The organism is Puia sp. (assembly GCF_036500295.1).
In the GTDB taxonomy this organism is placed as follows: Bacteria; Bacteroidota; Bacteroidia; order Chitinophagales; family Chitinophagaceae; genus Puia.
In genome coordinates, this window is the sequence record NZ_DASYCH010000081.1 from 1 (window position 1) to 46,399 (window position 46,399).

Sequence of the window (46,399 nt, forward strand, 5' to 3'; positions counted from 1 at the left end):
CCACGATGGCGATATTGATACTGGAGATGAATTGCGAACCGAATTGGGTGGTCTGTAATTGCAACCCTGTAACAGATTGCAGGCAAAGTGCATCCCCCATATGGAGTTTGCGGCCCAGGTTACAGAGCCCCACATAACTGATAAAGTCGTTTCGGATGGGTCCGCGGATGATCTTGTCGAAGATCCAGTCCATCTTTATAAAGATCACGATGGCTATGATAACGATCGCAAAAGCCGAACGCACGATATGCCAGCGCAACGCTTCCAGGTGGTCTATAAAAGACATCTCGTCCTGGCCCGGGTTCCGGTTTAACAGATTTAAAGCCATTGTGTTTTCTAAATTGAATGGGAGCAAAAAATTGGCGAAAATATAATTTTTTGCCCCCACACGCATAATGTCTGTACCCTTCGGCCTTCGGCCTCCGTGTACGAACCGAACTGCGTCCGGTTAAAGCTCCGCGAAATTAACTTGAAAATCCCAAATTCGGTCATTTTTGGCCCAGGTATAAAAAAAACAAGCACTCCATTACAGAGTGCATTGTTTACTCCTAACTGACCTATGAAAAACATCGCCTCCAGGGTAAGAGGGTAAATCTTTTTGGGGGGTAAGGCCGTCAGTTAGATATCGTTGCCTTACGAGAACGAAGTTGCTCAAAAACTCCAGAATGGAAAAATAAAGGAGGCTGTTTAACCACGGGTTAACATTGGTTAACGGCCCGGGGAAAGGCGCTATTTAAGCACCTTCAGCCTCACCATCTCGATCCTCGTATCGCTAACCCCGAGGATCTCGAATTCGTAATCGCCAATGATAATGCGGTCCTTCAGACGGGGAATGGTCTCGTGCTGATTGATGATAAACCCGGACAGCGTTTCCGATTCGTTCTCCGGCAGATCGAACCCATACTTCCGGTTGAGATAATCCAGCTCGAGCCGTCCGGAGAGGATAAACTCGTCGTTGGATAATTTTCGTTCTTCAAATTCTTCCGTGTCGTATTCATCCCGGATCTCACCAAAGATCTCTTCCAGCAGGTCTTCCATGGTCACGATCCCGGCGGTGCCGCCAAACTCATCGACCACCCAGGCGATGCTTTTCCGCTCACGGCTGAACTTATTGATCAAGTCGGTGGCACTCATGCTTTCCGGTACGGCGGGGATGGGATGGAGGATCGCCTTGATCGAAAGCGGCCCCTTGAAAAGATCCAATTGGTGGATATAACCCGTGACATGGTCGAGGTTGCCTTCGTAGACAACCAGCTTGCTTAGCCGCGTTTCCACAAACTTCTTCCGCACGTCCTCCATGCTCAGGCCGATGTCGATGCCCTCGATCTCCTTGCGGGGGACCAGGCATTCCCGTACCCGTACCTTGGGAAGGGCAAGCGCGGCCTCGAAAAGACTTTTGTTCAGGTCCTTGCCGTCCTCCTCAAGGTCTCCCGTCTGCTGTAGGAAATGTTCCAGGTCGGTGCCCGAAAAAGTATCTTTTCGCTCATCGATCCGCACATTGAAAACGTACTTCAGGATCCATTGCGCTATCGAGGCAAAAAAGCTGGCAAGCGGGTAAAAGAGCCGGTTGAAAAAATCCATCGTCTGCGCAAAAAACCCCAGAAGGGAGTCGCTCTTCGCACGGAAAAGGGCCTTGGGGATGAATTCCCCGAACAGGAGGATAAACAGCGAGGCGACAAGAGTTTCGGCAAACAGCCGGATGGCATTGACATAGCTGCCGGGCATGTGGATCTTGGTGATCAGGATATTCCACAACGGCAGAAAGGTCTCTCCCACCATCAGCCCAAAAATGACGAGGAAGATGGTAAAGCCGGCCAGCGAGGTCCCGATGAATTGCGCCGGTTTATCCATGAAATTGGAGAGGATGATCCCGCTGCTGAGCCCCTGCTTTTTCTTTAGTTCGATGGCAAGCCGGTTGGCACGCATAAACGCAACCTCGATGCCCGCAAAAAAAGCGATCATCACCCACGCAATCACAATCCACACAAGCGTATTTGTATTGATCATCATATGTTCAGAAGGTAAAAAGTAGTCGGAATATCAGAGGGTAAAAATAATCGGAAAATTCGATATTCCTAGGGGTGAGGCTAGGGGGCGCTCCGCTGGGTCGGCCGGGGCTCAGGCTGCGAAATGGGAAGACCTAAAAACGCCATAACGGCCGTTTCGGCTTCCGCACAGGCCTTATCCAGCTTTTCATTGACGATGATCCGGTCGAAATGATGCTTGAAAGAGATCTCATAGGACGCCTTATTGACCCTGTCCAGCAGGCTGTCCACAGTCTCCGTGCCCCGCTCCTCCAGCCGGCGGCGCAGCTCATCGACGGAAGGAGGTTCGATGAAAAGGGCGAGGGTCGAGTCGGGATATTGTTCCCGGATATGGATCGCCCCCTTTACCTCGATGTCCAGTAATGGGGTCTTCCCGGCGTTCCAGATCCGTTCAAGTTCGCTTTTCAGGGTTCCGTAATACTTCCCTTCGTAAACCATTTCCCACTCCACAAACTCATTATGCTGGATCTTTTGCTTGAAATTCTCCAATCCGATAAAATAATAGTCAAGACCGTCCTTTTCGTAATGCCGGGGATTCCGGGTGGCGGCGGAAACGGAAAAAGCCAGCCGTTCAGGATACTTACCAAGAAGATAGCGGGTGATGGATGTTTTCCCCGCGCCGGAGGGGGCCGTGATAATGATAATCTTATTGGATTGGCTCATATCCTGGTGATTTGTGCCCCTAACTGCCGCAGGCGGTGATCTATCTGTTGATAACCCCGGTCGATCTGCTCGATATTCTGGATCACGCTCCGGCCTTCCGCACTGAGGGCCGCGATCAGCAGCGCGACGCCCGCCCGGATATCCGGACTGCTCATGGTAATACCTCTCAGCCGCTGCTCCCGGGCCATCCCGATAACCGCCGCACGGTGCGGGTCACAAAGGATGATCTGGGCGCCCATATCGATCAGTTTATCGACAAAGAAAAGCCGGCTCTCGAACATCTTCTGGTGGATAAGCACCGATCCCCTCGCTTGAGTGGCCACTACCAGCACGATACTCAGCAGGTCCGGCGTAAACCCGGGCCAGGGGTGATCATAGATCGTCAGCACCGATCCATCGAGGAAGTTCTGGATCTCATAAACATCCTGCTCCGGGATATGGATATCATCCCCCCGGAATTCCAGCTTGATGCCCAGCTGTCTGAATTTATCCGGGATAACGCCCAGATTCTCAAGAGAGGTATTGCGGATGGTGATTTCGCTCTGGGTCATGGCGGCCAGCCCGATAAAAGACCCGATCTCGATCATATCCGGCAACATCCGGTGATCGGTGCCTCCCAAACGGCTTACCCCTTCAATGGTGAGCAGATTGCTGCCGATGCCGCTGATTCTGGCGCCCATCCGGTTCAGCATCTTGCACAACTGCTGGATATAGGGCTCGCAGGCAGAATTATAGATCGTGGTGGTGCCTTCAGCCATGGCGGCAGCCATGACGATATTGGCTGTCCCGGTCACGGAAGGCTCGTCCAGCAACAGGTTGCAGCCCTTCAGATCCCGGCCGTCCAGGTGGAAAAGACCCTCTTCCTGTTGGTACCGGAAGCGAACCCCCAGCTTTTCAAAACCGATGATATGAGTATCCAGCCGCCGGCGGCCGATCTTGTCGCCCCCCGGCTTTGAGATAAAAGCCTTGCGGAAACGCGCCAGCATGGGGCCGGCAAGCATCACCGATCCCCGGAGCCGCCCGCTTTTCTGGCGGTAAGCATCGCTTCGCAGATAGTCGGTGTCGATATCGTCGGCCTGGAAGATGCAGGTGTCCCGTTGGGGCCGGTCGACCTTGACCCCCATCTCGGCCAGCAGGTCGATCAGCAGATTGACATCAAGAATATCGGGAATGTTGGAGATGGTCATCCTCTCCGGTGTCAGCAGGACGGCGCTGATGATCTGTAAAGCCTCGTTCTTGGCTCCCTGCGGGATGATCTCGCCCTTGAGCTTTTTACCGCCGATGACTTCGAATGAATGCACGCGCGTTGATTTGATCCGCTAGTATCGTTTCTTTTTGAATTTATTCCCGCCCCGGTCGTTGTTCCGGTCATTATTGCGGCTGCCGTTGTAGTTATTGTTCCGCTTCTGAAACTTCTGATTGCGCTGGCCGCGGTTGTCACTGGGAAACGCCCGGTTGCCATTGGTTTCCCGCTGGTTCTCATTGGGACGGAAGCTCTTGACATAGGGAGTATTGGTGAACTCCAGTTGTCCGTTGGTCAGCTGGGTGAGCTCGCTCTGGATCGCATCGTCGTGGACGGTTTCCTTATGCCAGTTGTTATAGGCAAGCTTCATATAGTAGGCCACCGCATTGGCAAAACCATTGCGCTTGTCGGGGTTCTCCTCGGCCAGGGCCTTGTCGATAACGATCTCCAGGTTCTTGCCCAGGTGGGAAAACCGCGGATACCGCTTGGGGTATCTAAGCGGCTTGGGCCGGGCCCGGAGCGTCTCCCGGGTGGGGATAGGATAGGGCGATGCCACATCCAGCTTGAAGTCGGAGATCAGAAAAAGATGATCCCACAGTTTATGGCGAAAGTCTTCTACGTTCTTCAGGTGCGGGTTCAGAAAACCCATCAGCTCGATCACCACCTGCGAATTGCGCTGCCTCGTCTCCGGGTCCTCCAGGGTCAGAAGATATTCGATCATCTTCTGAATGTGCCGGCCATATTCCCGCATGATAAGGTGATTCCGCGTCGTATTATATTCCATTACACTCAATTTAGAGAGACAAATCTACAGGAAAAAGCGCAGCCCGCAAAGAACGGGCGGAGCCCGTTCGCCCGAAGGGCAGATAAAAAGCGGAAAAGTCCCTTCGGCGAAGCCGAAGATTGAAAAACAGCGGCTTCGGAATGGAAAAGCCCCCTCGCGGCGGGCCAGGGACAGGCAATGCCTGGCTGGCCGAAGGCCCATCCTAAAAGATTGCAGGGCCGGATACTTTTCGCATTATCCGGCCCGGTGGCAATCGTGGGAAGATTGGATTTTATGGTTTTTCAGAGGGAATGCTAATTGATAAAAACCTTGCTTACATAACTATGCTGATGGGTAATATCGCTGGTCCGCAGGAAATAAAGCCCCTTTACCGGCTGGGGACTCAGGTCCAGCCTTATCTGGTTGCCACCCGTCAGGGTCACCATCTTCTTCTGGACCACCTGTCCAGAGGTGGATACCAGCTCCACCAGGAAATGACCGGTCTGGTTGCTGTTGAACTGCACCTGCAGACTGTTCGTTGCCGGGTTGGGGAAGGTCTGGTAGCTCACCGGATTGTCCTTTCCAAAGCCGGTCGGGTCCACGACAAGGACATCCGAGAAGCTTATTTTGCCTGAAGGATCCGTCTCTTCGATCCGGAAATAGAGCCTGCCCAGATCAGCCGGATCAGGGTGGTATTGATATTGGTATTTTGCAGAAGCACCTGTTGCAGAAGCGTCACCTTCTGCTTGTCCGAGGGGATAGAAGCTTTTGCCATCTTTACTGAATTGGATCTCATATTGGGTATTGGGTTGTTGATTATTGGTCAGCCATTGCAGAACCACGGACCCACCTGAAGGCGTGGCCGTAAAATCCTGAATGGTCGTGGAAAGAATAGTGGCAGGGCACCAGTAATAGGTGATCTTAAAGTTTCCCCAGTAATTGGTAATTACGTTCTGGCTGTAGCTTAACCCCCCTTTCAGCGTAACGACGCCTCCATTGATCGCATATGTAAAATTGGTAGTGCCAAAGCCGAGGAACGGCGCCAGACCTGTATTGCTCGCAGTGAAGCCAACCTCCTTGTTGATGACGGTGTCCGGACCGTGGGTGACCGTGTCGCCGGGATTATTCAGCGCCGTCAGCGTGTCCGGGCCATAGTTCCGGGCATAGTCGTTGGTAACGGAGAGGCCTGTGCCGGCCGGACCTTCGAGGTCATCGGCTACGGTGAGCAGGAACTTGAAGATCGTCAGAGTCGACCCGACGTTTTGCACCTTGGTCGTCGTTACCCCGGTTACGGTATCGTCGAGTGTAAGACAGGATAATGTCCCGATAGCTGGATTAAACTTTGGAAAACTGATGGTGGTGGTGCCGGCATTCGTTGTCGGAAACGAGGCATAGTAACTAATGGGTGTTGCGGGAGCGGTCGCACTACAGTTACACTGTGCATAGGTTATCCGAGGGGTATTTACTATAAAAAAGATAATAGTAAACACGGCAGTGTACACACGGTTCATAGGCACGAATTTTAATAGTGATCGGATTAAAACGGATTAATAAATCAAAGGTAGATATCAACAAGAATGAAGCCAAAGCATTACTACCCGATTTGCTCGGACCGTAAAAACCACATTTTATATAATCCTTTAATATATTCAATGGGCTGATACTCAAGCATGTAATCTCGACCAAAATGTGCATAAAAACCTGCCTATCTTTGCGCATGCTCATCCTGCTGGACTGCCGGCCGCTGCAAAATGCCGGGCCGGACAGCGAAAAAAGCCGCCTCATCTTTTCTATTTTACCGGCCCTGACCCGGGACCCGCAGCTCCAGTGGCTACTGGTCGCCGATCGGTCCCGCCCGATCCCCGAACTTCCGGGTACAACGCTTATCACCCAACGCACCTTGCCCGGAAAACTGGGCTGGCGGTTCTGGTATGACCGGCAGCTTCCCCGCCTGGCGAAGAAACACAAAGCCCGGTTGGTGATGACCACCGGAGGCGTTGCGGCCCGGTCGCCGCTACCTCAGTGTTGCTGGATGCCCGAAAGATCGGATCCCAAAAAAAACCGGCCGCCGGTTCCGCTCTATGCCGGTCGCCTCGGGGAAAGTCTTCATCGCGCAGGAACCCTGTTTTGCTATTTCGACCGCGACCGCGAATGGCTGGCCGCCCGTGACGCGAACGCCGCCGCCAAACTGGTCGTCCTGCATCCGTCCCCAGCCGCATCGGCCGCACCCCCGACACCCGAAGGGCGGGAACAGGCGAAAGAAGAATTTGCAGCAGGAAAGGAATACTTCTTTGCCGATGCGACAGCCGCGGGTGAGGAAGGAGTCATCTATCTGCTGAAGGCCTTCTCCCTCTTCAAAAAACGCCAGCACTCCAACCTGCAACTGGTGGTAGAAGGAATTGCCGCCGAGGGCCTGCAAAAAAAGCTGGAGACCTATAAATACAGGGAAGACGTTCACTGGTGTCCACCCGCGGCAGAAGGGGACAGCCGGCTGACCGGCGGCGCCTATGCGACCCTTTTTCTATTTGACGAGGGTTCGCTGGGTACCCCCCTTCTCAACGCATGGAACGCCGGCATACCGGTTATCGGCAAGGCCGGCAGCCCCCTGCAGGACCTGGCCGGGGATGCCAGCCTGGGTGCTGACGGCGCCGACCCTGCTTCCCTGGCAGGCCACCTGATGTCCATATATAAAGATGAACAACTGCGCAACCGGCTTATCAACCAGGGACAGACCCGGGTTGCGGAGTTCGGAGCCGACCGGGCCATAAACGCAGTACGCTCCGCGATCACCAGGGCGCAATAATCCCGGGAATTAAATTAAATTGCGGCTTGCTAAATTCTATTATGACAACCTCCTCTATCAATATCGACGTAACCCTGGACAAGGACCGGGTTCCTCAAGACATCCGCTGGAATGCCACGGACTCCGCAACCGAAAACGCCCGCCAGGCCAAGGCAATGATGCTCGCCTTCTGGGATGGAACCGACAAAACCGCCCTGCGGATCGACCTCTGGACAAAAGACATGATGATCGATGAAATGGCTGACTTCTTCTACCAGACCCTGATGACCATGGCGGAAACTTATCAGCGGGCAACCCAGGATCCGGTGCTGATGGACGAAATGAAACAATATGCCCGCGATTTCTACAAGAAATTCCGGGACCAGCAGTTGAAGACAAATAAACTATAAACTACAATACCCAATTATATGGCACTAGAGCAAAACGTAATGGCCCAGTTGAAAACGGCGATGCTGGCAAAGGATGAAGCCGGCTTGCGGGGACTTCGGGCGATCAAAGCGGCCATCATCCTGGCAAAGACCTCCGAAGGCTCCAATGGCGAATTAAAGGAGGCCGATGAGGCAAAATTGCTGCAAAAGCTGGTCAAACAGCGGAAAGACTCCCTGGCCATCTATCGAGAGCAGGCCCGCGCAGACCTCGCCCAAAAAGAAGAGGAAGAGATTGCCATTATCGAACGATTCCTGCCCAAGCAGATGGATGAGGCCGCACTGAAAGAGGCATTGGCAAAGATCATCGCCGAAACGGGCGCCGCATCACCCGCGGATATCGGGAAAGTGATGGGCGTGGCTACCAAACAGCTCGCCGGGCAGGCGGACGGGAAGACGATCAATGCGGTTGCAAGAGAGCTTTTGTCAAAATAGCTGCAATCGCGGCGGCTAATAACCATGGCAATCGATGTACTGTTCATCATTTTTTTGCTCCTGGCTATTTTCAGGGGGCTGAGACATGGCTTCATTATTGCCGTGGTCTCGGCTTTAGCATGGATCATCGGGATCGCGGCAGCCATAAAGCTTTCAGCAGTGGTGGCCGCCTAGGGGAAAGCGCATATGCACCTGCCTCCGCGCTGGTTGCCCGTGCTCGCCTTTCTCCTGGTGTTCCTTGCCGTTGTGGTCGGCCTCCATGCCATCGCAAAGCTTGTTGAAAAGGCCGTCGACCTGGCCATGATGGGTTGGCTGAATAAGCTATTAGGCGTGCTCCTTTACGCTTTCCTCTATATCACGACGCTCAGCGTTCTGCTGTTTTATGCCGTCGAGATAAATTGGGTCTCCACCCACACCCTTTCCGCGTCGGTGACCTACCCCTTTATAAGACCCTGGGGCCGTGTCACAATCGACGAATTCGGTAAATTTGTCCCATGGTTTGAGGGAATGTTTGCCCAATTGGAAGACTTTTTCGGGCAGATCGGCAACAAGCTTTAAATTGATGCCGGAGGAGAAAAACCTTTTGATGTGTTATCGGTTATAGTAGACCTGTTCTTTTTTGAGTTAAAACGATTATTTTAGCGGATAATTACAGGATTAGTTCTTATTTGGAGGATATAATCCTATTGGTTAGAATCTTATTAGCTGATGCAATACGAAATCAAACAAGAAGAAAAGTTCAGATTCATCGAAGAAGGGGAAGGCGAACCGCTGGTGCTTCTACATGGGTTGTTCGGGGAGTTGAGCAATTTCTCGGGTCAGATCGAAACTTTCCGCCATACCCATAAGGTCGTGGTGCCGATATTGCCTTTGCTGGATCTGGACCTGTTGCACACGACCGTAAGCGGACTGGAAAAATTCCTGAACAAGTTCATAGAATATCGCGATTATAAGAGTATCAATCTCCTGGGTAACTCCCTCGGGGGGCACGTGGGCCTTATGCACGTCCTCAGGCACCCCGAACGGATCAAATCCCTGATCCTTGCCGGCAGTTCCGGCCTCTTTGAAAGCGGCATGGGCGATACCTATCCCAAACGGGGCGACTATGAATATATCCGCAAAAAGGCGGAGCTTACCTTCTATGATCCAAGTATAGCCTCCAAGGAGCTGGTGGATACCCTGTACGAGACGGTCAACGTCCGCATAAAAGCCGTCAAGATCATTGCGCTTGCCAAGAATGCCATCCGCAACAACCTTGGCGAAGAGGTCAGCCAGATCAAACAACCTACCTTACTCATCTGGGGAAACAACGACACGATCACGCCCCCGTTCGTGGGCCAGGAGTTTCTCAAACTGATCCCAAACAGCGAACTGCATTTTATCGACAAATGCGGTCATGCGCCAATGATGGAAAAACCGGAAGAGTTCAATTCCATTTTGCTTAAATTTTTGCGAAAATTGAATGAACCGGCAGCGGTAGCTTGAGTTTTTACGTCTATGAATGTATAGTGTGGCGTCCACGCAAAAAACACCATCTTGCTAAACAGAGAGATCATATCTGCCGCTATTCCTTCCTTACACCTGAATGACCCGGTCTCTCAGGCGCTGGACCTGATGGCGGACTTCCACGTTACCCACTTACCCGTGGTCGTCGAAGACAAGCTGGCCGGTCTCGTCAGCGAAGATGATCTCCTCAATGTCGAAAATGACGATATGCTGCTGTCCCAGCTGCAGGCGGGTTTCTCCCAGATCTCCGTACACGCCGACGCCTTCTTCTATGAAGCCGTCCAGCAGGTGAACGAGAACGGACTAACCCTCATCCCCGTCATCGCCGGGGAGTCGGAATATGTCGGCTCCATCATTGCCACCGATCTGCTAAGACAACTCGGCCGCGTCGCCGGGGTGAACGAACTTGGCGGCATCATCGTCCTCGAAATGGACAAGGTCAGCTTTGCCTTCACTGAGATCAGCAAACTCGTCGAGACCAACGACGCCCAGATCATCCAGCTCAACACCTTTGCCGACGCCGCCTCCGGCAGCTTCTATGTGACGATCCGGGTCAATAAAGCAGAAGTCTCCGATATCGTCGCAACCTTTCAGCGGTACGAATACGTGGTGAAGTATTACTTTGGCGAAGAACTATACGAGAATGAATTGCGTGCCAACTACGACCACCTGATGAACTACCTGAATATCTGATGCGGGCCGGTCGGAAATATTTATCGGTTTTCCTACCCCTCCTCTTCTCCATCCGCATCTTTGCCCAGCATCCCCAGCCTTCCCTCACGTGTAAAGTCGGGTCCATCACCGTCAAAGGCAATAAAAAGACAAAAACCTATATCGTCCTGCGGGAACTGTCCTTTCACCCCGGCGACAGCCTCGCCCTCAGCGACCTGGTCCAGGGCTTTCGCACCGCGCATGACCGGCTGATCAATACCCATCTATTCAATGAAGTGGTCATCTATCTGAAAGGCTTCCACGGATATACCGCCGATGTCGAGATCGACGTGAAAGAACGGTGGTACATCTTCCCCCTTCCCTATTTCAAACCCGTCGATCGCAACTTCACCGCCTGGGCGCAAAAAAACTACAGCCTCGGCCGCGTCAACTACGGCGGGAAATTCACACATTATAACTTTACCGGCCGCAACGACAATCTCACCGCCTGGCTGATCACTGGCTATACCCGCCAGTTTGAACTCTATTACAACCAACCCTATGCGGACAACACCCTGAAACACGGTTTTGGCTTTGGAGTCAATTTTGCCGGGCTCAAAGAAGTAGACGCATTGACCGTCAACAACACCCAGGGTTTTATCAATTCCGATACCCTCTCCTACGCCGGGAGATACCTCAGCCGCCAGCTGTCTTTCTCCGCCCGCTACTTTTATCGCCCGCGGCTGAAGGTGCGGCATACCGTGAACTTCAACCTGGTGTCCACCTCCATCGACAGCGCCGTTTCGGTCTTGAACCCGCATTATTTCAATAACGGCCGGTTAAGCGTCGTCTATCCCGAACTGACCTATACCTTCAACTTTACCGATGTCGATTATGTCTCCTATCCGCTGGACGGGATCATCTTCGAGACCTCCCTTACCCGCAGAGGCATCAACCCAAACATGAACCTCTGGCAACTGTCCACGCGGCTTACGCGGAGCTGGCCCCTGGCCAGAAAATGGTGGTTCGGCATCCAAAACATCAATATCCTGAAACTTCCTCTGAGCCAGCCTTTTTATAACCAGGGTCTTATAGGCTACGGCGACCTGTACCTGCGCGGGCTCGACCGATATGTGGTCGACGGGACGGCCGGCGCCGTTCTGAAAAATACCCTCTATCGCCAACTTGTCGATTTTGACATCCCGCTCGCCCGCGGGACGGCCCATGATCATATCCCCTTTCGCATTTATGCCACGGCCTTTTCCGACTACGGCTACGCCTATAACCAGGACTTCAAAGGCAACTCCCTCGTCAACCGGATGCTCTACACCGCCGGCTTCGGCATTGATATTGTTACGTTCTACGATCTGAGCTTTAAGTTTGATTATAGCTTCAATCAATTAGGACAAAACGGGCTATTTTTACATATTAGAAACGATTTCTAGATAGATACTCATAGACACTCAACTGATTTAATGAAGGTAGCAATATACAGCCGGGCGGTAGAATACGAGCAGCAAAGCGGGGTACAGCGTCTCTTTGACGAATTGGTCCGCCAGCATCTTCAGCCGGTGATCCACCAGCCCCTCCTCGAAAAGATAAGTTCCTCCCTCGTCCTGCCCTCCGATGTAGGCTCCTTCCGGGAATCCGCGGACCTGGACGATTCCATCGAATTCCTGATCAGCCTGGGCGGCGACGGAACTCTGCTGGACACCGTCTCCCTCGTCCGGGACAAGAATATCCCGGTCCTGGGGATCAACTTCGGCCGCCTGGGGTTTCTCGCCAGCATCGGCAAGGAAGAACTGACCACGGCCGTCACAGCGCTGGTCAACCGAACTTTTGTCGTGGATAAACGGTCGCTGATCCACCTTGACGCCAACCGGCCGCTGTTCGGCGACGTGCCCTATGGGCTGAACGAGTTTGCGATCCATAAGACCGACACCTCGCCGATGATCAAGATCCATACCTACCTCAACGGGGAATTCCTGAACACCTATTGGGCGGACGGCCTCATCGTGGCTACCCCGACCGGGTCTACGGGCTATTCCCTGAGCTGCGGTGGTCCGGTCATCTTCCCGGAGTCCGGGAGTTTTGTCATCACCCCCGTGGCGCCACACAACCTAAACGTCCGCCCCATCGTAGTTCCTGATAATAATATCATCTCTTTTGAGGTCGAAGGCCGCGCCGAGAACTTTATCTGCGTCCTGGATTCAAGAAAGGAGATCGTGGACAAACAGGTACAACTGGCCGTTCGCAGCGAAGCCTTCACCCTGAGCCTGATCCGGCTGAACGAGAATAATTTCCTGCAGACCCTCCGCGGAAAGCTCTCCTGGGGGCTCGACAGGCGGAATGCGGAATCCGGCGGCCAGTGAGTGCCGGCCAAAACCCAATTTTAACATTTCACATAAACGAAGGGGCCCACCCCCGACGTTACATGTAATTCGTTCTTAATACCAACATGAAAAAGCTACTATTTGGCGCCCTGCTAGTGACCCTGTTCGGCCTTCGCGCTTCAGCTCAGGAACAAGCCATCGTACACGAAGGGGAGTTCGGCTTTTCGGCGGGCGGAGCCCAGTATTTTGGCGATCTGAACCCGAATCCGCGGTTCAATACCCCAAATATGGCCCTGGGAGCCTTTTTCAGGAAACAATTCGGCAACTATGTAGCCTTGCGTATCCAGGCCAACTACGCTTTTCTGGCCTACTCCGACAAATACAACACCTCGAACGAGTTCATGCACCGCCGGAACCTGAGCTTCAATTCGAATATCTGGGAACTGGCGCTGATGGGCGACTTCAACTTCTTCAAATTCGTTCCCGGCAGCGAGTACGATCGGTTTACCCCTTATCTGACCCTCGGGGTGGGCGCCTTCAACTACAACCCATACACCTATTATCAGGGCCAGAAGGTCTACCTGCGCAGTCTGGGGACGGAAGGCCAGGGCACCGCCGGGTATCCCAAACCCTATGGGAGCATGGCCATCTGTTTCCCCGTCGGCGTCGGCGTCAAATACAGCCTTAACCGCCAAATGAGCCTTGGTTTTGAGGTGCTCTACCGGTTTACGACCACCGACTACATCGATGACGTCAGCAAGACCTACGCGCCTGACGCCCAGACCCAATACCTCCCCAATGGCCAGCCGACCCTCTGGTATGCCCTGCAGGACCGCTCCTATGAGACGGGAGAGCCCATCGGGATCAAGGGCCGGCAAAGGGGGTATTCCAACCAGAAAGACAGCTATCTGACCGCTCAGGTGACCCTCTCCTTTAACCTGACCTCGTATAAATGCCCCAGCTATTAATGTGAGTTTTAACAGTCGGCGGCCAATTTTGCACGAGGCCAAGACCCAAAAGCCCTATCTTTGTGCCCCAATAATAGAGTGCCTGTATGGACGCGTTGAAGGAAAAGATCGATCTGAAAAGACTGCCCCGCCATATCGCGATCATTATGGATGGGAACGGACGCTGGGCCCAGGAAAAGGGCCAGGACAGACTATTCGGTCATTTTCATGGGGTTGAAAGCGTCAGGGATATCGTTGAAGGCTGCGCCGAACTGGGTATCGGTTATCTCACTCTCTATGCCTTTTCCACTGAAAACTGGGACCGCCCGGCCTACGAAGTCACCGGCCTCATGGAGTTGCTGGTGGAAACGATCCGCAAAGAGGTGGAGACCCTGAACAAGAACAATATCCGGCTGCACGTCATCGGCGACATGAGCATGCTCCCGGAGTATGCCAGCCAGGAGTTGAAAGAAGCGCTCGAGTTCACGTCGGTCAATACCGGGCTCAACCTCGTTATGGCGCTCAGCTACAGCAGCCGATGGGAGCTGACCGAAGCCGTGAGAAATCTTGCGCGCGATGTCCGGGCCGGGAAGTTGGAACCCGACGCCATCACCCAGGACACCATACAACAATACCTTTCCACAAAGGACTTCCCCGATCCGGAGTTGATGATCCGCACCAGTGGCGAATATCGTATAAGTAATTTTCTGCTATATCAATTAGCTTATGCAGAATTGTACTTCACCAGTGTTCGCTGGCCTGACTTCCGGAAACAGAATCTCTATGAAGCGATCCTCGATTTTCAGGGAAGAGAAAGACGATATGGTAAAACAAGTGCTCAGATTCAACAGGATTTGATGGAGCCTGGGACCACCAGTGCCAAAACTTTTTAACAAACGTTTTGTATAAATCCCCTTAATTTGCCGCCTCAAGCCACTACGATGGCTAGTCCGAAGGACAGAAATGGGCCAAGGCCGACCGAGGCGGCTAGTCCGAAGGACAGAAATTAGTGCAATGCCGGAAGTGCGCCAATTTCTTAAAGCGCGTTTCCGGCGCATATAAAAAAACCGACTGGATGCTACGAAGATCGCTGATTTGCGTTTTTATTCTGATCACTTACTGCTTACTGAATTCAATCGCTGTAAAGGCCCAGTCGACAGATTCTACAAATAAAACGTCCGTAAACGATTCCCTCAATAAAGCTTCTTCCGATACAGTTCCAAAAGGTGTCTCGATCGATCCCGACCTCGTTGCACTTGCCAGCGGCAAGACCCCACCACGGGAATATGTGATCGCCGGCATCAAGATCTCCGGTACAAAATATCTCGACGAATCCCTGCTTACCTCCATCTCCGGCCTGACCGTGGGCGATAAAGTGACGATTCCCGGCGGCGACAATTTCAGCAAAGCCATTCAGAACCTGTGGAAACAAAGACTATTTGCAAATATCTCCATCTATTTCACCCGGCTGGTAGGCAACAGCGTATATGTCGAGATCGATGTCACCGAACGGCCCCGGCTCGGGAATTTTTACTTTAAGGGCCAGGGTGTTAAAAAAGGCGATGCCGATGACCTGACGACCAAGACCGGCCTGATCAAGGGCCGCGTGGTAACGGAGGATATGAAACGCTCGGCCATCCAGTACATCAGAAAATATTTTGCAGATAAAGGTTTCGAGGATGCGCAGGTCAAGACGACCGAAACGCGCGATCCCGTCGTTCAAAACTCTGTTATCCTTACCTTCCTCATCGACAAGGGTCCCAAGGTGCGGATCTACCAGATCGATTTCTTCGGCAACGAGGCCGTCAGAGAGCAAAAGCTGAAGAAACAGCTGAAGGATACAAAGGAGCAGAGCCGGATGACGATCTATCCGCCCTCGAATCAAACTCCTTATGGGCCGCATGACTCGGTCACCCTGCGTCAATACCTGACCAACTGGGGTTTCCTGTCCTTCCACGCCACCCGGGAATTCATCGACCCCTATTTCCGGTTCAAAATGTTCAGCGGCGCCAAGTTCAGCCAGAGCAAATTCGACGACGACAAACAAAAAGTGATCTCCTACTACAACTCCCTCGGCTATCGCGATGCCGTCATCACGGCCGATACGCATTATGTGGAGAGCAAGGTAAGAAGCCGGCTCCATGTGGACGTAAAAGTGGATGAAGGTCACAAATATTACTTCGGCAACATCGCCTGGAAGGGAAATACGAAATACTCCGACAGCATCCTGAGCCTGATCCTCGGCATTCATAAAGGTGAGATCTACAACCTCGACATCCTCAACAAGAAGCTGGGCAAACAGCTTTCCGCGGAAGGCGGGGATATCAGCGGACTGTATACCGATGACGGTTATCTGTTTTTCCATGTCGAACCGGTGGAAACCGCCGTTTACAACGACACGATCGACTTCGAGATCCGCATGACGGAAGGTCCGCAGGCGACGATCAAGAACGTCACCATCTCGGGTAACGATAAGACGAATGAATATGTCATCCGTCGCGAGCTGTTCACCATCCCCGGCGATAAGTTCAGCCGGACCGATCTGATCCGCAGCCAGCGGCAGATCGCCAACCTCGGCTTCTTCAACCAGGAAAAGATCAATCCCGGGATCAATCCCAACCAGGATGATGGGACGGTGGACATCAACTGGACCGTCGAAGAAAAATCCGGTAACCAGCTGGAGCTCTCGGCCGGCTGGGGTGGGGGCATCGGTCTGACCGGAACGGTGGGGATCACCTTTGCCAACTTCTCCATAAAGAACATCTTCCATAAAGATGCCTGGCAGCCGCTGCCCGAAGGCGATGGACAAAAGCTGAGTCTGCGTATCCAGTCCAATGGTAAGGCCTATCAGTCCTACAACTTCTCTTTTACGGAACCCTGGCTCGGCGGCAAGAAAAGAAATTCGCTGACGGTAAGTCTCTACCGGAGCGTATTCCGCACCGGCGGTTACAACTTCCATACGAATACCTATTCGTTCAGCGACAGTAACTCGTTAAAGAACTTTGGCGTCACCGTGGCTCTTGGCAAGCAACTGAAATGGCCGGATGACTTCTTCACCCTTACCTATTCGGTCAACTTTACCCAATACGACCTGAACAACTATCCGTTGTTCACGAGTGCCTTCCGGAACGGCCGGTCCACCAACTTCAGCTTTAAGCTGGCCCTTAGCCGGTACGATCTGGATCAGCCCATCTATCCGCGACGGGGTTCCAACCTGATGCTGAGTGTGCAGTTTACGCCGCCGTATTCGCTTGTCGACAAGGGGATCACACAGGATGACAGCTATAAATTGCCGGAATATCATAAATGGCGATTTACCAGTGACTGGTATCTGCCCATCGGGGGTGCCATGGGTGCGGACAAGAGCAGGCAGTTTGTGTTAAAGGCTTCGGCGAAGTTTGGCTTTATGGGCCGATATAATGCCGGGCTTGGGTTCTCGCCTTTCGAACGTTTCCAACTCGGGGATGCGGGTCTGACCAACAACTTCGGTCTGCTCGGGTATGACATCATCTCCCAGCGTGGATATCCGGTGTATGAGAACTCCGATCCGAAGGTGAACCCCGATCAGCAACAGGCAAGTCAGTTCTTCACGATCTTCAACAAATACACGCTTGAAATGCGTTATCCGTTTACGACCAACCCAAGCAGCACGATCTATGGTCTCACCTTCTTCGAGGCGGCCAACGGCTGGTATAACTATACCGATTACAATCCCTTCCGGTTACGCCGCAGCGTAGGCGTCGGGATGCGCTTCTTCCTGCCGATGTTCGGTCTGCTTGGATTTGACTATGGTATCGGTCTTGACCGTATCCAGGGCGGATCGCTGCGGGATGCCACCCGGTTTACCTTCATGTTAGGCTATGAACCGGATTAATTTGATTATTTTCAAGTTCTAATATAACTAGCCATGAAAAAGATACTCCTAACCGCCTGTTGCGCTCTGGCTTTTTTCCTGATCGGCCATGCGCAGGGCTATGCGATCGTCGACACCAAATACATCCTGGACAAGATGCCGGAGTACAAGGAAGCACAGAAAAAACTCGACCAGACCAGTATGCAATGGCAAAAGGAGATCGACACGAAACAGGCTACTCTTGACAGAATGTATAAAGACTTTGACGCCGAACGCGTTATGCTTAGCGATACACTAAAGAAGAAAAGAGAGGATCAGCTTTTCAATATGGAGAAGGAAGTTCGTGACCTGCAGCGCAAACGGTTTGGTTATGAAGGCGATCTGTTCAAGCTGAGACAAGATTTGGTGAAACCCATACAGGACAAGGTTTACAACGCTATCCAACAACTAGCTGTTAACAGAATGTATGATTTTATTTTGGATAAAAGTGAAGGAATTACCGTTATCTTCGCAGACCCTAAATTAGATAAGAGTGAAGACGTCCTCAAGGCTCTGGGGATCAAATAACTAAAAACGCTAATAAACAAAACAAACTTCAAAACACAATGAAAAAGATTGTCACAATCGTAGTGGTGGTTATGGGCCTGATCCTGGCGGGCAATTCGACAAAAGCCCAGGGAACCAAAATCGGGTACATCAGCTTGCAGGAGTTGATCCCTTCGATGCCTGAATACAAGAAGGCGGACACGTCGCTGAATGACTACCAAAATGCCCTGGCCCAGAACTTCGAGGACATGAAGAAGGAATACATGGAAAAGGACAGCCTTTTGAATTCAAAAGACTCGCTAAAATATACCAAGTCTCAGCTTGAGCTGAAGAAGAGAGAGATCAGTGAAATGGTCGTCAAATTACAGGGCTGGCAGCAACAGGCTCAGCAGCTGTATCAGCAGAAGCAGCAGGAACTGATCCAACCGATCCAGAAGAAGGCTGTCGAGGCGGTTCAGGCCGTGGCAAAGGAAAACGGATTTGCCTATGTGCTGACGAAGGAAGCCCTGCTCTCCTCGCCACCCGCTGATGATCTTCTTCCTCTGGTAAAGAAGAAGCTCGGCATCAAATAAACCACGAAACAACAAACTCATTGACGCCAGGGTCCCAAGGTCCTGGCGTTTTTTTTGCGCCGCCGGCGAAGTGACGTTTTTTGCGCCGGCGGGCTGTCGGGAAAATAGCCCTTGGCGCAAAAAGGGCTAATGAGGAGCCTTCGGCTGGCAAACCTGTGGTTTGCTTTTGGTATTTTTGCGCATGCAACAACCCATCGGCGTTTTTGATTCGGGCTATGGCGGGCTCACCGTGCTGAAAGAGCTGGTCGGCCGGCTGCCGCGATACGACTACATCTATCTTGGCGACAACGCCCGCGCTCCATATGGGAACCGGTCCTTCGAGACCGTCTACCAGTATACTCTTCAGTCCGTCGAGTGGCTCTTTGGTCAGGGTTGTCCGCTGGTGGTCCTTGCCTGTAACACGGCTTCTGCCAAGGCGCTGAGAACCATCCAGCAGCTGGACCTCCCCCGGATCGCGCCCGACAACCGCGTTCTTGGCGTCATCCGGCCCACGACGGAAGTGGTCGGCAGGTATAGCCGATCGGGAAAGTTGGGGGTCCTTGCGACCCGGGGCACGGTCCTTTCCGAGTCCTATCCTATCGAGATCGCAAAATTTTTCCCCGATACGGAGGTCTATCAGCAACCATGCCCCCTATGGGTTCCGTTAATAGAGAATAATGAGCACAATAAACCCGGGGCCGACTATTTCGTCAAAGCCTATACCACGCAGCTGATGGCACGCTGTGCGGAGATTGATACGGTGGTCCTGGCCTGCACTCATTACCCGTTGCTAAAAGACAAGATCGCTGCGTGTCTGCCCGCCGGGAGCACGCTTATTTCGCAGGGCGAGATCGTGGCGGATAGTTTGGCGGATTATTTGCAACGTCACCCGGAGATGGAAAGCCGGTTGAGCAGGAATGGGCAGGTCCGTTTCTATACCACCGACTCGACCGAGGATTTTGACAGTCACGCCAGTATCTTTTATGGGCAGAACCTGCGTTCGACTCATGTCCAGCTGGACGAGGTCCAGTAAGTATCGAAGCGTAAATTATTAACCTAAGCAAGTCGCGATCATGAAAAAAACGATCTTTTATACTATAGCGCTGCTCGTCGGCTTTGCATCCTGTAAAAAGGAGACCAGCATCGAAAACGGCAATGGCCAGTCTGGGAACTTTACGGCAAAGATCGATGGGGTCCAATGGTCGGCTTCCGCGACAAAGCAGGGGGCGAGCATCCTCGGCGGGATGATCACGGTCACGGGGATCAGCGCCGATAACAAGGAGATCAGCATCAATATCGCAGATTCGGTAGCGGGCACTTATGTGCTCAACCAGGCCTCCCAATCGATTGCCGCGTATGCCGATATCGATTCTTCGGATACCTATGCTTTTGCCTCCAACCAGGGTACCGATACGAGCCAGGCGGGTGGTTTGGTGACGATCACCGAGATAGATCCTGTCGCAAAGACGATCTCCGGGACCTTCTCCTTTAAAGTATATCGCGATCTCGACGGGCGGCAGAAGACGATCACGGAAGGGGTTTTTACGAAGATCCCTTATGTTTCGGCAGTGCCACCCACGTCCGGGTCGGATACGCTTCAGGCCAGTATCGATAACAAGGCCTGGTCGGCGGTCAATATCCAGGCGTTGACGACCGGGGGGCAGATTACCATCGTTGGCGCTTCTTCCGATGGCACCCAGTCGATCGGGTTGCTCCTGCCGGCCAATGCGGCTGCGGGGTCTTACCCTCTGGATGGCACGAACCCATCCTATCTGGGCGCCTATACCTTCATCAGCAATTCGAGCTCCACCGGATTCGTGTCGACAAAGGGCACGTTGACGATCACGGAGAATAATACGAGTACGTTCCGTGTGAAGGGAACATTTACATTCACCGCCGCCGACCCGACGCGCGGGACCACGACGACGCATAGTATTACAAGCGGGTCGTTTTCGGTATATTACGGGCAATAGGGGGCGCTGCGGGCGTACGCCTGAGAGCGGCTTCGGGCGGCTTCGGACGGCTTCGGGCGGCTACGTGCGGCTACGGGCGGCTGCTTTGGGCCAAGCGCCAGCTGGGGCGCGGCCACGCCAAACGCAGACCCGGCCAAAGAGGCGGATGATTTCGACCAGGTTTGGGCTGGAGCGACGGGATAGCGGCCGATTCGAGGTTTTTTCCCCAAATTTTTCCACCATTGAGCATTTTTTCCTAGCTTTGCCGTCCCTTTCACCGGCGGCGGGGATGGTGCCCCGAACCGTGGTATAAGATAAAATTGGAAAACGTAAAACTTTTTAAATGAAGCGCACATTTCAACCACACAGACGTCGCCGTAAGACGGTTCATGGCTTCCGCAAGCGGATGCAAACCGCCAATGGCCGTAAGGTTCTGGCCAGCCGTCGTGCAAAGGGTCGTCATAAACTGACCATTTCCGACGAGTCCAGACTGAAATAGAAAGAATAAGAATCAACTTATTATAAGTCAATAGCTTCGGAACAATCCGAGGCTATTTTTGCAATAGGGTGGCCAGGATCGGGGCCCAGGCGCGCTTTGTACGAATAAAGCTAATTTTGACAATCGGCCGGCCGATCCGGCCGACGATCCTGACACGGCAACGAGCACATGGCACAGCAACGATTCACCTGGAAAAAGGCTGAAAAGCTAAAAAGCCGGAAGCGCATCGAAAAGGTCTTCCGCGAAGGGAAAAGTCTCACGGTCTTCCCCTATAAGGTGGTGTTTTTGTTATCGGCGGCGACAACGGCCCCGGCGGCGGCGGGGGTTACGGCGGACCCGAACCCGGCGGACCCTGCGGCGGCTCCTGTTTCGGCCGGTTCTGCGGCGGATTCCATGCCCCTGGTTTTCCCGGCGAGCACGGTCACTACCCCCCACACGAGCCCGGCCCCCCTGCAGTGGGGTCCCCTTCAGGCTGGTTTTGGCGCCAGCGCGCGCAACTTCAAGAAGGCCGTCGACCGCAACCGGATCAAGCGGCTTGGCCGCGAAGCCTACCGCCTGCAAAAAGGCGCGCTGCTGGAGCAGCTGACCGCAAAAGGCCTCTCCATGGCCGTTTTCTTTGTTTTTATCGGCAAGGAGCTGCCGGATTATCCGACCGTAAGCGCCCGGATCGGCGTAGCTTTGCAGAAATTGTTGAAGGTAACGGCATGAGGAAGATATTTAGGATACTCGGTCTACCCCTGATCGCCCTGATCAAGATCTATCAATGGGTTATCTCGCCGGCGATCGGCCCCCGTTGCCGGTTTACGCCGAGTTGTTCCCACTATGCCGTGGAAGCCCTGAAAAAATATGGGATCTTCAAAGGCGTCTGGCTGAGCATCCGCCGCATCTCCCGCTGCCATCCCTGGGGTGGCCACGGGATCGACCCGGTACCTTAGCGCCAGCGGGCCGACTGGCTCCACGCCCAAAGCGCGGCAGTCAATGCGCCGTCGCTGACCGAGCTCTTACTTCGCCGCTGACGGACCTTCTTTTGATGGGGTCTTCGTATCCGCCGACGTACTGTCCCTGGACAGCATCTTATCGAGTCTGGAAACGATCACATGCATTTCCCGCATGCTATAGAACTTATAGATCGCGGGCACCGAGCCGGCATCGAAGCCGCCGGGGATGGTCGTAAAAGGACCAAAGATCTTCGCATTTAATTCGTTGGTGATCTTTGCGGCCTTGCCGGGAACGATGAAGTAATTTTGATTGGCCTCGCTTACATTCTGGCCCTGGATCAGCTTCTCCAGGCTATCTACCTTTTGCTTTAACGCATCCTGCGTGACCCGGGATTCGCCGCCTTCCGCACCGACATGCTGCCGGCTGCCTATAACGGTATCGTTCTTGAGGTTGGCGATATACAATCCGTCATCGGGGATGGAGACGGTGTATTTGCCCTGGGGCGATTCGACATTCAGGGTAACCGGATCGCCTGTTTTGAAGTCCAGCTCCTGTTCATGATGCGTGGTGCCGTCGCCGTTAGCGATGGTAATATTCTGCTGAGTAGCGTCTACCGTGATCTTGTCGCTGGCGTAGACCAATACTTTTTTCTCGTGACCCTTGCAGGCGACGAGGGACACCGCGATGGCGATGAATAGGAAGCCGGAGATTCGTTGCATAGTTGTAAATATAAGGCCGGCTCCGTTAGAGCCGGCCAGTTGAGTGGAAATTTATTTCGCCTTTGAATAAAGCTCCGCCACCTTATCCCAGTTAACCACCTTCCAAAACGCTCCCAGATAGTCAGCGCGCTTGTTCTGATATTTCAGATAATAGGCATGTTCCCAAACGTCGACACCCAGGACCGGCGTGCCTTTTACTTCGGCTACATCCATCAGTGGGTTGTCCTGGTTGGGCGTGGAGGTGACCTCCAGTTTTCCGTCCTTTACGATCAGCCATGCCCAGCCGCTGCCGAAACGGGAAACACCCGCGGCGTTGAACTTTTCCTTGAACGCGTCAAAACTGCCGAACGTCGTGTGGATGTCATCGGCCAGCTTGCCGGAAGGCGCGCCCGAAGACTTGGGGCTCAGGATCTCCCAGAAGAAGCTGTGATTCCAGTGACCGCCGGCATTGTTGCGGACGGCCGGGCTGATGGTGCCCGCTTTCTTTACCAGCTCTTCAAGGGATTTGCCTTCGTTGGGCGTGCCGGCGATGGCCTTATTCAAATTGTCGATGTAAGCCTGATGATGTTTTCCATGATGGATCTGCATGGTCGTTGCGTCGATGTTGGGCTCCAATGCTTCGAATGCATAAGGCAGCGCGGGAAGTGTAAATGCCATAACAAAATGGTTTAATGATATTAAAAAAAGGATTAAAACCTTGTCAATGCCTGAAGGGAGAACAAATCTACACGAAAAAGGTTACGATCAGCGCTTCGAACGGAAAAAATCCCGCATCAGCGTGGCACATTCTTCGCTGCAAATGCCCTTTATCAATTGGGTCTTAGGATGAAACGGCCAGGGGGCGGGCTGCTCGCCGATGCCCCGCCGATAGCCGTTTTTCTCGTCTTCGGCGCCAAAGACCACCCGGCCGATCTTGCTCCAGTACAGGGCCCCGGCGCACATCAGACAGGGTTCCACGGTGACATAGAGCGCTGCTTCGGGGAGGTATTTGCTGCCGAGGTGATTAAAGGCGGAGGTCAGCGCGATGATCTCGGCATGGGCCGTGCAGTCGGTGAGGCGTTCGGTCTGGTTGTGTCCACGGGCTATGATGCGATTATTCATCACGACGACCGCCCCGATCGGCACCTCGTCCTCTTCATAAGCCTGCCGCGCTTCTTTCAGCGCCTGTTGCATAAAGTATTCGTCATCCATGGGCTGCAAGATCACAAATTTTGCCGAAATTGAGTGGATGAGCGAGCTTGCCCATTCCGCCGATGCCGATCCCCTCCGCCGGTTCTTTCAATCGGGGGCAACGCGATCCTATCACTGGCGGCGCCGGCAATTGCAACTATTGCACCAGGCCATCCGGGCGGAGGAGACGGACATTCATGAAGCGCTGTATGCCGATCTGAAAAAAAGTCCCGAAGAATCCTATGCCACGGAGACCGGTCTCGTACTGGCCGAGATCCGCCATACGCTAAAGCATCTGGCAAAATGGATGCGGCCGCAAAGGACAGGGACCAACCTGGTCAACTATCCCGCGGCATCCCGCGTATACCGCGATCCACTGGGAGTCGTGCTGATCATCGCTCCGTGGAATTATCCGTTTCAATTATCCCTGGTGCCGCTGGCCGCCGCCCTTGCCGCGGGCAACACTGTCCTGCTAAAACCTTCCGAATGGGCGCCGGCGACGGCCGCCGTGATCGAAAGACTGATCACCCGCATCTTCCCGGCCGATCTTGTCCGCGTCGTCTCCGGCGACGGCGCAACGGTGGTCCCGGGGTTGATCAAAAATTTCCGGTTTGATCATATCTTCTTTACCGGGAGCGTTCCGGTGGGTCAGGCCATCTACCGGCTCGCCGCGGAACAGCTGATCCCGGTGACGCTCGAGCTGGGCGGCAAGAGTCCCGTCATCGTCGAAAAAGATGCCAACCTCCGGGTGGCGGCGCGGCGGATCATCGTCGGGAAATTTATCAACGCAGGCCAGACCTGCGTCGCTCCCGACTATCTTCTGGTACACGCCGACGTGAGAGCCGAGCTCCTGGCGCGGCTGCGGGAGACAATCACCGCTTTTTACGGGCCGAATCCCCGGGAGAGCCGTGACTATGGGAAGATCATCAATGAAAAGCAGTTTGACCGGCTGGTAGGCTTCCTGGCGGATGGTAACCCGCTCTGCGGCGGCGATCATGACCGGAGTTCGTTGTATATCGGTCCGACCCTGTTGACGGACGTTAACCCGGCCGCGCCGGTAATGGGTGAGGAGATCTTCGGTCCCCTGTTGCCGGTATTCTCCTATCAGACGACGGAAGAGGCGATGGCGTTTGTCCGCAGGCATCCTGATCCGCTGGCTTTTTATCTTTTTACGGCCAATGGGAAGGTAGAGCAAACCTGGATCGAAGGACTGGCTTTTGGCGGCGGCTGTATCAACAACACCGACTGGCATTTTGCCAATCCGCATCTGCCCTTTGGCGGGATCGGCAAAAGCGGGATCGGGGCCTACCATGGGAAATATTCGTTCGATCTCTTCACGCATCCAAAGGCGGTGATGAAGACGCCGACCGTGATCGATCCGGCGATAAAATATCCGCCATTTAAGGGGAAGATGAAATGGTTTAAGCGGTTTATCCGCTAGGGCGGCCGGGCGTGGGAAAAGCGGGGGGATTGTGGCGGCGGGGCTCGTCAGTAAGCGCAATCCTCTAATTGCCCCTGGGAGAAGGTGGCCACCGCGCGTTCGGGAACAAAACCGGCATAGCGATGCTGCACCTGCTTCAGCACTTCTCCTATTTCCTCCACGGTTTTCATTTGCACCAGCTGGTTGCGAAATTCTTTTATATACGGGAAGCCCTTTAAGTAGTTGGTATAGTGCCGCCGCATCTCCAGGATACCCACAATTGCGCCCTTCCATTCTACCGAACGCATCAAATGATCCCGGATGGCACCGATCCGCTGCTCGATACCCGGCGGCGGCAGATGTTCGCCGGTGGCGAGGAAATGTTTTATCTCGTTGAAGATCCAGGGATAGCCGATCGCCGCGCGGCCAACCATCAGCCCGTCGACGCCATAGCGATCCCGGTAGAGCTTTGCTTTTTCGGGCGAGTCGATATCGCCGTTGCCAAAGATGGGGATCTGGATGCGGGGATTTCCTTTCACTTTTGCGATGAGGGTCCAGTCGGCTTCGCCTTTATACAGTTGGGCGCGGGTGCGGCCATGGATGGTCAGGGCCTTGATGCCGACGTCCTGAAGCCGCTCGGCCACCTCTTCGATGTTCTTCGACTGATCATCCCAACCCAGCCTGGTCTTTACCGTTACCGGAAGGCTCGTGCCTTTTACCACGGCGGCGGTGAGCCGGGTCATGGCGGCCACATCTTTAAGCACGGCGGCGCCGGCGCCTTTACAAACGACTTTTTTCACCGGGCAGCCGAAGTTGATATCCACCAGATCGGGCTGGACGGTATCGACGATCCGCGCACTCATGGCCATGGCCTCTTCGTCACCTCCAAAGATCTGGATACCAAACGGTCGCTCGTATTCGAAGAAATCCAGCTTTTGCCGGCTCTTGATGGCATCCCGGATCAACCCTTCACTGGAGATGAATTCGCTGTACATCAGATCGGCGCCGTTTTGCTTGCAGACATACCGGAACGGGGGATCGCTCACATCTTCCATGGGGGCGAGGAGAAGCGGGAAAGCCGAAATTTGTATCTTGCCGATGTTTACCACGATCGAAAAGGCAAATTTACGCACTTATCGTGGAATTCCATAACGGACCACTGGTTCGCTCGCCTATGACCAATAATGACAAAATCGCACCCCCGCCGGCGCAGTTAGGACTCCTACTAAGGCTGATCGGACTCTGCTTCCTCCTCATGTTCGTGATGGGGCTCCTCGGCGGCAGCCTGCCCAGGCCCATCGCCAATACGACGCTCAAGCTGTTGCAGATGGCCACCACCCTTCTCCTATTCGGCATTCCGGCATTTATCTACGCCCGCCTCAGCTTTCCGCAGAACCCCCTTTTTCACCTCGGATTTCGCCCGGCGCACCGGACGAATTTCTATGTGCTGGGCATCCTGCTGCTGCTTTTTGCCTTCCCGTTGGAGGGCTGGCTGGGTCTGCTGAACCGTCAGCTCCCGCTGCCTGCCTGGACGATAAAGGCAGAGGATGCCGCCGAACAGCAATTGAAGGCGCTCCTGGTGGCAAAGAACAGCTTCGATATCGTGTTCAACCTGGTGGTGGTAGCCATTATTCCGGGTATCTTCGAAGAGATGTTCTTTCGCGGCGTGGTGCAGCGGCTGCTCACGCGGATCACCCGGAAGCCCTGGCTAAGCATCTGTATCGCCGCGGCCATCTTCTCCTTTATGCATTTCGAATTTCTCGGATTTCTGCCGAGGTTCTTTCTGGGGATCCTGCTGGGCGCCCTTTTCTGGTACAGCGGCAGCCTTTGGACCTGCGTCCTGGCGCACTGTCTGTTCAACGGGATCCAGGTGCTGGCGCTGAACTATATGCCGGAGGTCATGGATAATAAAAATCCTTCGATCCCGGCCTATTCCGTGCTGCTAAGTTTGGCAATAGTCATAATATTGCTGGTGGTTATGCGGCGGCAATTCCTGCAATGGCGCGCCGCCGAAGACAATTCGCTCGAATGGCACTAAATCTATCCATACTAAAGACCCGAAGCCTGACGGCTGCCGTATTCGTACTGGTGATGCTGACCGGCCTCCTATGGAATCCCTGGAGCTTTCTGATCCTGTTCAGCGTTATCCATTTTGGCTGCTGGATCGAGTATCAGAAGATCATGGTCCTGATCGACAAGGACTATGCGGGGGCGTCCAGCCTTCACCGGTATAGCGTGATGATCGCGGGCTGGTGCTTTATGCTCTATCTCGTCAACGGCAACCTTCGCCTTGCCGGGATCTCCCTGCATAACGTCGGCTGGTGGGGCTGTTTCGGATTTCTTTGTCTGCTGGCGGTGGGGGAGATCGTGCAATTCAAAACGTTAAACATAAAGAACATCGGCCGCAGCGCCCTCGGGCTGCTCTATATCTCCCTGCCGATGGCCCTGCTTACCTGGCTGCGGACGAAATTCTATGGGAGCCCGCTACCCCTTACCGACCGGGTGCCCGTGCTGATGATCATCGGTTCTATCTGGATCAACGATACGATGGCCTATATCGTCGGCTCGCTGATCGGCAGGACGCCGCTGTCGGCCATCTCACCAAAGAAGACCTGGGAAGGAACCATCGGCGGGATCATTCTTGCCATCGGGGTCATGGGCGGTATCGGTGCGTTGATCGGCCCGGACTGGAATCCGTTTTCGGTGGGTCATTGGATGGCCGTTGCGGCGATCTGCGCGGTCGTCGGGACCTTTGGCGATCTGCTGGAAAGTAAAATGAAACGAATGGCCGGTATCAAAGACAGCGGACATATCATGCCCGGCCATGGCGGTTTTCTGGATCGCTTCGATTCGCTGCTGATAGCCACGCCCGTTGCCTGTTGTTACCTGATGTGGGTGATCGGCTAGCGCCGCCGACGCCACCCGCCGCGCCCGCCGATGAACCACTAAAAAGCTTATTTTTGTACAATGACAATACATCGGGAAGGTTATAAGTCCATCGCCATCGGCGCACTGGCCTTTGCCGTTATCAATCTCACCTCTTTTTATTTTATTAGTGCGCATGAGGCCTGGCTTACCGGGCTTCTCTTCCTGGTGACCCTGGGGCTTCTTTTGTTCCTGATCTCTTTTTTCCGCGTTCCATCGCGTAAATTATCGAAGGGTGACAACCTGATCATCTGTCCCGCGGATGGGAAGGTGGTGGTGATCGAAGAGGTCGTGGACGAAGAATATTTCAAAGATAAACGACTGCAGATCTCCATTTTTATGAGCCCGGCCAATGTGCATCAGAACCGGAATCCCACGGCGGGCGAGGTGGTGTACAATCAATATCATAAGGGAAAATATCTCGTGGCCTGGCATCCCAAGTCCTCCACCGAGAACGAACGGCATAGCGTCGTCATCCGCCACCCCAAAGGCGAGTTGCTGGTAAAACAGATTGCCGGCGCCCTGGCCCGCCGGATCGTCAACTATCTCAACGTCGGACAAAAGGTGGAGCAGAGTGCGGAGATGGGATTTATCAAATTCGGGTCACGGGTGGACGTCCTGCTGCCGCCGGGAACGCCGGTGGAGGTGAAGCTGAACCAGACGGTCCAGGGCGGCGTGACGGTATTGGCGAAATGGAAATGATTTTGTAAATTGTGTATATGAAGAAGAATCTACTCCTGCTGGCTATGAGCGCATTTTTATTCTCGGGCGTTTCTTTTGCGCAGACCGGGAAGGATGCCGGTAAGAGAAAGGCCAAGGATTCGACGGCTGCGGTCAAAAAGCCCATGCCGAAGCAATGTCCGGGTAAGACCTGCGGCAAGAAAAAGGATCATTAGGCCGCGGCGGCCGCGGATCGGGCCGGGCGTGAAGGTGTGGGCGGCTGCCTAGAAAATTTCCTCCAATTCTTTTAAGGACGACACCGTATAGGTGGGCTGGATCGACGGCGCAACGCCGAGATGATTCACATACACCTGGTCGATACCCGCGTTGATCGCGCCCTGGATATCCACTTCGATGCTGTCCCCCAGCATGATGCTCGTGGCCGGATCGGCGCCCGTGACGCGAAAAGCATATTCGAAGATCTCCTTATGCGGTTTCAGACTGTTGCTGCCTTCGGAGGTGATGACCTCGCCGAAGTATCCGCTCAATCCCGAATACTGCAACTTACTATGCTGGGTCTTTTGGAATCCATTGGTGATAAGATGCAGCTGATAGCCCTTTCCCTTAAGATAGCTGAGGATCTCGGGCGTATAGGGGAACAGGATCTTGCGGGTGGGAAGTGCGTCGAGGAATTGATCCCCCATCCGGCGCGCCAGGGGTTCATCGCCGATCCTGAAATCGAGCAGGGTCAGCCACATGCGTTTCCAGCGCAGCTCGTCCACCTTGATATAGCCGTTGCGATACCGGTCCCATAGCTTGTCGTTGTGGACGATATATTGTTTGTGAAAAAGGTCGAAATCCGTTATTCCCCGGGCGGCAAGATCCAGGGTGTCATATAGTTGGTTCAGGGTCTGCCGGCTATTGGCCTCAAAATCCCAAAGCGTATGATCCAGGTCGAAGAAAAGGTGTTTATATTGCATTCCAACCGCAAGTTAAGTAATATGAATTGTATCATTACCGGAGCCTCGAGGGGATTGGGAAAAGCCATGGCGGAACGGTTTGCCGCGGGTGGCTACACGCTTTATTGCTGTTCGCGGGATGCCGCAAAGCTGGCCGCCACGGTCGCTGCGCTTTCTGCAAAGTATCCAACGGTTGCCGTCCATGGCCGGCCTGTCGATCTGGGGGATCCCGTGCAGGTGATGGGCTTTGCCGATTGGATCGGCCAGTCCGGTGCGGCGGCGGATGTCCTGATCAACAACGCGGGTCAATTCATTCCGGGGAGCGTTCACAACGAACCTGCGGGAGCGCTGGAAACTCTGATGGCGGTCAATCTCTACAGCGCCTATCATCTTACCCGTCAGCTGCTGCCGGCCATGATGGCTCGCCGCAGCGGGCATATCTTCAACATCTGTTCGGTCGCCTCGATAAAGGCCTATCCCAACGGCGGCGCTTATAGTATCACTAAATATGCGCTGGCGGGGTTTTCCGCCAACCTGCGGGAAGAGATGAAGCCCCATGGCATCAAGGTGACGGCGGTATATCCCGGGGCTGCCTATACCGACTCCTGGGCCGCAAGCGGCATAGACCCCCAACGCTTTATGACGGCCGGTGATGTGGCGGAGATGGTATTTTCGGCCAGCCGGCTTTCCCCTTCGGCTACGGTGGAAGAGATCCTGATGCGCCCGCAGCTGGGAGATATATAAGCGACCCGAGCGCTGACGTAAGCGACCAGAAGCCCGCTGAAAGCCGCCGGCGAACCGCCCGGCGGGCCGTTTTAACTGAGTTTTAACCCTTTCTCAACTTATATTTGTAGGCCGCTATGGATCATGGCCGACTCATAAAATCACCCGTTATCGCGACTACTCTACGCCTCTCGATCTTCCTGCTGATAACTCTTGTTCCGGGGCTCTGCGCCGTCGGCCAGGTGAAATTTACTACGGTCGTCAGCAGTCAGGAGGTCGGCAAGACCGACTATCTCCAGGTGGAATTTGTAGTCGAGAATGCGCGGCAGATCGATGACATGACTCCCCCGAATTTTCACGGCTTCCGGATTGCCCAGGGCCCGATCCAGTCCAGCGGCATGAGTATCGTCAACGGCAATATGTCCCAGTATAAGGCGCTGTCCTTTGTGCTCGAACCGGAAAAGACCGGGAAGTTCACCATCGGCGGCGCCGTCGCGACGGTGGATGGCAAGCACATGCAAAGCAACTCCGTCACGGTTACGGTTCACCCGGGTGGGTCGGGTTCCGCGGGTTCCAGTCCTGCACCCGGCGGCGGGAATCCTTTTGGCAATCCCTTCCTTCAGCCTTCGATGCCCGATCCCTTTGGCCGGGAACCCGGCGAGGTGGAAAAGGATTATGTCTTACGGCCTGGCGAGAACGTAAAAGAGAAGATCCGCAAGAATCTTTTTGTAAAAGTCCAGGTGGACAAGAACACCTGTTATGTCGGCGAACCCATCGTCGCGACGTATAAGCTTTATTCGCGGCTCAGCTCCGAATCCCGTGTCACCAAACGGCCATCCCTCAACGGATTTAGCGTCTATGATATGGTGGACCCCAGCACGGACCCCGTGTCCGTGGAAAAGCTGAACGGGAAGGATTTTACCGTTCATATCATCCGCAAGACCCAGCTGATCCCGCTGCAGGCGGGTTCCATCGATCTGGACCCGGTGGAGGTGGAGAACACCGTCCATTTTGTAAAAGGGTCGGGTAACCGCGAATCACGTCGGAGCGCCGCCACCCTGCGCGATCTGTTTGACCAGATGACCGACGAAAGCAATCTCGGCCCCGAAGTGGACGAGAATGTCACACTCGACACAAAACCCGTGACCATCACCGTCAAGCCGCTTCCCGAAGAGAACAAGCCCGCCGGGTATAGCGGCGCCGTGGGCAATTTCTCGGTGGAGGCTTCACTCGCCAGCAATACCGTTGCGGCGCAGGATGAGAACACCCTGCATGTCGTCGTAAAAGGCAAGGGGAATCTCCCGGTCTTTGCGGCGCCTCCCGTGACCTGGCCGGATAGCATAACGGCCTTCGACCCGACGTCAAAGGAAGACGTGAATAAGACGGTGTCACCGATGACCGGCTCGAAATCGTTTGATTACGTGTTCGCGCCAAAGAGGGCCGGGCACTATACCATTCCTGCCGTCAACTTCTCCTATTTCGATCCTGCTTCGCAGTGTTATAAGACGGCCGAAACAAAACCGCTGGAGCTGCAGGTCTCGCCCGTGCTCAGAAAGAGCAGGAAAGGCCCGGTGACCGATGTCGCCCCGGAAGAAGGTTCGCTACCCGCCCGCATCGGCAGTTTTCTTCAAGATCGCATGGAATGGGTGATCGCCGCCCTGCTTGTCACCGGCGTCACGATCTATTTCTGGCGGCAGCATAACCGCATTAGCAAAAGCGATGCACAGAAGAAGAGTACCGCGCCAAAGCTGACCGTGCAGCCCGTAACGGTCGCGCCGCCGATGTCGGCCAATCGCACCAATGCGCCGCAGCTGCCAACTTCGCCGGTGCCCGCGTCGCCGCCGCAGGATCCCAGCCACAAACAGGCGATCTCCTCACTGCCGTCCGCGGCCTATGTTCCGGCGACGCCACCCGCGGATCCGCTTGTGGATGCCAGACAATATTTTGAGAATGGGGACTCCAAGGCTTTTTACCGGGAGATCAACCGGGCGATCTGGAAGGCCGTAGGCAAGAAACTCGATCTGCCCGCCAGTGAGTTGAATAAGTCCAATGCCGTGCGGCACCTTCGGCAGCGCGGCTGGGACGAGACGGCCTTGCTTTCCCTGGAAAATATTCTGGGTGAATGTGAGATGAACCTGTATACTCCGGCCTATGACCGGTTCAATATGGAGTTGCTGTTGCGGCAGACGGAGCGGGTGATCGAGCGATTGGCCTGACGCGGCTGGGGGCCGTGCGGCCGAAGATCAGAGAAGGCCGGACTTTAGACGGGGCGCCGTTATTCCGTATACTTATACCCAACGCCCCGCACGGAATGAAAATACTTCGGGTGCCGGCTGTCCTCCTCAAAATATTTCCTGAAGTTTAGCACGAAATTATCGATGGTGCGGGTGGTGGGATACACATTATACCCCCAGACGGCCTGCAGGATCTTCTCCCTTGTCACGACCTCGTTCCGGTTTTCGATCAGCAGCTTCAGCAGCATCGCCTCTTTCTTGCTGAGTTGAATCCGTTCGCCATCCTTTGTCGTGGCTTCCTGCGCCCTGAAGTCGATGATGTTCTTCCCAAAGCTGTATACATCCCCAAAAGAATCCTTTTCCTGCATCTTCTTGTTCTTCTCGATGAGCTTTTTTATCCGCAGGAGCAGCTCTTCGAGATTGAAGGGTTTTGTAAGGTAATCATCGGCGCCCTTTTTCAACCCCAGCACCCGGTCGGCGCTGGCATTCCTGGCGCTGAGGATCAGGATCGGGACGTCGTTGTTCTGAACGCGGATAGTCTCGGTGACGCTGATGCCATCGACACCGGGAAGCATGACATCGAGGATTATCAGGTCGAAATATTCCGACTGGACAGCCTTCAGGGCCTGTTGTCCGTCATAGGCGGAAGTGATCTCATACCCCTCCAGCTCGAGGTTTAGCTTTAGCGCCTCGTGGAGATTTTCTTCGTCCTCGACCAGCAGGATGGAAACTTTTGAGCTCATACCATCTTGAATGTAACTGTAAAAATACTTCCAATGGGGGAATTATCGGCGACTTTCAGGATCGCATGGTGATCGTCGGCTATTTTCCGGCAGAGATACAGGCCCAGGCCCGTTCCTTTGGTCTGGCGGGTGGACTCCTGACCCGTGCGATAAAATTTATCGAAAATTTTCTTTTTCTCGTCCTCGGGGATACCCGGACCCTGATCGGCGATCGCGAGGCAGACGGCCCGGCCTTTTTTCTCCAGGCTTACGGTAACGACGCCTTCGCGGGGGGAATACTTCAGGGCGTTTTCCACGAGGTTATTGACCAGCAATTGCAACAGGAGGGGATCGCCGAGGATCGTGCAGCCGGGTTCGATCCGTTCGGCCCAGCGCCGGTCGGGAAACCGATGGGCAAAGTCCTGCATCGCATGTTTGACCAGGGCCGAGAGATCGAGGGATTCTTTTGACTGGATGTATTCGCCTTCCAGCTGCGAAGCGACCAGGATATTCGTAGCCAGGGTATCTAGCCGGTTTGTTTCCTGGAGGGCTGCCTGGATCATCTTTTGTTGCTTCTGTTCATCCAGCCGGTGCTTGAGAAGGGTTTCCAGGTTGAGTTTGGTGACGGCGATGGGCGTTTTGAGCTCGTGGGTCACCGCCATCATGAAATTTTGTTGTTGCAGTTGCAGCCTTATCTGCCGGCGGACCTCCCGGTAGACGAAGATGGCGCCGAGCAGGATCAGTCCCAGGAAGGTGCTTCCTTCGCCGACATACTGGGCGGTTCGCTTTTTCTTCTGGGCGACGATCGCGTCATATTTAACGGTGTAGCCGGGGTCGGCGGGATTAAGCTCGGCGATCTGGTAATTGGAGATCTGCCGGCTGCGTTGTTCGAGGGCGATAAACCAGTAGCCCAGCCCGGTGACGATATACGCCAGCAGAACCCAAAACACGGTAATAGCCACCGCCAGGCGTTTCTTTTTGAATAACATAGTTCCCGATTTTGAAGATGCCGGAACCATCTGGCGCCGCTGCGCCGGGTGAAATGCCCGGACGGCAGGTTACCGCAGCAGCTATGGCGCTCTTTCGATACGCACCCCGACATTCAGGATATGCTTTAACGGGTCTTCCCGCATTACCTGCTCGAGGGCAAAGGAATATTCCCCCGGCCGGCTGAATTTCGTCGATTGCTGGATCACTACGCGTTGTTCATAGATGTCTTCCATGCCGGTACCCAGCCAACCTTTGTCGTTTGTAGCCAGTAACAGGTCATAACGGTCGTTGCGGACCACGGAATCCCCCGGCTGCCGGATGGAACCCCGGATCCAGATGTTATTGTAGTTGTATGCATCGGTATGCCGGATCACGATAAACACCGTATACCGGTAAGCCGTGTCCTTGTCGCTGATGTCAAAGGTGAAGGTGGGGCGAAAATTCCCGGCCCATTGCTGACCGGGGAGGGGGATATCTTTTTCATACATGCCGTCGGGCCGGGTACAGGCCGTCCATTGAAAGGCGGTCACGGCGAGCAGGAGTACAAGGAAGTTTTTCAATTCGGCGAATTTTAAAATGGCGGTTTTGATGCAAAAATAATAGGATTATAATACATTCAAAACCTGTTCTTTTGCCTTTTCCAACTCATCTTTCATCAGCACAACGCATTGCTGGATGGTCGAGTCATAGGCCTTGGAACCCGTCGTATTGATCTCCCGGCCGATCTCCTGCAGGATAAAGGACAGCTTCTTTCCTTTGCTGTCGTCGCCCTCCTTCAGGATGCTCCGGAAATAGTCACAATGGTTTTTCAGCCGAACCTGCTCTTCGCTGATATCGATCTTTTCAATGTAATAGATAAGCTCCTGTTCGAGCCGGTTGGGGTCGTAGGTTTCCTTCCCGACATGTTCTTCCAGCAGCTTTTTCAGTCCTTCTTTGATCTTCGTCTGCCGGAGGGGTTCCAGCTTGATGATCTCATCCTGCTGGCGAAGGATATTGGTGATGCGCAACTGGAGGTCTTCCTCGAGGGAGACGCCTTCGTTGAGCCGGTGTGCGTTAAGGTCATCGATGGCCATGAGGATCACCTTTTCGAATTCCTGCCATTCCGCGTCCGTGAGGGTATCGCTGGTGGGGGTGATGACCTCGGGAAGCTTGACGAGGGTGCTGAGGATATTGGAAGGGTCAAGCTGCAGTTCGTTGGAGAGATCGGCGAGAGCGCGATAATAGGCCTTGGCGAGATCGGTGTTGATGCTGACGGGCTTCGCGTTCCCCGTTTGCTTGAGGCTGATGGTACAGTCCAGCGAACCTCTGCCCAGCTTTTCCGAGAGAAGCTTCCGGATGGGGAATTCAAAGGGTTTTAAGAATCCGGGTAGCTTCAGTTGCAGCTCGAACTGTTTTCCGTTCAGGGATTTGACGTCCACCTGGAAGGTTTTGTCTCCTACTGCCTGTTCCGCGCGACCAAAGCCGGTCATCGATTTGAGCATAATGTCATTATTTAATGGTTGGGTATGGTGACCCGTATTGGGCCGGACCCGTTATGGCACAATTTAGTGATTCCTTTCGGCAAACAGCAACGAATAGAGCTGTTGCCGGGTCATGGACCGCATTTCTCCGGACGCCAATCCGTTCAGATCGAGTTTTTCTATCCGGTGACGGATCAGCCGGAGTGTCGGAAACCCCACTTGCGCCGTCATCTTGCGCACCTGTCTGTTCTTTCCTTCCCGGAGCACCAGGCTGATCCAACTGGTGGGGATGGTGGCGCGAAAGCGGATGGGTGGATGCCGGTCCGGCACCGGTGGCGGCGTCTCGAAGGTGGAGGCCCGGGCGGGGAGGGTGCGATAGGGCTTGCCGTCGATGTTAATGGTGACGCCCGTCGACAACAGATGCAGGGCGGCGGGTGTGATCGCGCCTTCCACCTGCGCCCAATATTCCCGGTCATGTGCGAAGAGGGGATTCAATAGCCGGTTGTTAAGATCGGGGTCATTGGTCAGGATAAGGAGTCCTTCGCTGTCAAAATCCAGCCGGCCGACGGGATAGCAATCCACGGGAACGGGGAAGAAATCTTTCAATGTCGCCTTTCCTTCGGTGGAAGTGAATTGGGAAAGGACCTGGAAGGGTTTGTATACAATGTAGTATTGGTGCGCGTTTGCGGGCATTGATCTCTTTTGATAGTTGGGGATTTGCAAAAGAAAAAGCCCGGTGCGAAACCGGGCTTTCAATATATGGATGGGTTAGTAAGTACCGGGAAATAAATTTCCCTACACAATATTAAAAATAATTTTCTCTATCTAAAAAAATTTTCCAATAAATTTTATTCACATTTTTTTTTGACTTGTGGAAAATGGCCACACTTGAATGCATCGTCAACCGGACTTTGCGCGAATTCCACGTGGCCTTTACACGAATTCCACGCTACCTTTGCTCCTGTCGAACGCATCCTTTACTCAAATTCATTACCATGCAATTTCCTTCTCCCGTATCCATTCAATGGTTGGCTGAATTCCTGGGCGCCGGGCTGATCGGTGATAAAAACGGTCAGGCCACCGGCATCAACGAGATCCATAAAGTAGAAAAAGGCGATCTTGTATTTGTCGATCATCCCAAATATTACGACACCTGTATCCGCAGCGCAGCGACATACATCATCATTAACAAAGTTGTGGAAGTCCCGCCGGGCAAGGCTTTGCTTGTGGTCGACAACCCCTTCGAAGCATATTTGAAGATCGTCCGTCACTTCCGGCCCTTCGAGCCGGCGACGAAGATGATCAGCGACTCGGCCACCATCGGCAAGGGAACCTATATCTATCCCGGCGCCTTTGTCGGACATCATGTATCCATCGGCAACGACTGTGTCATCCACCCCAACGTAACCATCCTCGACCATTGTATCATCGGCGACAATGTGGTCATCCAGGCCGGAACGGTCATCGGTTCGGACGCGTTCTACTACAACGGCAAAAAGGATCGCGAGGTCTGGTACCGGCGGATGGAAAGCTGCGGCCGGGTGGTGATCGGGGATTTTGTCGAGATAGGGGCAGGGTGCACGATCGACCGGGGGGTGACCCATGATACGGTGATCGGCAAGGGATCGAAGCTGGACAATATGATCCATATCGGTCACGATACGGTTACCGGTAAAAATTGCCTGTTTGCCGCCCAGGTCGGCATTGCGGGTGCGGTGGAGGTCGGTAATGGAGTTATCCTCTGGGGGCAGGTAGGTGTAAGCAAAACGCTTACCATCGGTGACAATGCGGTGGTCATGGCGAAGAGCGGTGTGCCCGGTTCGCTCGAAGGGGGAAAGGCCTATTTGGGTATCCCGGTGGAAGAGGCGTCGGTGAAGAAGCGGGAATTTGTTTGGGTCAAAAGGATCCCCGAACTCTGGAAGAAGGTTATGCAGGGGTAAAGCTTATTCGGGCACAGGAGCCGCGGGAAGCGGCTCGACCGAAGGTCAATAATCCAATGCTTGCACGGATAAGGCTAATTTGAAAGCTAAGCCTTATTCAGGCAAGTAATCATAGGGCAGCAGCTCCGCCAGCTTCTTCCAGGACCAGTAACCAATATTGCTGACATCGCCCTGATCGTAGAAGTACCCATTTTCCTCGATAACGAAACCATTGGCAATGTCCAGCGCCGAGATCTGGGCTGCCGTCGTAAGCGGGTACTTATTTTGGGTGAGGTATTTCCGGTCGGGCGCCTGGCTGGTGTAGCTGACGCGCAGTCTTCCCTGGATATTTATCTCCACATCACCACTGTCGCGGGAGTAGATCTTCGGGTCATAGGGGCCCGATACCCGCCGCATCACCGTGCTGCCGCTGTCGGCGAGCTCGAGGACAAACCCTTCGTCATCGAGGGTGCTGTCATACCAGCTGCGGATAAAATGCAACCGGGAGCCGGAATAGGAGAACAGGCGATTCTGTTTCCAGGTTTGCTGCTGGTCGGGGCTGCCGTCGAGACTTTCAAACAACGGATACCCGGTATAGCTCCCGATATTTCCGGTGTAGTCATAGACAAAGGAATCCAGCTGGTATTTTATCCGGTAGCCAAGGGCATTGTTGGTAACGACCAGCGCATCGGTGGCTTTTACCCGAAGCTTGTTGCGTTTCTTATAGAAATAGAACTTTAAGACTTCCTTGTTGTCGAGGGTGCATTGCCCCGCGTTGGGTGTGGTGCCGATAAAATTATCGAGAAAGAACTGCCCGTATTTTTCCCAGCCATCGGCAACCTCGGCGCTACCGGTAACCACCGCCTGTTCGAGACTTTTGTCCTGTTCTTTCAATTGCACCTTTAGGGTGTCGGCGGCGTTATGGTCCTTGCCGATGCGGATGACCTGGGTCTCGTAGCTAGTATAGGAAATGACGAGGTCATAGCCGCCGTTGGCGAGCCGAAGGTGGAAGCTTCCGTCGCTTTTCGAGAGCGTGCCTACGGTGGTATTCTGGCAGAAGACCGAGGCGCCGACAAGCGGCTGGCCGGATTTATCGAGGACTATGCCGTCGATGGGGAAGGTCTTTTCCTGGGAAAGAACGGAAAGGGAGAAGGCAAAGGAGAAGAGGAGGAGAAACAGGGCCCGTACATCTATGCTCGGTTTCATGGATATTGTTTTGTAGCGGTAAGATAGTCAACCGCCGCGTAATATGGAAGAGGCGCGGCTATTTTTAATGTCCTTCGGCCAGCCTGCCCGCGGCCGGCTGCAGGGGCATACTCCGCAGATACTCACCGCAGGCCTCTTTTATCGTCTTTTCGAGTGGGGTAAATTGAAAACCGGGTAATTGAGCGAGGATCTTGCTGTTGTCGAAATAGGTACGGCTCTGCGCAACCCTTGCACTTTCCCGCGTGAGGATCGAAGGTTTACCCGAGAAGCGGCTCTTGATGCGCTCCTTTCGCCAGGCGATACCCGCTAAAAAAGGGGTGGCTTCGCGCGAGGGCGGTTTTTTCCCAAACCCGGCGGCCATGTCCCCGAACAAACGCCGGAAGGTCCAGTTGTCGCCGTTGAGGATATACCGCTCTCCGCGGATATCGCTTTCCAGGAGGGCGACGATCGCCCGCGCAACATCCTTTACGTCGACAAATCCGTTGACTCCCTCCGTATACCAGGGGAATTCCTGCCAGGCGCTGCGGAAAAGCGCACAGCTGGAATGGTTCCAGTCACCAAAGCCCAGTATCGTGCTGGGATTGACGATCACCGCGGGCAATCCTTCGCCGATACCCCGCCAGACTTCGATCTCCCCGCGAAATTTGCTGATCGCATAACGGGTGTTCCACTTGCTTTCCTCCCAGGATTTTTTTTCGGTGACGGTCTCGCCGTTGCCCGTCCGGCCCAGCGCGGCTACCGAACTGACATGAACGAACCGGCGGATATTCTGTTCCAGGGCCAGGTTGACGACATTGGCCGTTCCTTCGATATTGGTGTGATAGATCTCGTGCCGGTCGTTGCGGGAAAAAGAGAGTTTCGCGGCGGAATGGACGACGGCATCCATTCCTTCCATGGCTTCCGCGAGCCCGATGACGTCCAGGATATCACCGGCAACCCACTCCACCTGGTCGAAGATATGGGCGGGAATAAAGGCGGGCAACGCAGTGCCGCGGCGAAGGGCTCTCACGGCCCATCCATTCTCCAGCAGTTGGCGGATGAGATACGCTCCGAGAAAGCCTGTCCCGCCGGTGACCAATATCCTGCCTTTATCCTTTTGATTATGCATAGGGGTAATATCCTTTTCGGGTCTTCCGGCCTAATTCACCTTTTTGAACTTTTTCCTGTTGGATAGGAGAAGGGCGCAGCCTGACCGGTCTGCCCATCGCCTCGTATACGCTGCAGCTGACTGCATAGTTGATATCATTGCCGATGAGGTCCATCAGCCGGAAGGGACCCATCCGGAATCCCGATGCTTCCATCAGGGCGTCGATCGTCTCCAGATCGCCGATGCCTGCCTCCAGGAGCCGCATCGCCTCGAGATAATAGGGCCTCGCTACATGGTTGACGATGAAACCGGGGGCATCTTTACAGAGCACCGCGGTCTTGCCCATTTGCCGGGCGACATCGAGGATGGCATTTGTCGCCGCTGCGGCCGTATGTTTCGTATTGACCACCTCCACCAGCTTCATGAGCGGAGCGGGGTTGAAAAAATGCATGCCGATAAACCGCTCCGGCCCCGGGATGGCGGCCGCCAGCAGATCGAGCGATAAAGAAGAGGTATTGGAAGCCAGGATCGTTTCCCTGGCGTTGCGCTCTGCCAGCTTTGTAAACAGCGTGGTCTTGGCTTCGGGTTGCTCGATGATGGCTTCGATGATCAGGTCGGCCACACAGTGGTCGATATCGGTGATGCAGGATAGGCGCCGGAGAATGGCCTGTTGCTCTTCGGGAGCCAGTTTCTTTTTTTCGGTGAGGACTTCCAGATTTTTTTCGATGGCTGCCCTGCCCTTCTGCACCATTGCGGCATCGACGTCATACAGCAGGGTTTGGTAATCGCCCATGGCCGCCACCTGGGCGATGCCGCTGCCCATGGTGCCCGCTCCGCAAACGCCGATCGTTTTGATCATTTTGTCAAATAAATTAGTTATTGACTACTATTTTTGTCATGAGATAAAATACTTAAATTGCCCATAACGCCATTAAAAGAATTTTCCGCAAATATGAATATAGCAATAAGGAAAAAGCCATCGCTCGGAATCGGCCTGTTTACTATCCCCGATGTTGCAAATATCTTGAATTTAAACAAGATTCTTGTGCGGAGATGGCTGAAAGAGTATTGGGAAAACCAATTTGGCAATAAACCGGCAAGTTTCGCTTCTTGGGGAAAAGGAAGGGAGAAATCGGTGCATTTTTATACGCTGATAGAATTTTATGTTTTTTTTCAGCTTAGAAAGCATGGCGTAAGTGCACAAAACATCGCAAAATCGCATGAAATAATTGGTCAGGAACTCAAAATCTCATTCCCATTTGCTAATTCGTTTATTCTAACTGATGGGAAAAAGATTTTTTATACCACAGACGGAGAAGTGATCATTAATGCGGATAGGTCGAAACAAATAAACTTTAAGTCGATAATTGAGCATTTTTGCCACAAGATTGATTTCGATAAGGATCATCAGGCGCTTCGCTACTGGCCTTTGGGAAAGGAGAAAAATATTGTTGTGGACCCTCAGCATCAACTCGGCCAACCGACGATCAAGAACACGAATATTCTTGCTGAGACCATCTATGGCATGTATACATCAGGAGAAAAGATCAGTTTCATCTCGTCACTTTATGATATTCCCGAAAGTGATGTCAAGGCTTCAATAGAATTTTTTAAGAAAGCGGCATAATGAAAATCTACATAGACGAAAATATGCCGCCGCAACTTGCCGAAGGGCTTTCCGTCTTGGAAAAGCCGAATAATGAAGGAGTTGAGGTTTATTCCATTCAAAGGGAATATGGGAGGGGTATTTCGGATGAAGAATGGATTCCTCAAATCGGCCAGGTTAATGGTGTCGTAATCACCCAGGACTCCAGAATGCAAAGAGTAAAATCCCAATACAATTTATTAAAGCAGTACAAGCTTGGGATTTTTTATCTGATCCCACCAGGTAAAAAGGGGTACACATACTGGGAAATGGTGGAAAAAATCATACTTAACTGGCAGGAGATCAAAGGCATAATAAGAAAAAATAAAACTCCTTTTGCCTTTAAGATCACAGCCAGAAAAATAGAGAAAATAGGGTAATCTCACTCTACACGGCTCCGGTAAATTGCTTCAAAAAGCGGACATCATTCTGGGAATAGAGGCGAAGGTCGTTGACGCGGTATAGAAGCTGACAGATGCGTTCGATGCCCATACCGAAGGCAAAGCCCGTGTATTTGTTGCTGTCGATACCAAAGTTGTCGAGCATTTTGGGATGGACCATGCCGCTGCCGAGGATCTCCACCCAGCCGGTATGCTTACAAACCGAGCAGCCGCTGCCGCCGCAGATCCGGCAGTTGATATCCATCTCGGCACTGGGCTCGGTAAACGGGAAATAGGACGGGCGGAAACGGATGCGCACATCCTTGCCGAACAGCTCCTGCACAAAGAAGTAAAGTGTCTGCTTCAAATCGGCAAACGACACGTTCTCGTCCACGTAAAGCCCTTCGGTCTGATGGAAGAAACAATGGGCGCGGGCGCTGATCGTTTCGTTGCGATAAACCCGTCCCGGGCAGATGATGCGAATCGGGGGCTTCTGCTTTTCCATCACCCGGGCCTGAACGCTGCTGGTATGCGTACGCAGCAGCCAGTCGGGGTTCTGATTAATATAGAAGGTGTCCTGCATATCCCGGGCGGGATGGTTCTCGGGCAGGTTGAGTGCGGTGAAATTATGCCAGTCATCCTCTATCTCCGGGCCTTCGGCCACGGAAAAACCCAGCCGGCCGAAGATGTGGACAATCCGGTTACGCACCAGGGTGATCGGATGATGGGTCCCGACCGGCAATGCGTCGCCGGGAAGGCTGAGGTCGATGGTATGGACGGTGCCGGCCTCACCGGAATCGAGCCGGCTTTTCCAATTCTCATAGGTGGATTCGGCCAATTGTTTAAACTCGTTGAGTATCTGGCCAAACTCCTTCTTTTTATCACCGGGTACGTTTTTCATCTCGGTGAACAGCCCTTTTACGATGCCCTTGGTTCCCAAAAAACGGATACGGTAAGCTTCCAGCGACTCTGCCCCATTCGGTACGATGGCGGAAATCTCCTGTTTGTATTGTTCAATTTGTTGTAACAACTGGTCCATGGTACAAAGATAATTTATTTAATGTAGCTTGCGCCAAAACGTCACTCATGTCGCCCAACCTGCATATCAGTGATTTTCTCGAACCCATCAGCATGGCCCAACTGTCGCAGGACCAGGGATATAGGGATGGGCAGATCGGGAAGCTGATCGATGTCTACGACGAGACATTTCCGGATGTATATAATGCCGATCTGGTGCTTGTCGGCTGTGAAGAAGAACGGGGTATCGGCCGGAATCTGCGGGAGTCCGGTGGACCGGATGCCATTCGCGAACAGTTTTATCAATTGTACTACTGGCATCCCGATATCAAGCTGGCCGATGTCGGGAATATCCGCGCCGGCGCCACGCTCAACGATACGTATGCGGCCCTGAAGACCGTGTTGCGGGAGCTGACGGCCATCGGTAAAACCGCGGTGATCCTCGGCGGGAGCCATGATCTTACCCTGGGCCAATACTATACCTATTCGGATAAAAAGCATATCATCGAAGCCACGGGGGTAGATGCGCTTATCGACCTCGATATCCACTCCCTCAACCGGAGCGACAATTTCCTCATGGAGATGCTCACGGGTGAACCCAACTACATCCATCATTATAATCATATCGGGTTTCAGAGCTATTACGTGCATCCGCATATGCTGGAGACGATGGACAAATTGCGGTTCGATTGTTTCCGGCTGGGAAGTGTGAAGGATAATATTGAGGAAATGGAACCGGTGATACGCAGTTCGCACTTGTTCACCTTCGATATCTCTGCGATCGCGCATTCCTTTGCGCCGGCCAATATGCTTTCGCCAAACGGTTTCAACGGCGAGGAAGCCTGTATCCTGATGCGATTTGCGGGGCTGAGCCAAAATGTCAATACGGTCGGCATTTACGGCTATCTGCCCGGGCGGGATCATGCCGGGCTGACGGCGCGGCAGATCAGCCATATGCTGTGGTATCTGATCGATGGGAAGAGCAAGGGGCGGCGCGAAGCGCAGCTTTCCGACCGCGATCTCTTTGTCGAGTACCGAACGGCTTTTTCGGAGGTGGAGACCACCTTCCTGCAGAGCAAGAAGACTCAGCGTTGGTGGATGCAGCTGCCCGACAATAAATTTATCGCCTGCTCTTATCAGGATTACCTGCTGGCCAGCAGCAACGAGATCCCCGAGCGCTGGCTGCGGGCGCAGGAACGGGGATAGGCGGGATAGCGGCGGCGCGATGATGCGACGCACGACGATGCGGGATAGGGCGGCGGGATACGATAGCGGGATAGGGCGGCGGGATACGATGCGGGATAGGGCGGCGGGATACGATAGCGGGATCCGACCGCGGGATCCGTCGGCGCGATGCCCCCGATCCGCGGTGTTTTTCCTATATTGCACGGTATGATCCACAGACTCGCCATTGCCCTCCTCCTGCTTGCCGCCTGTAGCTGGCAGGCCTGCTCCCCGACCCGTACCGCAGTCTCCGCCCCGGGCGCCGCTTCTTCGAAGTCAAAAGAGCCGCTACAGCAATTTACCGAAGAAACGCTGCTGCGCCAGCCCGGTCTTCTGCCTGCGCAGGTGGGCCTTTGTCTGTTCGATGCCACCACGGCCACCTACCTTTTCAATTACCAGGGCGATAAATATTTTATCCCGGCCAGCAACACTAAATTATTCTCGCTATACGCCGGGTTGAAACACCTCGGCGATTCGCTGGTGGGTATGCGTTACCGGATGACGGACACCGCGTTGTTCATCCTGCCGGCCGGCGACCCGACCCTGCTGCATCCCGCGTTTCCCGATCAGCCGGTGATCCGGTTTCTGCAAAATTCCCACCGCAATATCTATCTCACGGAAGGCAACTGGCAGGACCGCCCCTTTGGCCGTGGCTGGGCCTGGGACGACTATAATGACGACTACATGCCGGAGCGCAGCGCGTTCCCCGTGTATGGAAATTATATCCGGTGGATACAGGATACGGTCTCCAGTTCGTTCTATTCGATTCCCGAGGTCGACTGGCGGGTGCGGTTCTCGCCTGATTCGTCGAGACAGGGTTTCAACGTGAAGCGCGATGTTCATGAGAATGTCTTTGTCATCACCGAGGGGCGGGGCCGCGTGCATGAGCAGGATGTGCCTTTTATAACGGAGGGCATCGCTTCGGCGGCGACGTTGCTGAAAGACACCGTCGGCCGGGTCGTCGGTATCCGCAAGGCCCTGCCGGCTGTATTCAATGCTGCGGGTTCCGCTGCCACGTCCGCGGGTTCCATGGCTACGACCGGGGGACCCGTTGGCGCTGCGTCGACTGGCGCCGCATCCTCGGGCTTCGGCATCATCCATTCCCGGCCGGTGGACTCGATGTTCCGGCCGATGATGCACAACAGTGACAACTTCTTTGCCGAGCAGACCCTGCTCATGGCCGGAAATGAATGGCTGGGGAAAATGAACGATGGCCGGATCATCGACACGCTGCTTAACGGCGATCTGAAGGGCTTGCCCCAACGGCCTATCTGGGTAGACGGCAGCGGGCTCAGCCGGAACGATCTCTTTACTCCACAGGATTTCGTCTGGCTTCTGAACAAGATGAAGGGCGAGTTTGGCCTCGAACGCCTCAAGACCATCCTCCCCACCGGCGGCACGGGCACCCTTTCGTCCTATTACAAACAGGACAGCGGCTTCATCTTTGCCAAGACCGGGAGCCTCTCCGGCGTCGTCGCGCTTAGCGGATTTCTCATCACCAAAAAGAACCATCTGCTGGTGTTCTCCATTTTGATCAACAATTATACCGGCAGCGGCGTCACCGTTCGCCGGCAAATGGAACAATGGATCCATCATATCCGGGATAATTATTAGCGGCTAGATGGCCGCCGAAAAATTTTTCGGCCAACTATCGGCCGAATAGCTTTTCCACATAGTCTTTTTTGAACTCGATATAGGTGGGGTCGCCGCCGGGAGTGACGTTGTGCTGGACACAGGCGAAGAGATCGTCGACCAGCATCCGCATTTCCTTTTCTGCCAGCGCGG

General features: G+C 53.9%; 51 protein-coding genes. 31 read left to right on the top strand and 20 right to left on the bottom strand.

What is annotated here, in order from left to right; genetic code table 11:
• From VGM48_RS15515 to VGM48_RS15540, 6 genes are all read right to left on the bottom strand, one after another.
• Positions 1 to 328, bottom strand: a 328-nt coding sequence (locus VGM48_RS15515; protein WP_331580683.1) for a twin-arginine translocase subunit TatC, incomplete at its 3' end; no start/stop codon positions are given.
• 401 nt (positions 329 to 729) lie between these two features.
• Positions 730 to 2,010 carry a hemolysin family protein gene (locus tag VGM48_RS15520; protein WP_331580685.1) on the bottom strand — a complete coding sequence of 427 codons (1,281 nt, stop codon included), beginning with the start codon at positions 2,008 to 2,010 and terminating at the stop codon, positions 730 to 732.
• Between the two features lie 77 nt (positions 2,011 to 2,087).
• Positions 2,088 to 2,708: a guanylate kinase gene (gene gmk, locus VGM48_RS15525; RefSeq protein ID WP_331580687.1), complete on the bottom strand. Its 621-nt coding sequence runs from the start codon at positions 2,706 to 2,708 to the stop codon at positions 2,088 to 2,090.
• A complete protein-coding gene (gene murA / locus VGM48_RS15530; protein WP_331580689.1) occupies positions 2,705 to 4,009 on the bottom strand; it encodes a UDP-N-acetylglucosamine 1-carboxyvinyltransferase in 1,305 nt (434 codons plus the stop codon). The genes gmk and murA overlap by 4 nt, the downstream gene beginning before the upstream one ends.
• Before the next feature lie 18 nt (positions 4,010 to 4,027).
• Positions 4,028 to 4,735 carry a DUF4290 domain-containing protein gene (locus VGM48_RS15535; RefSeq protein WP_331580692.1) on the bottom strand — a complete coding sequence of 236 codons (708 nt, stop codon included), beginning with the start codon at positions 4,733 to 4,735 and terminating at the stop codon, positions 4,028 to 4,030.
• A 293-nt stretch (positions 4,736 to 5,028) separates the two neighbouring features.
• The gene (locus tag VGM48_RS15540; RefSeq protein WP_331580694.1) at positions 5,029 to 6,225 is read right to left on the bottom strand and encodes a choice-of-anchor E domain-containing protein; all 1,197 of its coding nucleotides are present in this window, start codon (positions 6,223 to 6,225) and stop codon (positions 5,029 to 5,031) included.
• Between the two features lie 206 nt (positions 6,226 to 6,431).
• Between VGM48_RS15540 and VGM48_RS15545 the strand changes: the two genes are divergently transcribed.
• From VGM48_RS15545 to yidD, 19 genes are all read left to right on the top strand, one after another.
• The gene (locus VGM48_RS15545) at positions 6,432 to 7,517 is read left to right on the top strand and encodes a glycosyltransferase (protein WP_331580783.1); all 1,086 of its coding nucleotides are present in this window, start codon (positions 6,432 to 6,434) and stop codon (positions 7,515 to 7,517) included.
• A gap of 41 nt (positions 7,518 to 7,558) precedes the next feature.
• Positions 7,559 to 7,906 carry a gliding motility protein GldC gene (gldC, locus tag VGM48_RS15550; protein ID WP_331580696.1) on the top strand — a complete coding sequence of 116 codons (348 nt, stop codon included), beginning with the start codon at positions 7,559 to 7,561 and terminating at the stop codon, positions 7,904 to 7,906.
• Between the two features lie 18 nt (positions 7,907 to 7,924).
• Complete coding sequence (locus VGM48_RS15555; protein ID WP_331580698.1) at positions 7,925 to 8,377, top strand: GatB/YqeY domain-containing protein; 453 nt, start codon at positions 7,925 to 7,927, stop codon at positions 8,375 to 8,377.
• A 24-nt stretch (positions 8,378 to 8,401) separates the two neighbouring features.
• Positions 8,402 to 8,551 (top strand): hypothetical protein, encoded by a 150-nt coding sequence (locus VGM48_RS15560; protein WP_331580700.1) that lies wholly within the window; start codon positions 8,402 to 8,404, stop codon positions 8,549 to 8,551.
• A 12-nt stretch (positions 8,552 to 8,563) separates the two neighbouring features.
• On the top strand, positions 8,564 to 8,935 hold the full coding sequence (locus VGM48_RS15565) for a CvpA family protein (RefSeq protein WP_331580702.1): 372 nt from the start codon (positions 8,564 to 8,566) through the stop codon (positions 8,933 to 8,935).
• Positions 8,936 to 9,085: 150 nt separating this feature from the next.
• Positions 9,086 to 9,862, top strand: coding sequence for an alpha/beta hydrolase (locus VGM48_RS15570; protein ID WP_331580704.1), 777 nt, complete (start codon positions 9,086 to 9,088; stop codon positions 9,860 to 9,862).
• A gap of 51 nt (positions 9,863 to 9,913) precedes the next feature.
• A complete protein-coding gene (locus tag VGM48_RS15575; protein WP_331580706.1) occupies positions 9,914 to 10,576 on the top strand; it encodes a CBS domain-containing protein in 663 nt (220 codons plus the stop codon).
• Positions 10,576 to 11,979, top strand: a complete 1,404-nt coding sequence (locus VGM48_RS15580) for a POTRA domain-containing protein (RefSeq protein WP_331580708.1) — start codon at positions 10,576 to 10,578, stop codon at positions 11,977 to 11,979. The genes VGM48_RS15575 and VGM48_RS15580 overlap by 1 nt, the downstream gene beginning before the upstream one ends.
• Before the next feature lie 30 nt (positions 11,980 to 12,009).
• On the top strand, positions 12,010 to 12,906 hold the full coding sequence (locus VGM48_RS15585; RefSeq protein ID WP_331580710.1) for an NAD kinase: 897 nt from the start codon (positions 12,010 to 12,012) through the stop codon (positions 12,904 to 12,906).
• 86 nt (positions 12,907 to 12,992) lie between these two features.
• Entirely contained in the window at positions 12,993 to 13,835 is an 843-nt protein-coding gene (locus VGM48_RS15590; protein ID WP_331580712.1) for a DUF6089 family protein, read from the top strand.
• A gap of 86 nt (positions 13,836 to 13,921) precedes the next feature.
• Complete coding sequence (locus VGM48_RS15595; protein WP_331580714.1) at positions 13,922 to 14,707, top strand: isoprenyl transferase; 786 nt, start codon at positions 13,922 to 13,924, stop codon at positions 14,705 to 14,707.
• Between the two features lie 182 nt (positions 14,708 to 14,889).
• A complete protein-coding gene (locus tag VGM48_RS15600) occupies positions 14,890 to 17,688 on the top strand; it encodes a BamA/OMP85 family outer membrane protein (protein ID WP_331580716.1) in 2,799 nt (932 codons plus the stop codon).
• 33 nt (positions 17,689 to 17,721) lie between these two features.
• Positions 17,722 to 18,234 carry an OmpH family outer membrane protein gene (locus VGM48_RS15605; RefSeq protein WP_331580718.1) on the top strand — a complete coding sequence of 171 codons (513 nt, stop codon included), beginning with the start codon at positions 17,722 to 17,724 and terminating at the stop codon, positions 18,232 to 18,234.
• 38 nt (positions 18,235 to 18,272) lie between these two features.
• On the top strand, positions 18,273 to 18,785 hold the full coding sequence (locus VGM48_RS15610) for an OmpH family outer membrane protein (protein WP_331580720.1): 513 nt from the start codon (positions 18,273 to 18,275) through the stop codon (positions 18,783 to 18,785).
• 181 nt (positions 18,786 to 18,966) lie between these two features.
• Positions 18,967 to 19,797 (top strand): glutamate racemase, encoded by an 831-nt coding sequence (murI, locus tag VGM48_RS15615; protein WP_331580722.1) that lies wholly within the window; start codon positions 18,967 to 18,969, stop codon positions 19,795 to 19,797.
• Between the two features lie 40 nt (positions 19,798 to 19,837).
• Positions 19,838 to 20,737, top strand: a complete 900-nt coding sequence (locus tag VGM48_RS15620; protein WP_331580724.1) for a DUF6252 family protein — start codon at positions 19,838 to 19,840, stop codon at positions 20,735 to 20,737.
• 322 nt (positions 20,738 to 21,059) lie between these two features.
• The gene (gene rpmH, locus VGM48_RS15625; RefSeq protein WP_331580726.1) at positions 21,060 to 21,215 is read left to right on the top strand and encodes a 50S ribosomal protein L34; all 156 of its coding nucleotides are present in this window, start codon (positions 21,060 to 21,062) and stop codon (positions 21,213 to 21,215) included.
• Between the two features lie 168 nt (positions 21,216 to 21,383).
• Positions 21,384 to 21,923 carry a ribonuclease P protein component gene (locus VGM48_RS15630; protein ID WP_331580728.1) on the top strand — a complete coding sequence of 180 codons (540 nt, stop codon included), beginning with the start codon at positions 21,384 to 21,386 and terminating at the stop codon, positions 21,921 to 21,923.
• Positions 21,920 to 22,150 (top strand): membrane protein insertion efficiency factor YidD, encoded by a 231-nt coding sequence (gene yidD / locus VGM48_RS15635; protein ID WP_331580730.1) that lies wholly within the window; start codon positions 21,920 to 21,922, stop codon positions 22,148 to 22,150. Before VGM48_RS15630 ends, yidD begins: the two co-directional genes overlap by 4 nt.
• A 66-nt stretch (positions 22,151 to 22,216) precedes the next feature.
• Here yidD and VGM48_RS15640 read toward each other — a convergent pair whose 3' ends face one another.
• The 3 genes from VGM48_RS15640 to VGM48_RS15650 form a co-directional block, all read right to left on the bottom strand.
• Positions 22,217 to 22,873: a hypothetical protein gene (locus VGM48_RS15640; RefSeq protein ID WP_331580732.1), complete on the bottom strand. Its 657-nt coding sequence runs from the start codon at positions 22,871 to 22,873 to the stop codon at positions 22,217 to 22,219.
• Positions 22,874 to 22,924: 51 nt separating this feature from the next.
• Positions 22,925 to 23,530: a superoxide dismutase gene (locus VGM48_RS15645; protein ID WP_331580734.1), complete on the bottom strand. Its 606-nt coding sequence runs from the start codon at positions 23,528 to 23,530 to the stop codon at positions 22,925 to 22,927.
• 87 nt (positions 23,531 to 23,617) lie between these two features.
• Positions 23,618 to 24,079, bottom strand: a complete 462-nt coding sequence (locus VGM48_RS15650; RefSeq protein WP_331580736.1) for a nucleoside deaminase — start codon at positions 24,077 to 24,079, stop codon at positions 23,618 to 23,620.
• A 22-nt stretch (positions 24,080 to 24,101) separates the two neighbouring features.
• On the opposite strand from VGM48_RS15650, the gene VGM48_RS15655 reads away from it, so the two are divergent.
• Positions 24,102 to 25,484 carry an aldehyde dehydrogenase gene (locus VGM48_RS15655; protein ID WP_331580738.1) on the top strand — a complete coding sequence of 461 codons (1,383 nt, stop codon included), beginning with the start codon at positions 24,102 to 24,104 and terminating at the stop codon, positions 25,482 to 25,484.
• 47 nt (positions 25,485 to 25,531) lie between these two features.
• Here the strand turns inward: VGM48_RS15655 and dusB are convergent, their stop codons facing one another.
• Positions 25,532 to 26,572: a tRNA dihydrouridine synthase DusB gene (dusB, locus tag VGM48_RS15660; protein WP_331580785.1), complete on the bottom strand. Its 1,041-nt coding sequence runs from the start codon at positions 26,570 to 26,572 to the stop codon at positions 25,532 to 25,534.
• A 29-nt stretch (positions 26,573 to 26,601) separates the two neighbouring features.
• On the opposite strand from dusB, the gene VGM48_RS15665 reads away from it, so the two are divergent.
• From VGM48_RS15665 to VGM48_RS15680, 4 genes are read left to right on the top strand one after another with little or no spacing between them, the layout of a single operon-like run.
• The gene (locus VGM48_RS15665) at positions 26,602 to 27,501 is read left to right on the top strand and encodes a type II CAAX endopeptidase family protein (RefSeq protein ID WP_331580740.1); all 900 of its coding nucleotides are present in this window, start codon (positions 26,602 to 26,604) and stop codon (positions 27,499 to 27,501) included.
• On the top strand, positions 27,492 to 28,370 hold the full coding sequence (locus tag VGM48_RS15670; RefSeq protein ID WP_331580742.1) for a phosphatidate cytidylyltransferase: 879 nt from the start codon (positions 27,492 to 27,494) through the stop codon (positions 28,368 to 28,370). The genes VGM48_RS15665 and VGM48_RS15670 overlap by 10 nt, the downstream gene beginning before the upstream one ends.
• 60 nt (positions 28,371 to 28,430) lie before the next feature.
• A complete protein-coding gene (locus VGM48_RS15675) occupies positions 28,431 to 29,090 on the top strand; it encodes a phosphatidylserine decarboxylase family protein (protein WP_331580744.1) in 660 nt (219 codons plus the stop codon).
• Positions 29,091 to 29,107: 17 nt separating this feature from the next.
• Positions 29,108 to 29,284 (top strand): hypothetical protein, encoded by a 177-nt coding sequence (locus tag VGM48_RS15680; protein WP_331580746.1) that lies wholly within the window; start codon positions 29,108 to 29,110, stop codon positions 29,282 to 29,284.
• A gap of 48 nt (positions 29,285 to 29,332) precedes the next feature.
• Here VGM48_RS15680 and VGM48_RS15685 read toward each other — a convergent pair whose 3' ends face one another.
• Positions 29,333 to 30,028: a YjjG family noncanonical pyrimidine nucleotidase gene (locus VGM48_RS15685; protein ID WP_331580748.1), complete on the bottom strand. Its 696-nt coding sequence runs from the start codon at positions 30,026 to 30,028 to the stop codon at positions 29,333 to 29,335.
• A 21-nt stretch (positions 30,029 to 30,049) separates the two neighbouring features.
• Between VGM48_RS15685 and VGM48_RS15690 the strand changes: the two genes are divergently transcribed.
• Both VGM48_RS15690 and VGM48_RS15695 read left to right on the top strand, forming a co-directional pair.
• On the top strand, positions 30,050 to 30,751 hold the full coding sequence (locus VGM48_RS15690) for an SDR family oxidoreductase (RefSeq protein ID WP_331580750.1): 702 nt from the start codon (positions 30,050 to 30,052) through the stop codon (positions 30,749 to 30,751).
• A gap of 116 nt (positions 30,752 to 30,867) precedes the next feature.
• Positions 30,868 to 32,946 (top strand): BatD family protein, encoded by a 2,079-nt coding sequence (locus tag VGM48_RS15695; protein ID WP_331580753.1) that lies wholly within the window; start codon positions 30,868 to 30,870, stop codon positions 32,944 to 32,946.
• A gap of 59 nt (positions 32,947 to 33,005) precedes the next feature.
• Here VGM48_RS15695 and VGM48_RS15700 read toward each other — a convergent pair whose 3' ends face one another.
• The 5 genes from VGM48_RS15700 to VGM48_RS15720 all read right to left on the bottom strand — a co-directional run bounded on the left by VGM48_RS15700 (position 33,006) and on the right by VGM48_RS15720 (position 36,829).
• A complete protein-coding gene (locus VGM48_RS15700) occupies positions 33,006 to 33,707 on the bottom strand; it encodes a response regulator transcription factor (RefSeq protein ID WP_331580755.1) in 702 nt (233 codons plus the stop codon).
• Positions 33,704 to 34,675, bottom strand: coding sequence for a HAMP domain-containing sensor histidine kinase (locus VGM48_RS15705; RefSeq protein ID WP_331580756.1), 972 nt, complete (start codon positions 34,673 to 34,675; stop codon positions 33,704 to 33,706). The genes VGM48_RS15700 and VGM48_RS15705 overlap by 4 nt, the downstream gene beginning before the upstream one ends.
• An 81-nt stretch (positions 34,676 to 34,756) precedes the next feature.
• On the bottom strand, positions 34,757 to 35,236 hold the full coding sequence (locus tag VGM48_RS15710; RefSeq protein WP_331580758.1) for a gliding motility lipoprotein GldH: 480 nt from the start codon (positions 35,234 to 35,236) through the stop codon (positions 34,757 to 34,759).
• A gap of 45 nt (positions 35,237 to 35,281) precedes the next feature.
• Positions 35,282 to 36,157: a YicC/YloC family endoribonuclease gene (locus VGM48_RS15715; protein WP_331580760.1), complete on the bottom strand. Its 876-nt coding sequence runs from the start codon at positions 36,155 to 36,157 to the stop codon at positions 35,282 to 35,284.
• A gap of 63 nt (positions 36,158 to 36,220) precedes the next feature.
• A complete protein-coding gene (locus tag VGM48_RS15720; RefSeq protein ID WP_331580762.1) occupies positions 36,221 to 36,829 on the bottom strand; it encodes a pseudouridine synthase in 609 nt (202 codons plus the stop codon).
• A 302-nt stretch (positions 36,830 to 37,131) separates the two neighbouring features.
• On the opposite strand from VGM48_RS15720, the gene VGM48_RS15725 reads away from it, so the two are divergent.
• The gene (locus tag VGM48_RS15725) at positions 37,132 to 38,076 is read left to right on the top strand and encodes a UDP-3-O-(3-hydroxymyristoyl)glucosamine N-acyltransferase (RefSeq protein WP_331580765.1); all 945 of its coding nucleotides are present in this window, start codon (positions 37,132 to 37,134) and stop codon (positions 38,074 to 38,076) included.
• 93 nt (positions 38,077 to 38,169) lie between these two features.
• On the opposite strand, the gene VGM48_RS15730 is transcribed toward VGM48_RS15725, so the two are convergent.
• The 3 genes from VGM48_RS15730 to VGM48_RS15740 form a co-directional block, all read right to left on the bottom strand.
• A complete protein-coding gene (locus tag VGM48_RS15730) occupies positions 38,170 to 39,261 on the bottom strand; it encodes a carboxypeptidase-like regulatory domain-containing protein (RefSeq protein ID WP_331580767.1) in 1,092 nt (363 codons plus the stop codon).
• A 64-nt stretch (positions 39,262 to 39,325) separates the two neighbouring features.
• On the bottom strand, positions 39,326 to 40,369 hold the full coding sequence (locus tag VGM48_RS15735; protein WP_331580769.1) for an NAD-dependent epimerase/dehydratase family protein: 1,044 nt from the start codon (positions 40,367 to 40,369) through the stop codon (positions 39,326 to 39,328).
• Entirely contained in the window at positions 40,362 to 41,207 is an 846-nt protein-coding gene (locus tag VGM48_RS15740) for a 3-hydroxyacyl-CoA dehydrogenase family protein (protein ID WP_331580771.1), read from the bottom strand. The genes VGM48_RS15735 and VGM48_RS15740 overlap by 8 nt, the downstream gene beginning before the upstream one ends.
• Before the next feature lie 93 nt (positions 41,208 to 41,300).
• Between VGM48_RS15740 and VGM48_RS15745 the strand changes: the two genes are divergently transcribed.
• Together VGM48_RS15745 and VGM48_RS15750 are read left to right on the top strand one after the other, a co-directional pair.
• On the top strand, positions 41,301 to 41,975 hold the full coding sequence (locus VGM48_RS15745; RefSeq protein WP_331580773.1) for a DUF433 domain-containing protein: 675 nt from the start codon (positions 41,301 to 41,303) through the stop codon (positions 41,973 to 41,975).
• Entirely contained in the window at positions 41,975 to 42,373 is a 399-nt protein-coding gene (locus tag VGM48_RS15750; RefSeq protein ID WP_331580775.1) for a hypothetical protein, read from the top strand. Before VGM48_RS15745 ends, VGM48_RS15750 begins: the two co-directional genes overlap by 1 nt.
• 7 nt (positions 42,374 to 42,380) lie before the next feature.
• Here the strand turns inward: VGM48_RS15750 and pheS are convergent, their stop codons facing one another.
• The gene (gene pheS / locus VGM48_RS15755) at positions 42,381 to 43,412 is read right to left on the bottom strand and encodes a phenylalanine--tRNA ligase subunit alpha (RefSeq protein WP_331580777.1); all 1,032 of its coding nucleotides are present in this window, start codon (positions 43,410 to 43,412) and stop codon (positions 42,381 to 42,383) included.
• A gap of 47 nt (positions 43,413 to 43,459) precedes the next feature.
• Between pheS and VGM48_RS15760 the strand changes: the two genes are divergently transcribed.
• Positions 43,460 to 44,596, top strand: coding sequence for a formimidoylglutamase (locus VGM48_RS15760; RefSeq protein WP_331580779.1), 1,137 nt, complete (start codon positions 43,460 to 43,462; stop codon positions 44,594 to 44,596).
• Positions 44,597 to 44,782: 186 nt separating this feature from the next.
• Entirely contained in the window at positions 44,783 to 46,228 is a 1,446-nt protein-coding gene (locus VGM48_RS15765) for a D-alanyl-D-alanine carboxypeptidase (RefSeq protein WP_331580781.1), read from the top strand.
• The last annotated feature ends 171 nt before the right edge of the window (positions 46,229 to 46,399 follow it).

Bases quoted from the DNA above. Each gene is read 5' to 3' on its own strand.
- VGM48_RS15520 (WP_331580685.1), bottom strand. From the start codon at position 2,010: ATGATGATCAATACAAATACGCTTGTGTGGATTGTGATTGCGTGGGTG.
- gmk (WP_331580687.1), bottom strand. From the start codon at position 2,708: ATGAGCCAATCCAATAAGATTATCATTATCACGGCCCCCTCCGGCGCG.
- VGM48_RS15535 (WP_331580692.1), bottom strand. From the start codon at position 4,735: ATGGAATATAATACGACGCGGAATCACCTTATCATGCGGGAATATGGC.
- VGM48_RS15540 (WP_331580694.1), bottom strand. From the start codon at position 6,225: ATGAACCGTGTGTACACTGCCGTGTTTACTATTATCTTTTTTATAGTA.
- VGM48_RS15545 (WP_331580783.1), top strand. From the start codon at position 6,432: ATGCTCATCCTGCTGGACTGCCGGCCGCTGCAAAATGCCGGGCCGGAC.
- gldC (WP_331580696.1), top strand. From the start codon at position 7,559: ATGACAACCTCCTCTATCAATATCGACGTAACCCTGGACAAGGACCGG.
- VGM48_RS15555 (WP_331580698.1), top strand. From the start codon at position 7,925: ATGGCACTAGAGCAAAACGTAATGGCCCAGTTGAAAACGGCGATGCTG.
- VGM48_RS15560 (WP_331580700.1), top strand. From the start codon at position 8,402: ATGGCAATCGATGTACTGTTCATCATTTTTTTGCTCCTGGCTATTTTC.
- VGM48_RS15565 (WP_331580702.1), top strand. From the start codon at position 8,564: ATGCACCTGCCTCCGCGCTGGTTGCCCGTGCTCGCCTTTCTCCTGGTG.
- VGM48_RS15570 (WP_331580704.1), top strand. From the start codon at position 9,086: ATGCAATACGAAATCAAACAAGAAGAAAAGTTCAGATTCATCGAAGAA.
- VGM48_RS15580 (WP_331580708.1), top strand. From the start codon at position 10,576: ATGCGGGCCGGTCGGAAATATTTATCGGTTTTCCTACCCCTCCTCTTC.
- VGM48_RS15585 (WP_331580710.1), top strand. From the start codon at position 12,010: ATGAAGGTAGCAATATACAGCCGGGCGGTAGAATACGAGCAGCAAAGC.
- VGM48_RS15590 (WP_331580712.1), top strand. From the start codon at position 12,993: ATGAAAAAGCTACTATTTGGCGCCCTGCTAGTGACCCTGTTCGGCCTT.
- VGM48_RS15595 (WP_331580714.1), top strand. From the start codon at position 13,922: ATGGACGCGTTGAAGGAAAAGATCGATCTGAAAAGACTGCCCCGCCAT.
- VGM48_RS15600 (WP_331580716.1), top strand. From the start codon at position 14,890: ATGCTACGAAGATCGCTGATTTGCGTTTTTATTCTGATCACTTACTGC.
- VGM48_RS15605 (WP_331580718.1), top strand. From the start codon at position 17,722: ATGAAAAAGATACTCCTAACCGCCTGTTGCGCTCTGGCTTTTTTCCTG.
- VGM48_RS15610 (WP_331580720.1), top strand. From the start codon at position 18,273: ATGAAAAAGATTGTCACAATCGTAGTGGTGGTTATGGGCCTGATCCTG.
- murI (WP_331580722.1), top strand. From the start codon at position 18,967: ATGCAACAACCCATCGGCGTTTTTGATTCGGGCTATGGCGGGCTCACC.
- VGM48_RS15620 (WP_331580724.1), top strand. From the start codon at position 19,838: ATGAAAAAAACGATCTTTTATACTATAGCGCTGCTCGTCGGCTTTGCA.
- rpmH (WP_331580726.1), top strand. From the start codon at position 21,060: ATGAAGCGCACATTTCAACCACACAGACGTCGCCGTAAGACGGTTCAT.
- VGM48_RS15630 (WP_331580728.1), top strand. From the start codon at position 21,384: ATGGCACAGCAACGATTCACCTGGAAAAAGGCTGAAAAGCTAAAAAGC.
- yidD (WP_331580730.1), top strand. From the start codon at position 21,920: ATGAGGAAGATATTTAGGATACTCGGTCTACCCCTGATCGCCCTGATC.
- VGM48_RS15640 (WP_331580732.1), bottom strand. From the start codon at position 22,873: ATGCAACGAATCTCCGGCTTCCTATTCATCGCCATCGCGGTGTCCCTC.
- VGM48_RS15645 (WP_331580734.1), bottom strand. From the start codon at position 23,530: ATGGCATTTACACTTCCCGCGCTGCCTTATGCATTCGAAGCATTGGAG.
- VGM48_RS15655 (WP_331580738.1), top strand. From the start codon at position 24,102: ATGAGCGAGCTTGCCCATTCCGCCGATGCCGATCCCCTCCGCCGGTTC.
- VGM48_RS15670 (WP_331580742.1), top strand. From the start codon at position 27,492: ATGGCACTAAATCTATCCATACTAAAGACCCGAAGCCTGACGGCTGCC.
- VGM48_RS15675 (WP_331580744.1), top strand. From the start codon at position 28,431: ATGACAATACATCGGGAAGGTTATAAGTCCATCGCCATCGGCGCACTG.
- VGM48_RS15680 (WP_331580746.1), top strand. From the start codon at position 29,108: ATGAAGAAGAATCTACTCCTGCTGGCTATGAGCGCATTTTTATTCTCG.
- VGM48_RS15685 (WP_331580748.1), bottom strand. From the start codon at position 30,028: ATGCAATATAAACACCTTTTCTTCGACCTGGATCATACGCTTTGGGAT.
- VGM48_RS15690 (WP_331580750.1), top strand. From the start codon at position 30,050: ATGAATTGTATCATTACCGGAGCCTCGAGGGGATTGGGAAAAGCCATG.
- VGM48_RS15695 (WP_331580753.1), top strand. From the start codon at position 30,868: ATGGATCATGGCCGACTCATAAAATCACCCGTTATCGCGACTACTCTA.
- VGM48_RS15700 (WP_331580755.1), bottom strand. From the start codon at position 33,707: ATGAGCTCAAAAGTTTCCATCCTGCTGGTCGAGGACGAAGAAAATCTC.
- VGM48_RS15705 (WP_331580756.1), bottom strand. From the start codon at position 34,675: ATGTTATTCAAAAAGAAACGCCTGGCGGTGGCTATTACCGTGTTTTGG.
- VGM48_RS15715 (WP_331580760.1), bottom strand. From the start codon at position 36,157: ATGCTCAAATCGATGACCGGCTTTGGTCGCGCGGAACAGGCAGTAGGA.
- VGM48_RS15720 (WP_331580762.1), bottom strand. From the start codon at position 36,829: ATGCCCGCAAACGCGCACCAATACTACATTGTATACAAACCCTTCCAG.
- VGM48_RS15725 (WP_331580765.1), top strand. From the start codon at position 37,132: ATGCAATTTCCTTCTCCCGTATCCATTCAATGGTTGGCTGAATTCCTG.
- VGM48_RS15730 (WP_331580767.1), bottom strand. From the start codon at position 39,261: ATGAAACCGAGCATAGATGTACGGGCCCTGTTTCTCCTCCTCTTCTCC.
- VGM48_RS15735 (WP_331580769.1), bottom strand. From the start codon at position 40,369: ATGCATAATCAAAAGGATAAAGGCAGGATATTGGTCACCGGCGGGACA.
- VGM48_RS15740 (WP_331580771.1), bottom strand. From the start codon at position 41,207: ATGATCAAAACGATCGGCGTTTGCGGAGCGGGCACCATGGGCAGCGGC.
- VGM48_RS15745 (WP_331580773.1), top strand. From the start codon at position 41,301: ATGAATATAGCAATAAGGAAAAAGCCATCGCTCGGAATCGGCCTGTTT.
- VGM48_RS15750 (WP_331580775.1), top strand. From the start codon at position 41,975: ATGAAAATCTACATAGACGAAAATATGCCGCCGCAACTTGCCGAAGGG.
- pheS (WP_331580777.1), bottom strand. From the start codon at position 43,412: ATGGACCAGTTGTTACAACAAATTGAACAATACAAACAGGAGATTTCC.
- VGM48_RS15760 (WP_331580779.1), top strand. From the start codon at position 43,460: ATGTCGCCCAACCTGCATATCAGTGATTTTCTCGAACCCATCAGCATG.
- VGM48_RS15765 (WP_331580781.1), top strand. From the start codon at position 44,783: ATGATCCACAGACTCGCCATTGCCCTCCTCCTGCTTGCCGCCTGTAGC.